Source organism: Paenibacillus sp. HWE-109 (assembly GCF_022163125.1).
Lineage (GTDB): Bacteria > Bacillota > Bacilli > Paenibacillales > NBRC-103111 > Paenibacillus_E.
This window is the reverse complement of the sequence record NZ_CP091881.1, coordinates 5,360,101-5,417,771: the sequence shown is the minus strand read 5'-3', so window position 1 is coordinate 5,417,771 and position 57,671 is coordinate 5,360,101. Positions and strand designations below refer to the sequence as shown.

General features: G+C 45.7%; 40 protein-coding genes and 1 pseudogene (2 of these 41 only partly in view). 29 read left to right on the top strand and 12 right to left on the bottom strand.

Features of this window, described 5'->3' with window-relative positions:
* The 5 genes from LOZ80_RS23070 to LOZ80_RS23050 form a co-directional block, all read left to right on the top strand.
* A protein-coding gene (locus LOZ80_RS23070; RefSeq protein ID WP_238166896.1) for a hypothetical protein crosses the window boundary here: on the top strand, window positions 1-259 show its 3' portion. It extends 353 nt beyond the left edge of the window; only the last 259 of its 612 coding nucleotides appear in the window; the start codon falls outside the window, past its left edge; it ends in the stop codon at window positions 257-259.
* A gap of 677 nt (window positions 260-936) precedes the next feature.
* Window positions 937-1,860, top strand: coding sequence for an NAD(P)/FAD-dependent oxidoreductase (locus LOZ80_RS23065; protein ID WP_238166895.1), 924 nt, complete (start codon window positions 937-939; stop codon window positions 1,858-1,860).
* Between the two features lie 17 nt (window positions 1,861-1,877).
* A complete protein-coding gene (locus LOZ80_RS23060) occupies window positions 1,878-2,117 on the top strand; it encodes a glutaredoxin family protein (protein WP_238166894.1) in 240 nt (79 codons plus the stop codon).
* A gap of 53 nt (window positions 2,118-2,170) precedes the next feature.
* Window positions 2,171-2,737 carry a peroxiredoxin gene (locus tag LOZ80_RS23055; RefSeq protein ID WP_079421277.1) on the top strand — a complete coding sequence of 189 codons (567 nt, stop codon included), beginning with the start codon at window positions 2,171-2,173 and terminating at the stop codon, window positions 2,735-2,737.
* Between the two features lie 138 nt (window positions 2,738-2,875).
* Window positions 2,876-3,142 carry a hypothetical protein gene (locus LOZ80_RS23050; protein ID WP_079421276.1) on the top strand — a complete coding sequence of 89 codons (267 nt, stop codon included), beginning with the start codon at window positions 2,876-2,878 and terminating at the stop codon, window positions 3,140-3,142.
* 76 nt (window positions 3,143-3,218) lie between these two features.
* Here LOZ80_RS23050 and LOZ80_RS23045 read toward each other — a convergent pair whose 3' ends face one another.
* Window positions 3,219-4,298 carry a LacI family DNA-binding transcriptional regulator gene (locus LOZ80_RS23045; protein WP_238166893.1) on the bottom strand — a complete coding sequence of 360 codons (1,080 nt, stop codon included), beginning with the start codon at window positions 4,296-4,298 and terminating at the stop codon, window positions 3,219-3,221.
* 197 nt (window positions 4,299-4,495) lie between these two features.
* Between LOZ80_RS23045 and LOZ80_RS23040 the strand changes: the two genes are divergently transcribed.
* A complete protein-coding gene (locus LOZ80_RS23040; protein WP_238166892.1) occupies window positions 4,496-7,624 on the top strand; it encodes a beta-galactosidase in 3,129 nt (1,042 codons plus the stop codon).
* 82 nt (window positions 7,625-7,706) lie between these two features.
* On the opposite strand, the gene LOZ80_RS23035 is transcribed toward LOZ80_RS23040, so the two are convergent.
* Window positions 7,707-7,943, bottom strand: a complete 237-nt coding sequence (locus LOZ80_RS23035; RefSeq protein WP_208629919.1) for an AbrB/MazE/SpoVT family DNA-binding domain-containing protein — start codon at window positions 7,941-7,943, stop codon at window positions 7,707-7,709.
* 202 nt (window positions 7,944-8,145) lie between these two features.
* The gene (locus tag LOZ80_RS23030) at window positions 8,146-8,451 is read right to left on the bottom strand and encodes a hypothetical protein (protein WP_238166891.1); all 306 of its coding nucleotides are present in this window, start codon (window positions 8,449-8,451) and stop codon (window positions 8,146-8,148) included.
* Window positions 8,452-8,946: 495 nt separating this feature from the next.
* On the opposite strand from LOZ80_RS23030, the gene LOZ80_RS23025 reads away from it, so the two are divergent.
* The gene (locus tag LOZ80_RS23025) at window positions 8,947-12,414 is read left to right on the top strand and encodes an S-layer homology domain-containing protein (RefSeq protein ID WP_238166890.1); all 3,468 of its coding nucleotides are present in this window, start codon (window positions 8,947-8,949) and stop codon (window positions 12,412-12,414) included.
* A gap of 90 nt (window positions 12,415-12,504) precedes the next feature.
* On the opposite strand, the gene LOZ80_RS23020 is transcribed toward LOZ80_RS23025, so the two are convergent.
* The 3 genes from LOZ80_RS23020 to LOZ80_RS23010 are packed head-to-tail and all read right to left on the bottom strand — an operon-like array spanning window position 12,505 to window position 15,807.
* On the bottom strand, window positions 12,505-13,368 hold the full coding sequence (locus LOZ80_RS23020) for a transglutaminase family protein (RefSeq protein ID WP_238166889.1): 864 nt from the start codon (window positions 13,366-13,368) through the stop codon (window positions 12,505-12,507).
* On the bottom strand, window positions 13,365-14,324 hold the full coding sequence (locus LOZ80_RS23015; protein ID WP_238166888.1) for an alpha-E domain-containing protein: 960 nt from the start codon (window positions 14,322-14,324) through the stop codon (window positions 13,365-13,367). Before LOZ80_RS23015 ends, LOZ80_RS23020 begins: the two co-directional genes overlap by 4 nt.
* Before the next feature lie 25 nt (window positions 14,325-14,349).
* A complete protein-coding gene (locus LOZ80_RS23010; RefSeq protein WP_238166887.1) occupies window positions 14,350-15,807 on the bottom strand; it encodes a circularly permuted type 2 ATP-grasp protein in 1,458 nt (485 codons plus the stop codon).
* A gap of 345 nt (window positions 15,808-16,152) precedes the next feature.
* Between LOZ80_RS23010 and LOZ80_RS23005 the strand changes: the two genes are divergently transcribed.
* The 8 genes from LOZ80_RS23005 to LOZ80_RS22970 all read left to right on the top strand — a co-directional run bounded on the left by LOZ80_RS23005 (window position 16,153) and on the right by LOZ80_RS22970 (window position 29,656).
* Window positions 16,153-18,354 (top strand): methyl-accepting chemotaxis protein, encoded by a 2,202-nt coding sequence (locus LOZ80_RS23005; RefSeq protein WP_238166886.1) that lies wholly within the window; start codon window positions 16,153-16,155, stop codon window positions 18,352-18,354.
* A 99-nt stretch (window positions 18,355-18,453) separates the two neighbouring features.
* The gene (locus LOZ80_RS23000) at window positions 18,454-18,984 is read left to right on the top strand and encodes a hemerythrin domain-containing protein (protein ID WP_238166885.1); all 531 of its coding nucleotides are present in this window, start codon (window positions 18,454-18,456) and stop codon (window positions 18,982-18,984) included.
* A gap of 436 nt (window positions 18,985-19,420) precedes the next feature.
* A complete protein-coding gene (locus tag LOZ80_RS22995; RefSeq protein WP_238173083.1) occupies window positions 19,421-21,760 on the top strand; it encodes an AraC family transcriptional regulator in 2,340 nt (779 codons plus the stop codon).
* 251 nt (window positions 21,761-22,011) lie between these two features.
* Entirely contained in the window at window positions 22,012-22,902 is an 891-nt protein-coding gene (locus LOZ80_RS22990) for an ABC transporter permease (RefSeq protein WP_238166884.1), read from the top strand.
* 19 nt (window positions 22,903-22,921) lie between these two features.
* Window positions 22,922-23,809, top strand: a complete 888-nt coding sequence (locus LOZ80_RS22985; RefSeq protein ID WP_238166883.1) for a carbohydrate ABC transporter permease — start codon at window positions 22,922-22,924, stop codon at window positions 23,807-23,809.
* 53 nt (window positions 23,810-23,862) lie between these two features.
* On the top strand, window positions 23,863-25,416 hold the full coding sequence (locus LOZ80_RS22980) for an ABC transporter substrate-binding protein (protein WP_238166882.1): 1,554 nt from the start codon (window positions 23,863-23,865) through the stop codon (window positions 25,414-25,416).
* 214 nt (window positions 25,417-25,630) lie between these two features.
* Window positions 25,631-28,423: a discoidin domain-containing protein gene (locus LOZ80_RS22975; RefSeq protein ID WP_238166881.1), complete on the top strand. Its 2,793-nt coding sequence runs from the start codon at window positions 25,631-25,633 to the stop codon at window positions 28,421-28,423.
* A 24-nt stretch (window positions 28,424-28,447) separates the two neighbouring features.
* On the top strand, window positions 28,448-29,656 hold the full coding sequence (locus tag LOZ80_RS22970) for a glycosyl hydrolase family 95 catalytic domain-containing protein (protein ID WP_238166880.1): 1,209 nt from the start codon (window positions 28,448-28,450) through the stop codon (window positions 29,654-29,656).
* A 102-nt stretch (window positions 29,657-29,758) separates the two neighbouring features.
* Here the strand turns inward: LOZ80_RS22970 and trhO are convergent, their stop codons facing one another.
* Window positions 29,759-30,664 (bottom strand): oxygen-dependent tRNA uridine(34) hydroxylase TrhO, encoded by a 906-nt coding sequence (gene trhO / locus LOZ80_RS22965; RefSeq protein WP_238166879.1) that lies wholly within the window; start codon window positions 30,662-30,664, stop codon window positions 29,759-29,761.
* Between the two features lie 81 nt (window positions 30,665-30,745).
* Entirely contained in the window at window positions 30,746-34,507 is a 3,762-nt protein-coding gene (locus LOZ80_RS22960) for a response regulator (protein ID WP_238166878.1), read from the bottom strand.
* Between the two features lie 163 nt (window positions 34,508-34,670).
* Between LOZ80_RS22960 and LOZ80_RS22955 the strand changes: the two genes are divergently transcribed.
* The 4 genes from LOZ80_RS22955 to LOZ80_RS22940 all read left to right on the top strand — a co-directional run bounded on the left by LOZ80_RS22955 (window position 34,671) and on the right by LOZ80_RS22940 (window position 39,398).
* Entirely contained in the window at window positions 34,671-36,377 is a 1,707-nt protein-coding gene (locus LOZ80_RS22955; protein WP_238166877.1) for a methyl-accepting chemotaxis protein, read from the top strand.
* 154 nt (window positions 36,378-36,531) lie between these two features.
* Window positions 36,532-36,858 (top strand): SPW repeat domain-containing protein, encoded by a 327-nt coding sequence (locus tag LOZ80_RS22950; protein WP_238166876.1) that lies wholly within the window; start codon window positions 36,532-36,534, stop codon window positions 36,856-36,858.
* A gap of 162 nt (window positions 36,859-37,020) precedes the next feature.
* Entirely contained in the window at window positions 37,021-38,472 is a 1,452-nt protein-coding gene (locus LOZ80_RS22945) for a nicotinate phosphoribosyltransferase (RefSeq protein WP_238166875.1), read from the top strand.
* A gap of 86 nt (window positions 38,473-38,558) precedes the next feature.
* Window positions 38,559-39,398 carry an aldo/keto reductase gene (locus LOZ80_RS22940; protein ID WP_238166874.1) on the top strand — a complete coding sequence of 280 codons (840 nt, stop codon included), beginning with the start codon at window positions 38,559-38,561 and terminating at the stop codon, window positions 39,396-39,398.
* Between the two features lie 342 nt (window positions 39,399-39,740).
* On the opposite strand, the gene LOZ80_RS22935 is transcribed toward LOZ80_RS22940, so the two are convergent.
* Both LOZ80_RS22935 and LOZ80_RS22930 read right to left on the bottom strand, forming a co-directional pair.
* Window positions 39,741-40,535, bottom strand: a complete 795-nt coding sequence (locus LOZ80_RS22935) for a hypothetical protein (RefSeq protein ID WP_238166873.1) — start codon at window positions 40,533-40,535, stop codon at window positions 39,741-39,743.
* A gap of 147 nt (window positions 40,536-40,682) precedes the next feature.
* On the bottom strand, window positions 40,683-40,895 hold the full coding sequence (locus LOZ80_RS22930; RefSeq protein ID WP_144028689.1) for a hypothetical protein: 213 nt from the start codon (window positions 40,893-40,895) through the stop codon (window positions 40,683-40,685).
* Window positions 40,896-41,298: 403 nt separating this feature from the next.
* Between LOZ80_RS22930 and LOZ80_RS22925 the strand changes: the two genes are divergently transcribed.
* From LOZ80_RS22925 to LOZ80_RS22910, 4 genes are all read left to right on the top strand, one after another.
* Window positions 41,299-42,765 carry a methyl-accepting chemotaxis protein gene (locus tag LOZ80_RS22925; protein ID WP_238166872.1) on the top strand — a complete coding sequence of 489 codons (1,467 nt, stop codon included), beginning with the start codon at window positions 41,299-41,301 and terminating at the stop codon, window positions 42,763-42,765.
* A 123-nt stretch (window positions 42,766-42,888) separates the two neighbouring features.
* Window positions 42,889-43,680, top strand: coding sequence for a 3'-5' exonuclease family protein (locus tag LOZ80_RS22920; RefSeq protein ID WP_238166871.1), 792 nt, complete (start codon window positions 42,889-42,891; stop codon window positions 43,678-43,680).
* Between the two features lie 118 nt (window positions 43,681-43,798).
* On the top strand, window positions 43,799-44,488 hold the full coding sequence (locus LOZ80_RS22915; RefSeq protein ID WP_238166870.1) for a response regulator transcription factor: 690 nt from the start codon (window positions 43,799-43,801) through the stop codon (window positions 44,486-44,488).
* Window positions 44,469-45,836: a sensor histidine kinase gene (locus tag LOZ80_RS22910; protein WP_238166869.1), complete on the top strand. Its 1,368-nt coding sequence runs from the start codon at window positions 44,469-44,471 to the stop codon at window positions 45,834-45,836. Before LOZ80_RS22915 ends, LOZ80_RS22910 begins: the two co-directional genes overlap by 20 nt.
* Before the next feature lie 144 nt (window positions 45,837-45,980).
* Here the strand turns inward: LOZ80_RS22910 and LOZ80_RS22905 are convergent, their stop codons facing one another.
* Together LOZ80_RS22905 and yhbH are read right to left on the bottom strand one after the other, a co-directional pair.
* Complete coding sequence (locus LOZ80_RS22905) at window positions 45,981-47,414, bottom strand: SpoVR family protein (protein WP_238166868.1); 1,434 nt, start codon at window positions 47,412-47,414, stop codon at window positions 45,981-45,983.
* The gene (yhbH, locus tag LOZ80_RS22900) at window positions 47,411-48,568 is read right to left on the bottom strand and encodes a sporulation protein YhbH (protein ID WP_189007139.1); all 1,158 of its coding nucleotides are present in this window, start codon (window positions 48,566-48,568) and stop codon (window positions 47,411-47,413) included. Before yhbH ends, LOZ80_RS22905 begins: the two co-directional genes overlap by 4 nt.
* 291 nt (window positions 48,569-48,859) lie before the next feature.
* Here yhbH and LOZ80_RS22895 point away from each other — a divergent pair, with 291 nt between their 5' ends.
* From LOZ80_RS22895 to LOZ80_RS22875, 6 genes and pseudogenes are all read left to right on the top strand, one after another.
* Entirely contained in the window at window positions 48,860-49,420 is a 561-nt protein-coding gene (locus tag LOZ80_RS22895) for a Uma2 family endonuclease (protein ID WP_238166867.1), read from the top strand.
* Between the two features lie 297 nt (window positions 49,421-49,717).
* Window positions 49,718-49,934 (top strand): annotated as a pseudogene (locus tag LOZ80_RS39555) (transposase zinc-binding domain-containing protein); the annotation flags it as partial.
* Window positions 49,935-50,716: 782 nt separating this feature from the next.
* On the top strand, window positions 50,717-51,757 hold the full coding sequence (locus LOZ80_RS22890) for a Wadjet anti-phage system protein JetD domain-containing protein (RefSeq protein ID WP_238166866.1): 1,041 nt from the start codon (window positions 50,717-50,719) through the stop codon (window positions 51,755-51,757).
* A complete protein-coding gene (locus LOZ80_RS22885) occupies window positions 51,745-53,271 on the top strand; it encodes a replicative DNA helicase (protein WP_238166865.1) in 1,527 nt (508 codons plus the stop codon). The genes LOZ80_RS22890 and LOZ80_RS22885 overlap by 13 nt, the downstream gene beginning before the upstream one ends.
* The gene (locus tag LOZ80_RS22880) at window positions 53,255-54,016 is read left to right on the top strand and encodes a DUF6063 family protein (RefSeq protein WP_238166864.1); all 762 of its coding nucleotides are present in this window, start codon (window positions 53,255-53,257) and stop codon (window positions 54,014-54,016) included. Before LOZ80_RS22885 ends, LOZ80_RS22880 begins: the two co-directional genes overlap by 17 nt.
* Window positions 54,000-57,671 carry the 5' portion of a coiled-coil domain-containing protein gene (locus tag LOZ80_RS22875; RefSeq protein WP_238166863.1) on the top strand. The gene runs 759 nt beyond the window's last position, so 3,672 of the gene's 4,431 nt are visible here — the first part of the coding sequence; it begins with the start codon at window positions 54,000-54,002; the stop codon falls past the right edge of the window. The genes LOZ80_RS22880 and LOZ80_RS22875 overlap by 17 nt, the downstream gene beginning before the upstream one ends.

Genomic DNA, 57,671 nt, shown 5'->3' with positions numbered 1-57,671 from the left:
CGCAACATGGACACCGAGTTCTGCAAATCCAACATTTACATTAAGAATCGTTCGTGATGATGCTACTGTAATCGGAACTGCGAATGATACTCCAGTATCAGCAAACAGCCCTATAACGACTGCTCTTACCACTTGTGACGAAGCACCACTGACTGGAACTCATACCTACACTCTACAAGCTACAGGCAATGCTTTATCCGGGGGGCAAACAATCACTATAAACTTTGCCGGACTTACCGCTGCTGTTTTAAGCACTTAGTTATAACGGGATGAAGTGATCGTAGCCAGCGGCCAGCAATTAAACAGCTACCGCTTGACAATAATACTTCTGATGAAAAAGTCCGTCCATACAAGTACAAGTGAGGGGCAGACAGGTAAACAAAACACCAGCTTTTGTGATCGTAACCACAAAGACATCCTCGTCAGAAGCATAAAGGAGCACCCGTTAGGGTGCTTTTATCATTTCCACTTTAGCTATATAGTCTTGCTTATGGATGCTGTAACTCTTCTATCCTTAACGAATTGAGTAAATAAATCGAACACTTATACAATGGGCTGATAATGGTGGATATAGCTTCAAAATACATAATCTTCCACCGCTTGATGAACTTCATTTCCTGATTTACATTGTTTGAGTTAAAATTCTCTGACTTGAGACGTGAAAAATAGGATTCGATGCACGCGTTAAGTTACGACTGTGGCTGCCTTTATCGCCGAATTTATAGTCGTGTGTTGTAAACCTGGTATCGAGCACAAGCGATGGTGTTCGATTAATGTATGAACACTGTTTTGACTGCCCCCCTAGTGGATTCCTCTCCTTATTTATAATAATTATTAAAAAGGATTGACTTTCATTAATTTTTATTTATAATAATTATTATGTGAGATGAATTATCAATCGAATTACGAGCATATGCATGGAAGGAGATCCGCGCAATGTATGATGTCATTATTATTGGTGCTGGACCCGCAGGAGCTTCCGCTGCCATTTATACAGCACGTGGGAATCTAAAAACGTTAGTTATCGACAAGGCACCCAACACAGGAGCACTGGCGATTACGCATAAAATTGCGAATTATCCAGGAGTCATCGGCGAGCTATCCGGCAAAGATTTGTTAGATACCATGCGCGAACAAGCCAAAGGGTTCGGAGCGGAATTCGTTCAAACGACGATTACGGCTGTGGATGTGGAAGACGAAACGAAGTTTGTCTTTACGGCAGATGGGATTTATGAAGGCAAATCGATCATTATTGCAACAGGCTCAAAAGGTCGCAATCGCATGCTGCCTGGTGAAGAAAGCTTGCTTGGACGCGGCGTAAGCACCTGCGCGACGTGCGATGGAGCTTTTTTCGAGGGGAAGACGGTCGCGGTCATCGGTGATTCGGAGGAAGCGCTGGAAGAAGCGCAAGCGTTGAGTAAATTCGCAAGCCAAATTTACTTTGTTGTGCCGCGTCCTGAGCTGCAGGGTGTTCACCACGTTCCTGAATTGAAGGGAACACAGATTCTGTACAAAACGAAGCCGCTTGAAGTGCTTGGAGACAAGCATGTGCAAGGACTCAAAATTCGTACAAGCTCTGGTACCGAAGAAGTGCTGGAAGTCGACGGTGTGTTCGTTTTCCTGTCCGGGAGCAAACCTGGCACGGATTTCTTGCAGGATCAAGTTCCGCTGGATGAGGAGGGCTTCATGATTTTGGACAGCTCGATGCAATCATCCGTTGCCGGCGTCTTCGGAGCGGGTGAAGTCAGACGCACACCTGTGAAACAAGCAGTTGTTGCAGCAGCAGACGGCGCCATTGCCGCTATGGCTGTTGATAAATTTATTAATAAGCGGGCGCAATTAATCCCGCAATACAAATAACTAGGAGATGAATAGCCATGTCTAATGTCATTGTTTATTCCAGTACAAATTGCCCTTATTGCCAACAATTGAAGAAGTATTTGAACGATCAGCAGGTTGTTTTTGAAGAAAGAAATATCGATCTGAACGATCAATATGGACAAGAACTGCATGATTTAGGCTTGATGTCCTTGCCTGTAACGGTCATTGGCGAGCACAAAATTCTAGGCCTTAACGTCACTAAACTTAAAAAAGCATTGACTGAAATCGCTAGCTAACTCAAGTTCATCTCAGCTAACCCAATAAATAGATAGAAAGAGGAGATCATACGATGACACAATTAACCTTACAACCGACACAACCATTCGCGAAATTAGGGCTGCCGGCTCCTTCCTTTTCACTTTTGTCGACGAAAAATATGGAGACTTTGGATGAGAAAATTACGCTGGAGGATTACCGCGGCAAATGGCTTATATTCTTCTTCTGGCCTTTTGACTTCACCTTCGTATGCCCAACTGAAATTACGGCTTTTAGTGACAATTACGCGCAGTTTGCTGAGCTGGATTGTGAAATTGTAGGTGCTTCTGTTGACAGCATTCATACACACAGAGCTTGGACACAAACACCGAGGGAGCAAAACGGGATCGGACCTGTGAATTTCCCATTGGTCAGTGACTTTTCCAAAGAGACAGCACGCAATTATGGTGTTCTGGACGAAGAAACGGGTGCTGCGCACCGTGGACTGTTCATTATCGATCCAGAAGGCGTTCTTCGCTACCAAGTCATAACGGACATGAATGTTGGACGTTCTGTGGATGAAACGTTGCGAGTGCTTCAAGCGCTGCAGGCTGGCGGACTTTGTCCAGTGAACTGGAAACCGGGCGATAAAACGTTATAATAGGTATTGAACGAAGGGGCTGCCGCCATAGATCTAACCGATCTTGGGGCAGCTTTTTCCATATGTATTCGAAGCTGGATTTGAAGTATAATAGGAGAACTGGTTAGGAGTATAGGTGAAGACAGAAAGGTTAGATACATGATGCAGTCCATATCGGACAAATTATTTATGGGATCGCTAATTCTTCTGATGATTTCAGTTGTCGTTAGCGGAATTGGTTTTCAATTCATCAATTGGCGCTCGCAAGTGAATGATGAGCTCGATTCGGAAACGAAGGACAGCAGCTCGCGAAAGAAAGCGGTTATTGATCGGCAGGACAAAAGCCTGTCACGGGTACTGCGCTCTTATTTGTTTTGGATTGCTATAGTGGGTATCCTTGTTTCCATTGTTCTTTCTCGGTTATAGCCGATTGCACATTCGCGAGGCGTATAGAGCTCTTTGAAGAGCTGATCTATACGCCTTATTTGCGTTTGAATGTTATTTAACCTGAATCTCGGGCAATGAAGCGCGATGACAAAATGATTTTCTCCGACTGCCTCCCAGGGTGATTCCTTCGATAAAGCAGGGTTTCAACGGCGCGAATGCCTAAGGATTCTTTGGCAAGCTCAATTGTGCTTAGCGGCGGTTGTGCGTAGGCTGCAGCTTCAATGTTGTCGAAAGCGACGATTTTGATTTGGCTCGGTATATCAATTCCTTTGCCTTTGAGGATAGGAATCAGATCGAGTGCTAAGTGATCGTTTGCACAGATAATTCCTTCAGGCATGCTGTCAGGGGTCCATGCAGCTATTTTCCGTTCTAGATAGGAGACGAGCTGCGGCTGGCCATAAGGCACCTGCCATCTCCTTAAGGAGTAAGTTTCCTCAGGACCGGCAATGTCTTCAATTGCCAGGCGGCATCCCCACCAACGCTCCTTAAAGCTGACAGCGAAAGAATCGTCGCCAACGAATATTAATCGCTTCAAGCCCGCCGCAAGCAGCCGCTGACAAGCCATTTTACCAGCATCTAAATTATTGTTCAGGACACAATCAACATCGACCAGGGGTTCAAAGTGATCAATTAAAACTAGCGGAATGCCAGTCTGTTTCAGGGAAATAACGGAAGGCGATGGAAACGTTCCAGCAAGCAAGTGGCCAGCGCAGCAGGCAGGATCCAAGTAGGAAGGAATCTGCAATGAATCCGTATGTCCCTTAAGGACAGGAACAATCAGATGCTCGTACCCCAGCTCACTGCTAGCTGTTGCAATGCCTGCGAGAACTTTGCCCCAGAAAGGGTTGTCCTGCTGATACATGGCTTGAATCCAAACCAGTATGTAAGGGCTGACTTCTTTGGAACTAGCTGCTTGATCCATTTCTGCTGAATCTGTCAGGGTGCTTTCTTTGTTTGTGCCATGAGCTCTGCCCTGAATAAGGTAGCCCATAGCCCTTGCAGTCTCTTGAATACGCAGCCGATTCTCAACGCTTACGCCCGATTTGCCGGATAACGCTTGGGAGACGGTATATTTGGATATGCCGAGCCGGTCGGCAATTTGCTGCATAGATATTTTTTTGCTCAAACGAGACACCCTCTTACTAGAAATGAAATAACATAACAAAACTAACAAATTACATTTTTATATATTAATTAACTATTGTCAATGATGGTTGGAATCTCTTATTGAAAATGAGTTGACCTACAGAGAGAAATTGATTACAGTATGATCACAATAAATATTGTTAGCCTAACAAGAATAACAAAATAAATCCGTGTTGGAGGATGAATATGAATAATTCGATCATATTTTATGATCCGTCGTTTCCTTATGAAGGGACTCGCCCGAACAACGATCATCTAGAGGAATTAACACAGTTTGGCCGCATTGCAGCAGCGGATGAATTGGAAGAAGCGCTAGCCCAAGGCGCAGCGAATTTGGTTCATCTCCACGGACGTTATTTCCCTAAAAAGGCATGGCAAGCCATCATGAAGCATGTGAGAGCGGGCAAAGGGCTTATTCATGTGGGGAGTGCGCCTTTCCGAAATCCCGTTTATGCAGGTGCATCTGACTGGGAAATAGAGGCGGAACAAACAGCGTATCATCAGCAGCTTCAAATCCATGAGGTTCTGCCTGTTGATCCGTCACCGATTGCTCGTTATGCAGCACATTCAGAGCTTGCTTTGCTTGCTGGCAAAGAATCACTGCTGACTGTTCAGCCTACGGTTGGTCTTGTTCTTCACGTAACACGTGCTGATGATAACCCAGGTCAAATCGGTTCCAGTGGTCCCATGGATGCTCATCTGATCCCGCTTCTCAAAGGGATTTCACGTGAAGAACGAGAGATTGCGGCACCTATCGTACTTTTGGAAAATACGAAGGGGGATTTCGCAGGCGGTCGCTGGATTTTTGCAAATCTGGTTACTGATGATCTGTTTTGGACACAGGGGGGAACAACGCTGCTGAAAGAGCTGTCTGCCTTCACAGCCAGAGGTGTGACTGAAATCTGGTTCAAACCGAACTACGCGTGCTATGACCCAGGTGATCGCGCAGCGCTGACTGTGCAATTGCAAACTCTTGCGAATCGCGCCGGGGATAACTTTGAGAATACAGGTTGGACATTCACTGTTGAAGTGAAGAAAGACGGCGATCCCGTGCCTGTGTGGACAACCGATTTCCAAATGAAGGCGTCTCGGGAGCTTACATATCACAAGGTAAATGTTCCAGTTGATATCGAAGCCGGCTATTATACGGCTGTTTGTACGGCGGTTGCGAATACGGGCGAAACGCGTATTTTTAACCAAGGCTACTGGGGTTATGATGCGGAGCTGCTTCGTGAGGGCACACCGCTGTCTTGTAACCGCGACTATTTTATGAAAGATGGACGTCCGTTGCCGATTGTAGGGATGACTTATATGACGAGCGATGTGGCGCGCAAGTTCTTATTCATGCCAAACGTATCCGTATGGGATCGAGATATTGCGCAAATGGTTAAAGCGGGAATTAATTTGCTGCGTACGGGAATATGGTCGGCTTGGCGTCAAGTTATGTTTGTGGATGGGCATCCTTATGAAGAAGTTCTGCGTTCCATTGATGCTTTCATTCTGACTTGCAAAAGACATAACATTGAAGTGACGTTCAACTTCTTTGCTTTCACACCAGAGTTATGGGAAGGGGTTAACCCTTATCTGGACCCGCGCAGCGTTGAAGCGCAGAAACGCTTCATCTCTTCGATCGTTTCCAGACATCAAAACACGACGAACGTGCACTGGGATCTAATCAATGAACCGTCCATGTTTAATCCGAACAAGCCTTTTGCCGGTCCTCAGTCGGCGCATGACCGCTTCGAACAGGAAGCTTTTGTGAACTGGCTCGAGACTCGGCATCTTGATATCCGCAAGCTGCAAGAGCGCTGGAACATGACAACGGAAGAACTGCCGGATTTTGCAAGTGTGCGGTTGCCGGACGTTGCTGAAATGAATATGAACACAACTGAAACACTGGAGAAAAAGGGATCACCGTGGCTGGATTACACACTGTTTACGATGGATATGCACAATCGTTGGGCACATGAATTAATTGCCACAATTCGCAGTATTAATCCGGCGCATTTGGCGACAGTAGGACAAGATGAAGGCTTAGGAGCTCAGCGTCCTTCTCCATTTTTCTATGCAGATGCGGTTGATTATACGACGGTTCATACGTGGTGGCTGATGGATCAACTGGTTTGGGACGGTATTTTCTCCAAAGCACCAGATAAGCCAAGCTTGATTCAAGAAACAGGGATCATGTATGTAGAAACGGCAGATGGCCGCGCAAAACGCTCCGAACACGAGCTGCGCAATATTCTTGAGCGTAAATATGCCTATTCATTTGCAACGGGTGGAGCGGGAGCCGTTCAATGGATTTGGAATATTAACTTTTACATGAACAATATCAATGAATCCCATATCGGGGCGCTTCGGGCAGATGGGACGGAGAAGCCGGAAGCAGATGTCTCTTATGACTTTGGCGCGTTCATGGGCAGCATTCGTGACTTGTTCGTGGATCGAAAGCTGGAGGAAGTGGTAGCTGTATTCCCTTATTCCAATGATTTCTCTACGCGGAAATTAGCTGGCGATGCCACGTCCAAACTCACGCGTACGCTGGCCTACTCGATGAATGTGCCTTTCCGCGGACTTGGCGAGTATCATTTGGACGCATTGGCTCAAGCTCATCCTAAACTGATCATCGTACCAAGTGCGCATAATTTCAGCGATGCTGCATTAGAAAAGCTTGCAGCACATGTGCGTTCAAATGGAGGCACTCTATTATTTACAGGGCCACTTGGGCTAAATGAATATTGGACACCCGTGGCGCGATTGACCGAGATTGTCGGCGACACCGTGTTAAGCAACGTTCTGCGTGAGGAAGCTATGGTGCTAAGCGGCAAGGTGCATCCGGTTTCCTTCGGTGGTGCGCGCATTGCACAGCTGAATAAAGAGGTGGCTTTGTCGGGTGGAAAAGGAAACAGCGGTACATGGAATTCCCAGCATGGGATCGTTGAAACCTATGAGCTGGGCAAAGGAAAACTTATCTGGTGTCCTCTTCCGATTGAGCTGAATGATCGAAGTGAATGCATTGAGGCGTTGTATAATTTCGCATTGGCAGAGGCTGGTGTGCAAGCTGAGCTCACTTGGGTTAAAGGCGGGCAGCTGCCTGGTATTTATGGGCGGAAGCTCAGCTTTGCGAAAGGTTCCTTATATATCTTCGTATCGGAGTTCAGCGTAGATACCGAAATTGAGGTGAAAGATCCTGTTACTGGCCGGAGCTATGCCTTCGAACTGGAAGCAGAGCGTACAGTCATGTTCGCGGCAGATAAAGACGGGAATTTGCTGGCAGTCTATCGCCCAGATCAAGTTCATATCAAAGTGAAATAGAATGGGGAAAAGGCACTGAGTCGCATAGCTGATAACGTTCAGCTGTGCGACGTAGTGCCTTTTTGGGGTAGGGATTTAAGAACTAAACGATTTCATCAACGCAGGAACCACAGACCAGCTTCCCTTTGAAATAAGTCATATTTTCGAAATTACCACAGAACACACAGGCAGGCATGTACTTTTTAAGTGTTATTCGTTCCGGATCGACATAAACCTCAATGGCGTCGCCAATGTCAATATGAAGTGTGCGTCGGAGTTCAATCGGCAGAACGATGCGTCCCAGCTCATCTACTTTTCTAACGATACCTGTTGATTTCATAAGAAAACCTCCCTTGTTTATCTTTTTCGTTTCGAGCATATACGTTAATGTAGTTATTCCACATTTGCACTTGAATTCCTTTTATTTACTGAGATTCTTTTGAAATTTTTCGTCACAAAAAGACGCATTTCACGTTGTTCATCTGTGTGTGAAATCCGTCTTTTTGTGGTTTGGCTAAAAATTATATTCCGTGAGGCCGTTTTTATTTCTCTTGTTGTTGATTTTTGGCAATTTGCTCTTGCAGCGCAGCATGCTTAGCCGTTAATTGTTTAGCTAAAGCAGCTTGAGAAAGGTCAATACGTTTGATTTCTTCTTTCATTTTGTTCATTCTGGACATTTTGCTGTTTAAATCGCTGGCTGAATTGCTTAGTTTTATATCTCTTTGCAATTGATTCATTTTGGACATTACTTTTTCTTTCTTCTTCTGTTCATCGATGCTTTGCTGTTGATCCTCTGCAATCTCTTTTTTTAATCGATTTATGATGGATGAAGTGAAGCTTATAGACATTGGAACACCTCTTAGTTGTAATATATCTTCGGAATCATTCTACACTAAATATGGGGGCTAGGCGAGGTTGTGGAAATCATTTATATCGTAGCGATGCAAATAAATAAAACATATGCAAGTGTCATAATAAGGAGGTTTTTGTAGGAGTATGTCGAATGTTGTGAGGAATCAGTTGACAAATAATAGATGGAAGGAATGATTTATATTATAGGAAGGTTAAAATTTCGTGAAAAGGTTTCGATAGTTGTCCTTAGTAGTTTGGTGACCTTTTCTGGTTTCTTCAACATACAAGGAGGGGGTGCTGCTTATGCGTTTACTCCTAATCCTTATACTGTGACATTTTCTTCTTTGGAAAGCAGTGCATGGAACAATGGGGTTGCGAAGGATGGTGAAGGCTCTTCGGAGGATGTTCCGAACATTAATTTAGAATTTTATAATATTAGTGATACTTCTGGAACTCAAATGAGCAATAAATTAGTGCATGGAGATTCAAGTATGCATGATCTTTTTAATGCGCTCACTACCTATGATCCGTTATTAAATGATACTGGTTGGAAAGGGATGGCCATAAAGTCTTCGGATGGTGGCAAATTCCAGATCAATGGTTTCTATTACTCAAATTTCGGAGAAACTAACCCGATTTCGATCGATGTAAAAGGCTATCGTGATGGAGTGGAAGTTGCCAGTACTTCCTTTCTTGCAGATGATTTGGTGGATGAGTATCGTTCCAAGAATGTTGTATTGGATTCGACTTTTGACAATGTGGATAAAGTGTTTCTATACTCAGCGGGCCTGAGTTGGCATGGCATCAACAATATTGTGATTGATCAAGCGCTGACTAATGCAGCAGCGCCAAGCATAACTACGCAACCGACAGATCAAACAGTGAATGAAGGCAGCGTTACGACGCTAAACGTAGCAGCAACGGGTAGTGCATCGTTGAGCTATCAATGGTATAGCAATAGCATTAACAGTACGAGTGGTGGTGTATTGCTTAATGGAAAAACGAACGCAACAATGACAGTCCCAACAGCAGCGCCTGGCACAACGTACTATTATGCGGTCGTGACGAACACGGATTCCAATACAACTGGAAATCAAACAGCAACGGCAACAAGTTCAGCAGCGAAGGTAACGGTGAATGCGCTGACGAATGCGGCGGTACCAAGCATAACAACGCAGCCGATAGACCAAACAGTGAATGAAGGCAGTGTTACGACGCTAACAGTAGCAGCAAGTGGAAGCCCAGCATTGAGTTATCAATGGTACAGCAATACAACCAACAGCGCGAGCGGCGGTACACTGCTCAGCGGTGAGACCAACGCAGCATTAACAGTTCCAACAGCAACCGTTGGCACAACGTACTATTATGCTGTGGTGACGAACACGGATAACAGTGCGACAGGCAACAAAACAGCAACGGCAACGAGTTCAGCAGCAAAGGTAATAGTGAATGCGCTGACGAATGCGGCGGTACCAAGCATAACAACGCAGCCGATAGACCAAACAGTGAATGAAGGCAGTGTTGCGACGCTAACAGTAGCAGCAAGTGGAAGCCCAGCATTGAGTTATCAATGGTACAGCAATACAACCAACAGCACGAGTGGCGGTTCACTTCTTAACGGTGAAACCAACGCAATATTGACAGTCCCAACAGCAATGCCTGGGATTATCTACTACTATGCTAAAGTGACGAACACGGACAGCAATGCGACGGGCAATCAGACGGCAACGGCAATAAGCTCAGTCGTAAAGGTAACGGTGAACGCGCTAACCTATACGATTGACCCGATTTCAGCTAAATCCGCTGCGGTATTGATAAGCGGATATGTTCCTGGGTCACAGGAGACCAAAACGATTACGATTACGCGCGATGGCACAGGAGACCTGATTCACTTAGCAGTCTCATTAACTGGTGAGGATTTCGTAGTGACAGAACCAGCTTTGACAACGTTGACAACAGGCACGCCAACTACAAATTTCACGATCAAAGCCAAAGACGGTTTGGCGGCAGGTACCTATACAACTACGGTCACTGTATCAGCTGACCATATGGCGAATGTTGCGTTTACGGTGACGCAAGTCGTTAACTTGCCAGGTGTTCCGGCCAATCCGAAAGATCTTGTCGCTATCGGAGGAGATCGTCAAGTTGCATTAAATTGGAGTTCTGTAACAGAAGCAACTTATTACAATGTTTATATGGCGACAGCTGATGGGCAATATAACAGTTCTTCTTTTACAACTGTGACTACGGCCGCTTATATCGCGGAGAACCTGACAAACGGCACGAATTACTTCTTTGTTGTGAAGGCAGGCAATGTAGGAGGTTTGAGTGCTGCTTCTAATCAAGTAAGCGCAACTCCTGCCAAAGTTGCAGGGGCGCCGACCAGTGTGACTGCTGTCGCAGGCAACGGGCAAGCAACTATAACTTTTGCGGCACCGACAGACAATGGCGGCAATGAGATTACTGCATATGAAGTAACCGGTTTGCCTGATGGGATCAAGGTGACTGGAGCAGCAAGTCCAATAACAATTACAGGTTTGACGAATCAGAAGGCTTACACATTTACAGTGAAGGCAATCAATCGTGTTGGCAGCAGCATCTCTTCAGCCGCATCTAGCGAAGTCATTCCTAGCGCACCATCAGAAAATAATAGCGGCGATAGCGGCAGTGGCAGCGGCGGCACTTCGACATCAGTGCCAGCGGCAACAGGTATAGAGGTGTTGGTTAATGGCAAGGTGGAAAATTTGGGAACAGCAACGGCTGCCAAGCGAGATGAGCAAACCGTAACAACCGTATCGCTAGACCAGAACAAAGTGGAAAGCAAGCTTGCTGAGGAAGGTCAGCATACCCTAATTACCATTCCGATAGTAGGTCAATCCAATGTTGTTATTGGTGAAATGAATGGTCAACTGATTAAAAATATGCAAAACAAGCAGGCTGTTCTGGCGATCAAAACAGATGGTGCAACCTATACGCTGCCTGCCGAGCAAATTAATATTGCTGCGATATCTGAGCAGTTTGGAAAGGCCTTATCTTTGGGAGACATTAAGGTTCAGATCGAAATTGCGACCCTGACTGCTGAAGCGGCTAAAGTTGTTGAGAATGCAGCGGAAAAAGGAACCTTTACGCTTGTTGCACCATCCATTAACTTTACAGTTAGAGGCATATATGGAAATGAAACGATCGAAATGTCGAAGTTCAATGCTTTCGTGGAACGCACGATTGCTATTCCAGAAGGTGTGGATCCGAATAAGATTACTACAGCAATTGTTGTTGATCCAGATGGAACGGTACGTCATGTACCAACCAAGGTTGTTCAGATGGACGGCAATTACTTTGCGAAAGTGAATAGCATGACGAACAGTACGTATTCCGTCATCTGGCATCCAATTGCATTCGCAGATATGGAAAATCACTGGGCCAAAGATGCGGTTAACAACATGGGATCAAGGATGGTCATAGAAGGAACTGGGGGAAGTTTATTCAGTCCTGACCGAGAAATTACCCGTGCTGAGTTTACGGCTATTGTTGTTCGAGGCATGGGGCTTAAGTTGGAAAAAGGAACGGCTCCTTTTACCGACGTAAAAGCTTCAGATTGGTACAGCAGCGCGATAAATACAGCTTATGGGATTCAATTGATCAGTGGTTTTGATACTGGTGAGTTCCATCCGAATGACAAAATTACCCGAGAACAAGCTATGGTCATCATCGCAAAAGCAATGAAAATGACTGAATTGAAAGCTAAGCTGTCTGCCCAAGCGGCAGATGCTGCACTTCGTCCTTATCTCGATGCCGATAAGGCAGCGAATTGGGCACAAAACAGTATTGCTGATTGCTTGCAAGCTGGAATCGTAACGGGCAGAAGCGACAAAGCGTTAGCACCGAAAGCCCTTATTACGAGAGCTGAAGTTGCTGTGATTGTACAAAAGCTGCTCCAAAAGTCTGATTTCATTAAATAATATCTATGAATTAATAAAAGGTTATCTCACAAAATGCTCAAACGAGACATTTTCGAGATAACCTTTTTGGTTTGCTGTTCATACCAAGGATTATCCAATCAGTTTAACGTCCACAATAACTTCCAAATCCTGTTGCCCAGCTCCGCGGTAAACGCCTTTGACGGGAACGATATCATTGTAGTCGCGGCCATGCCCCAATTTGATGTAACGCCAGTTCACTTCACAGTTATTGGTAGGATCAAAACCGAACCAGCCGGAGCCCGGGATGAAGCATTCAACCCAGGCGTGAGAGGCTTGCGTGAAATCAGCGCTGCCGCCTTGCAGATCGCCAACAAAATGATAACCGCTCACATAACGTGCTGGAATCCCTTTATCGCGACAAATTGCAATCATGAAGTGGGAGTAGTCTTGGCAGACACCACGCTTATTTTGCAGCATTTCTCCGACAGTAGTCTGTACGGATGTAGCCATGGGATCGTAGGTGAAATCTCTATTGATCGTTGTGTAAATATGGCACAGTAAGGCGTAGAGGCTCACATTTTGATCCGGTATGGCATCTGAATAAGCTTTGATCTCATTCGTTAGTCCCGTATAACTCGTTGGAAGCAAATATTCCGCGTGTTCATTTTGGAAAGCATCGCTGAACCGCATAGCCTTCTCTTCATAAGGAGATGGATTGTCAACCGGTATATGATCATTATCATGGGTGACAACCGTTGATGTCATTTTGATTGTCAACTCGCGATGAAGCTTATTGATGGTAAAAGCATGAACCCGATTGTGAAAAAAATCCGAGTAGGTGAATAAAGCGGAAACCGGTTCTGTCACGATACTGTGGTGGTAACAAGCTTGACGGTTATCCGTGAGTGGCGTTAAACGCACTTCATTGACACTGTCCTGCGCTGTATCCGTGTAGGAGTAGCGTGTGATATGCGTTATCTCCAGTTTCTTCATGCGATGACCTCCTCCAGGGAGGGAAAAAAGACTTTGGACATCCGAATTCCCATCAGGTTGCACGAATCACGAAGGGCTTGCAGCGTCATTTCCAACTTGCCGGACAAGATATCATCTTCGTCCATACAAGCGAGGTTAGCTCTCACTTTCCCGGCTAGCTTGGCGATCTTGTGAATGGCGTTGTTCAGATCAGGCTCATCCAGCTGAATGCCTTTCAAGGAACGCTCCAACGCTTGGAAAGAGAAGCTGATCGAGCGCGGGAACGCTTCTTGGAGCATGAGGAACTTAATGATATTGCTGAGATTAACCGTATCCGCATATTCTTTGCGGTAGGACTCATAGCCGCTTACCGATTTCAGAACAGACAGCATTAGCGGATAGGATGAACCTTCTTCTCTGGCGTAATCCTGACAGAGGGATTGGAGCAAACGCAGTAAATTTTCGGCTCTTTCGAGGTATCGGCCAGCTTCTACGAAATACCATTCGTTTTGACGCGGCATGACCGAAGTGGCTGCCCCTTGAAACATTGACAACGTATCGCGAATAAAGCGATAGAAAAGATGCGGCGAATCGCTTGTAATATCGCGCACTTCTTTTTCTTTGAGCCACAAATACAAGCCGTTCATGATGTCCCATAGCTCGGCAGGCATTTTCTCGCGGATATTTCGTAGATTGGCTCGGGCATGATTCGTACAAGCTAGCAAGGAATTCGCATTGTTTTTATCCAGTGTAATGTACTGAAGAACATGCTGTTCGGTGAAGCTGCCGAATTGTTCGGTAAATACAGCACGATCACCAATCGTGTCGATTAAACGACTCCAAGCCTGACCACCTTGGCCCTCTTTGTCCTCGCGGATATGATAATACACATCAATTAATCTCGCATGATTCTCCGTTCTTTCCGTATACCTGCCAATCCAGAATAAAGCTTCCGCCGTTCGCCCCATCATCACCATATCTTACCTGCCTCCAATCTTTTCTCTACGAATGAGTGACCCACGTATCTTTGCATCCCCCGCCTTGCGAGGAGTTAACCACGAGCGAACCTTCCTTCAGAGCGACGCGTGTGAGGCCCCCGGGAATGACTTGAATGTTCTCTCCAGCGATGACGAAGGCTCTCAAATCAATATGCCGCGCTGCCATTTGGCCGTCCATCATAACGGGAGCTCTGGAGAGCTGAATGGTTGGCTGGGCGATATACCGATCAGGATCGGCGATGATTTTGAGCCTGAAATCAGCGATTTCACTATCCGTTGCTGAAGGTCCGATGAGCATGCCGTAGCCGCCTGAGAGCGAGGTTTCTTTGACGACCATTTCGTCCAGATGTTGAAGCACGTAATCGCGCTCTTCGGGTCTTGATAAAATATAAGTGGGCACATTCTTCAAAATAGGCTCTTCATTTAAATAGTAACGAATCATATCAGGCACATAGGCGTAAATGGCTTTATCGTCAGCGACTCCGGTTCCCGGCGCATTCACGATGTTGATATTGCCTGCACGATACGCATTCATAATGCCGGCGACGCCAAGCATGGAGTTCGGGTCAAAAGCGAGCGGGTCCAGGAAATCATCGTCAATTCGGCGATAGAGGACGTCGATCTGACGAAGTCCTTTGATCCCGCGGATATATACTTTATGATCGATGACGACGAGGTCGTGTCCTTCTACAAGCTGGATGCCCATTTGCTGGGCAAGGAACGTATGTTCGAAGTAGGCGGAATTATAACAGCCTGGCGTCAGTAAGCCAATGACCGGGTCTGATTTCCCGGAAGGGCTCAATCTGCGCAGTGCAGAGAGAAATACGTTCAGGCTCTGCTCAATATCTTGGATCGAATGGCTGAACACAAGCTCTGGGAACAAGTGCGTCATAATCGATCGACTTTTATACAAATAGGAGAAACCGGATGGTGAGCGAAGGTTATCTTCAAGCACGAAGTATTCCCCTTGTTCATCACGGATCAAATCGATGCCGGAGACAGTGACATACACATCGTTAGGGATGGAAAGCCGCATCATTTCAGGACGGAAATAACAATTAGATAAGACCATTTTCCTCGGGATGATCCCATCCTTGAGGATGGACTGGTCATGATAAATATCTTTGAGAAATAAATTCAATGCTTTAACGCGCTGCCTAAGACCTTTCTCAAGTGTAAGCCATTCGTCCCTTGGAATAATGCGCGGGATAGGATCGAAGGGAATCGTCCGTTCCAGAGGTTCAGCTTGATCAGGGCTATAGAGCGTGAAGGTGATGCCTTCCTCCATCATGCGTTTCATCGTGGCGGATTGCCGCTTGTTAAGGCTCCCGGCTTTCATGGACATGAATTGGCGGAAAACGCTTTGATAATGGCTTCTTACCGAGTAAGCATTCATGAACATCTCATCATAAAAAGGATGGGGATCATAAGGATTGGTGACCAGATTCTCAGGTTTAGACATTGCAGCTCCCTGGTTTCTTAAGCATGCATTCGGAAGCTACGTATAAGATGGGCCCGAAGCAGAAACCAGGCCTCCTTTCTGATCTAGGTTCGTTTTGATGTGAGTAAATATAACGCAAATTGATGGGTAAATATGGTTTTTCTTATATTGTAGATTTTTCAGAATATTATGTCAATATAACTGACACTAAATTATTGAACATTAACGGAAGAATTCACGAGGTACGCAAATATTTCTAAAAAATGTCAACTTTTGTCTTGATTTACGTCGAAATCAGCTATAAAATGTCGTTTAAAGCAATGTTAAATAAAGTCACTTTAAATGTGATTATAGGGGGACTTGAATATGTTTGATTGGTTAGGTTTTCGCAAGGGACTACCGCTGTGGTGGTCATATCGGCTAAATCGTCAGCTAAAGGATGATGTTGCGCATATTTTCGAAGGCATTGCACAAACGAGGATAGGTATTCTACAAAGCTGGGTGGAAAGTTATTGGTCCAATCTGGATCGATTGCTCGCACAGTTCTTGGAAGCTACAGCAGGTGATAAGTCCCAGGATGACTTGCTCGTTGGGCGTTTGCTAACAGCGGCGCATAAGAGCGGAGCTGATTTCTCGGAAATCTTCTTGCTGAGTGAGAAAGCAACCGTGATAGACTCAACCTACCCTGCGCACAAAGGAAGGACATACGAATTTGGAAGTGTGCTAACCAAGGGTTTAGAAGAAGCTCGCAAGGGTCAAAAGTGTTTATTCGGCCCCTATTCGGATCCGCTAACCTTGCAGATTGGTCCCAGTACGTCACCCTTCCATGATGCGATGACACTAACTTTTATCGTACCCATTATGGAGAATGGAATCTGGAAAGGGGCCATCTGTGGCCGAGTTCCCAACGATGTGCTCGGGGATTTGATTCAGCGTGAATCAGGTCATGTCTATCCGGATTCCGGTGATAACTATTTATTTATGGCTAAGCCTGTTTTAAATAAGCAGATTGCCCCTGGCACAGCATTGTCCCGCAGCCGGTTTGAAGATCTTACATTTACACATGGTGACAATCTCAAGGATGGTGTACGAACGGATTACGGCATAGTCGCTGTCAAACAGCATACGGAGCTCGAGCTTATCTTTACGGATCCGGCTACTGGACAACTTCACCCGGGGGTTGCAGGAACGATTGCTAAGGGAAATAATCTATTCGTGGAGTTCCCTGGTTATTCCGATTATCGACATATTTCTGTCATTGGCAAGGGGGTTACCTTCCAGCTGCCGCATTGCCCGGATCTATGGGGGATGATGTGCGAGGGAGATCTGGAGGAAGTGTATCGGATTCGCAGTATTGATTGGAAATTGTTCAGCTTGCAGTTGCAATACATGATAGGCTTTATTTTACTCGCTGGCGGGGGATTTTGGCTGATGAATGGTCGCGTTTCTAATCTTACTGGTGCGCTAAGTCTGGCTGCTGGTACTCTCGTATACGGCTTCATCGGTGCCAAAATGTTCAGTCAGAAGGGGACCAAGCCCATTGTGCGACAGATTCTGCAATTGAATAAATTCATTCGGCTTAATGCCGAGGGCAGCGGAGACTTAACGCAGAGGCTCAACGTCAAAGAGTTCGCTGGCGATGAGACACAGGAGCTGGCCAAATGGATCAACAATATGATCGATTCCCTGGAAGGGATCATGCTGCAAGTAAAACAAGCAGCAGCAGAAGTGCAGGTAACTCAAGAACGGATGAATGAATCCACGGGTTCAACGGAACAGTCAACGGGTCGAATGAGCACCCAAATTCATAATATGATTCGCTCTTTGCGCGGCCAATTGAAGGATATCGATGTCGCGAAGGATGTTACGCAGAATATGAGCGGCACCTTACGTGAGTTGGAACAAAAAGCATCCGGACAAATTGCTGTTGCCCAGGATGAAGTGGGTCGCATCGGGGATAAAATGAATCATATTTCCGCTAAAGTAGCGGAAACGAACCGCACGATCCAAACGTTCTTGCAGACGACGCAGGAAATTCCCAAGCTGCTGCAAGTGATCGAGGAAATCTCGGCGCAGACGAACCTTCTCTCGTTGAATGCTTCCATCGAAGCAGCCAGAGTTGGCGAGCATGGGAAAGGTTTCGCGGTTGTGGCAGGAGAAATTCGCAAGCTGGCGGATTTGACGAAGAAGTCGACAACCGAAATCAATGAAACGATCGAACAAATTGAGCGTCATGCGAACGAAGCCTTCATCTCCATGGAAGAAGGCACGCAGGTTGTGCTGGAAGGGACGCAAATTGTTGCGGCGGCTTCAGAAATTCTTAGCAGCGCCAATGCCCACGACACGATGAAGACGCAGGTTGTGGAGGAAGTAGTGGCACTGATGGAGAAGGTCGCAGGCGTGAGCAAGGAGAATCGCCATATCTCTGCTGAGGTGGAGAGCACGGTCCAGGAGCTTCTGCAGGACATGCTTCACGTGCGCCAAACGACAGGGGATGTTGGAGCGATTACGCAATCGCTGCTCCAACTCGTCAATCAGTTCCATCTTACGGAGAGTCGAATTCGCTAACGGTCTAAGCTTCAACAATTCCTTCGCATGAGAGCTGCCCCACCCCGCATAGAATGATAATGCGGAAGTGGGGCAGTTTTAATTAAAGGAGGATGTCTAATGATCGACCGTTTGAGCATTCGCACGAATAGGGAGTACATCGTGGATCCCAGCTACTTTCCGATGCTCGTAGAGCGTCTGAAAGAGGAGCATTTGCAGATGCGCGAACAGCTCTCCGAGATCCGTACGATGGCTGCTTCCTTGTATTCCCTTGGGGATTGCTCAATAGGAATGTGCAAGCTGATTGAGTTGCAAGATCGTATTCTCTACCTTGTTGAGGAGTTGGAACAGCACTCGGAATGGGAAGAACAGGAATTATTCCCTCATTTACTGACGTATTTGAATGGGGCGGTAGCTCTCTCCTTCTCGCGTTCCATCACTGTCCTAGAACAGGATCATGACTTGGCCAAACGAGTTGTGCAGGCCTACGTAGATGGTGTGAATGCGATGAAAGTACCGATAGATATGGAGTTTTTGCATCTGATGGCTTCTGAACTTATGACAGCCTGTCTCATCCTGCTTAAACACTTCACTTTAGAGGAAGAGTTGGTCTACCCGCTTATAGATCCAATCGCAGAACAATTGTCTTAGTACATACAAAAAAATTAGGTTAAAAAAGATGACTCTTGATTCATTATTGAACAGGAGCCATCTTTTTTTAGTTCACCCAGTAGGGGGATTATCTTTGGATGTCTTCAATTTGAGAAAACGTAGAGGGACAAAAAAGTACAGTAAGCAGCTGGGAAGAAACAGAAAATGAACAGTATACAGTACTTTGTTAAGCAAGTATATTTTTGATACAGATCAGGGTGACAAGAGGTTAGGATCAACTATGTTTTCACTTTAAGGCAGCTGAAATTATTGTAGAAGACCTAGCCGCAGGCTGGGTTTTCTTACTATTTTAATGAAATTGTTAGAAATTATAAATACTGTTTGAATTTAAGTTTGCGGATGTTAAAATCTAACTGATTTCATTTTAGATATTGATTTCATGTTGGTCATTGTGGGGGTATATAGAGTGAAAATAATGATAAAGCTGAGTTCCAAAAAATATTTAGCCCGCATCTACTTATGGTTCGCCTCGTTAATCTTATTGGTGACTGCTATTTTATCGAGTGTCGTGTACTATAACGTCCAGGAAAAGGTTCTTGAGAGTGAATACAAGAATAGCCAAAAGCTTCTTGCTCAGACCAAATACAATATGGAAAATTTAAATAGTATGGTTCGAAATTTAATTTTGTCGACTTACAACAATAACGATGTTAAGTCATTAATGTATTTGAATGATAACGAGACTTTTGATTATATGAATATGATGAACAAGCTGAGAAGCTCTGTTGTTTGGAGCAATTCGTTCGTCCATTCGGTATACATTTATAACAATAACAAGCATACAACGTATTCCACATTCGGCGAATTTATTCATAATGACACAGAGTGGGAGAGACTTTTGCAATTGCATGGGGGGTCTTTACCGCCGCTTAAGCCGATATTCCGTGAAATGAATGTGAGTCTCGACTCACAGCACGTCCAAAAGGAAAAAGTTCTTACCTACGTGATGTATGAACTGACCGATGAGCAGGGCCGAATGGATGGAGCCGTCATTATTAATATCAAATTAGAGTGGTTGTTCGATAATATCAAAACGATAAACAATTTTGAAGCGGAGCAGCTTAGTCAAATGTTCATTCTTAGTGACAAGCGCGATTTCATTGAAGTGAGTCAGGAATCGTCTGAGGAAGGAGTGAAGCTGGAAGCCTTATTAAAGGAAAAATATGAATCTTCGGGAGAGACAGGAAACTACTTCACAGTAAAATTGAACGGCACTAAGTATTTGGCTGCGTACATCGCTGTCGATAATACCGGATGGGTTTTGTTCAAAACGGTTCCCTACGATGAAGCCTACGTTTATTTGAATAAACTGAGAACCAGCATTATTGTCATAACTGTCATAGTTCTGTTTGTCACATTATTAGTTCTCTTGCAAGTATCCAGAGGGATCTACAAACCTGTCGAACAATTGGTTGCCCAGCTCCGATCGAGCCATTCATTCGGCGAGCAAATTGGTCCTTCGAAGGATGAGTTTAGTTTTTTACAGGACGTTTATAGGAATTCCGCAAATCAACTGGGACAGTTCCAATTAGAGAGGACTTCCAATCAACAACATAGGAAGAACCGCTTTTTAAGCAAATGGGTATTAAACAGCTTATCGGTTTCCCAAGACGAGTTTGAATTATTCAGCAAAGAGTACAAGCTGCCATTCCGGCAGGAGCAAAACTTTATGATCTGCGTACTAAAATTCGATGATTATAAGAGTTTGACTGAACAAAAGCTGGAAGAGAAAGAGCTGTTCGTTTTCGCGGTAATGAACATCGCTTTGGAATCTTTAAGCAAGGTATGTCTGGCAGAAGCAGTTGACTTGCGCAACGATCATGTTGCCTTGATTCTACAGGCGGATATGCCGGAAGATATGCTGAAGGAGTCCATTTTGCTGCTTATTCAGGAGTGTCAGATCTATTTGCTGCAGCGTTATCAGATGTCAATTACAGCATCATTAAGTGTCAGTGTCACAGACCATACCTATTTAACAACGGCATATCAACAGGCACTCTATGTATCGATGTATCGATTCATCTCCGGTAAAATGTCGTTATTGACACAAGACTACATTACACAATTGGGTCAGATTCCTTCAATGGACCGAGTGCTGGAGCTTGAAAATCAACTGCTCGAGCAAGTGCGGACTGCTAACTATCGAGGGGCAACCGATAAATTAGTTGATCTGTTGGATGAAGTGAAAAGGTTGGAATACAGCGATATGATGCTGTCCTTGCTGCATACCGTGAACCAATTTAAGTATCTTGTCTATGACTTGAATAAGGCCCGTCCAAAACCCGTCAAAGTAAATGCGATTCTGATGAGTAAAGAATTGCTGGAAATAGAAACGATTACCGAATTTCAAATCAAATTAATGGAAGTCATTTATGAAGTTACGAGTGATACGGAGGCGCAAAGTCATCAAGTCTCTGATGAAACGACCAAAGCGATTCGTATTGAGCAATTGATCAGCGAACGGTATGCCGACATGAATTTAGGGGCTGCAGAGATCGCTCAGATCGTAGGCGTATCCCCCTCCAAAATCGGCAAGCTTTTCAAGTCATATAAACAAATGTCTATTCCTGATTATATCAACCGTGTTCGATTGGAGAAGGCTGTTGAATGGATGGAGAATTCGCAATTAACAATTCAAGAGATTATTCATAGAGTCGGTTTTGAAAATGAAAGCTATTTTTATAAAGTGTTTAAAGCTAAATTTGGAACAACGCCCCGTGAGTTTATCGCCAAACGAGCGAAGGAACGAATGTGAGGAGCAAGACCGTTTACGTTAGTATAGGCCGCTCAGACCTTGCTGCGTAACGGTTTTTTTGTATACCGATAAAAAAATGCAGTCATGGAAAGGGGAAGGTCGAAAAAGTGCGGTCGCCGAAACAGTTTGAAAAAAAATGAGCAGTATACGGTTCATTAACATATGCCTTACATTTGGGGTGTCATCAAGCCGAGACATTAATTTACCGAAGGAGTGGGACTGTGATTGCGCTAAAGAAAGAGATAACCTATTTGAGAAAAAACAAAAGTTTGTTTCTCATTTCACTTCCGGCACTGCTGTTTGTTTTTGCTTTCTCTTACTTGCCGATGTTCGGAACTGTACTGGCATTCAAGGACTTTAATTATGCCAAAGGGATCTGGGGGAGCGATTGGGCGGGTCTGGATAATTTTAAGTTTTTCTTTACTTCTCAGGATGCGCTCAGAGTAACGCGTAATACGCTGCTGTTGAATGCTTTGTTTATTGTTATTGGATTGGCGGCTTCGGTTGTATGCGGAATTCTGCTGGCTGAGCTGGGAAGAAAAGCAGTGAGAGTGTTTCAAACTGTGCTTTTTTTTCCTTATTTTTTGTCCTGGGTTGTCGTAGGCTATTTAACGTATATTCTGCTAAATCCTACTTATGGCGCCGTCAATAAGTTGCTGGAAGGGCTGAAGATCGCGCCAGTAGATTGGTACTCGGATCCCAAATATTGGCCTGTGATCCTGGTGATTACGTATCTCTGGAAAAATGTCGGCTATACGGCAATCATTTTCTATACTGGATTGATGTCAATTGATCCGAGCTATTATGAAGCAGCTTCTATTGATGGAGCCTCCAGGTATCAACAGATCTTGCGCATTTCGTATCCGCTAATTGTGCCTCTGGTGCTGTTGCTTTTCATGCTGAATGTGGGCAAGATATTCTTTTCGGATTTCGGCTTGTTTTATTTCGTTCCCCGCAATGCTGGAGCCTTATATGCGACTACCGATGTTATTGACACCTACGTGTATCGTTCGTTAAGAGTCGTAGGCGATATCGGGATGGCATCAGCCGCAGGTCTTTACCAATCGTTTGTCGGTCTTGTGCTTGTCCTAATTACAAATCGGATCGTCAAAAAAATAGACAGCGAGAGCGCATTGTTCTAGGCAGAAAGGAGAGAAAGTTATGCCGATTCGAAATCGGGCGCAGCAATGGTTCCATGGTATCAATATCACGTTTTTCATTTTAATTTCAATAGTGACGGTCATTCCGCTGATTTATGTGCTTTCGGTGTCAGTATCCTCTGATTCGGATATCGCACACTATGGATATAGCCTCATTCCTAAGCATATCTCTGGCATGGCCTATACCTATCTGGTACAAACGCCGAAGCAGTTGATCAATGCGTATGTCATTACAATGATCGTTACTGTTCTAGGCACTGTTTTAAGCCTCGTTTTGACAACTTCTGTTGCTTACGTCATGACACGTAAAGATTACAGATATCACCGCATTACGACGTTTTATGTATTTTTTACAATGATTTTCAATGGGGGGCTTGTCCCCACCTATATGGTTGTGACCAAGATTCTGCATTTGCAGGACACGATATTTTCTCTGTTTCTGCCTTATGGCGTAAGTGCTTGGTTCGCCATGCTCATGCGCGGATTTCTGATAAGTCTGCCATTTGAAATCATAGAATCAGCGAAGATCGACGGAGCAAGCGAGCTGCGCATCTTCGGCGGTATCATCGTGCCATTGTCCAAGCCTGCGCTGGCTACTGTCGGGTTATTCTACGCGCTGGGCTACTGGAATGATTGGTGGCTGGCCATGTTGTACATTTCGGATACAAATCTCGTACCCCTGCAATACTTGCTGCAGAGCATCATGTCGAATCTGGAGCATTTAACCAGTCATATGCAGGCGGGGCTGAATATTAATATGGATCAAATTCCTGGAGAATCCGCTCGCATGGCTATTGCGGTGCTGGCGATAGGTCCTATGATGTTCGTTTTTCCATTCTTTCAGAAGTACATCGTTAAAGGGCTCACATTAGGCGCTGTTAAAGGTTAGGTTGTTGCACTCATCTGGGTGTTCAATAATAGATAATTAGGGAGGCACTAAAAATGAGAACTAGAAAAATGAAATCGCTGCCGGTTGTATTATCCACGATCCTGTTGAGCTCCATGATGCTTGCCGGTTGCGGCAAAACGGGGGAAACCCCTTCAACAGCTTCACCGACTGCCGCGGCAAACCAAACAACGGCTCCGAGCTCCGAAGCAAAGAAATTGGATCCGGTAACGCTCAAATGGTACCTGCCTCAAGGTGCTTTCCCGGATGCTAAAGCGGTATTCACAGAGATGAGCAAAATCACGAAAGAAAAAATTAATGCCGACCTCGATATTGAATTTGTGGATTGGGGAAATTACGATCAAAAAATGCAGGCCGTGCTTGCATCCGGTGAAAATGTAGATTTAATGTTCACCTCGAATTGGACGAATGATTATGTTTCAGCCGTGAATAAAGGCGCTTATCTGGATGTTACGGATCTGCTCAAGAAATATGGTACGAACATTTTGAAGCAAGTGCCTGAAAAAGCCTGGGAAGCTCCCAAGATTAACGGTAAGCTGTATGGCATTATTAATACACAAGTTCTAGCAAGAACACCAGGTATGCTTATCAATAAAACGTATGCGGATAAATATGGTTTCGACCCGTCGAAAGCCAAGAAGCTAGAAGATTTGACTCCCTTCCTGGAAAAAGTTGCTACCGGTGAGAAGGATAAATACGCATTCCGGGTCAAAGGCAACGACGATCAGCTAGGCTATATTGGGTCTGCGCTTGGCATTGAGTACTTCGCTGACACGAATCCAGGCGTGCTTCTTATTAATGACAACAATACGAAGATCGTCAATCTCTTTGAGACTAAGGAGTATGTGAACTTCCTTAAGCTGATGCATGAGTGGTATCAAAAAGGCATTATCCGCAAAGATGCACCGACCATTACGGATCTTGAGGCGGATGAGAAGGCAGGGAAGTATATTACAAGAACAGCCGTTATGAATCCAGATGTACCAGCTAACCAAGCTGATCGTTACGGCAATGGGAAGCCGGAAAACGTATTAACAGCACAATTTTCTGCCCCTTACATGAGCACTGGTTCCATTATTGGAACTTTGACAGCTATTCCCCGTACATCCAAGAATCCGGAGCGGGCTATGATGTTTTATGATTTAATGTATTCGGACGCTAAGCTATTTAACCTTATGAACTATGGAATTGAAAACAAGCATTACAAAAAAACAGGTGAAGATTTAATCGAAACCATCCCTAATAGCGGCTATAATGTTGCTTCAGGTTGGGAGTACGGCAATATGTTTAATTCTTATCGGACGAGTCCGTTACAACCCAAATGGTTCCCGGCAGGCCCTGATATGAACAAGGCCGCAATTTCATCCAAAGTGCTCGGCTTCAGCTTCGACCCTTCGAAGGTGAAAAGCGAACTGGCGCAATGCGCTTCCGCCATTAGCGAGTATAAAGCGGGTCTGATAACCGGAGCGCTTGATCCTGATACTGCGTTGCCGAAATTAAATGATAAGCTGAAAAAAGCAGGCATGGATAAGCTGCTGGCTGAAATGCAAACACAAATTGATGCTTGGAAGGCAGCAAATAATAAGTAAGCGGGTGTCAACGTGGCGGGGGGTGAAGTGTACCTCCGCCATGATTAAAATAACCATAAATAGCGGAAGGAGGGATAATAAATCTTTCAGGGTACGGCGATGACGATATGGTTCTGACACAAGAGCTTGGCTGCTGAGACGTGCTTTCTGATTTAGATTGGCTGAGGAGCTTCAGGCAGAGCCTCGGCAAACCCCAAATCGAGGAGGTTATTTAATGTTCAAAGAAAAGAGAAAATTGAAACAGGCTTATAGGAAAATGATTGCAGGATTATTAGCAGCGTGTATGTTCGCATCTCTTCAAACCAATTTCGCATTTGCGTCGCCGAATGAACAATCATTGACAAGATTGCCGGGTGTTGTTGTAACGGCGAGCAGCAATTTGTATAAGAACAATTCCGGCAAAACGATTGACGGTAACGTCTCTGGAGATAACTATACCTGGATATCCAACCACAATGTGAGGCCGCACTGGTTGAAGATTCAACTTCCTTCAGAGAAAAGTATCTCCAAGTATGTGCTTCACCACTATGGCGTATTTGGAGACAAGAGCTTAAACCCGCAGAGTTTCAAAGTAAGCGTAAGCATGGACGATGTCAACTGGACTCAGGTGGATCAGGTGGAACGCAATATCTATGATGTCACGCAGCGTACGCTTTCAACGCCTGTTACGGCTCGTTATTTTAAAGTAGAGTATATCAGCCCGGAGCAAAGCGGATCCGGAGGCGGTACCGAAGCTCGACTGGCCGAAATCGAGCTCTTCAGCAGCAGCGATGCCGTAAGCACATTGTATAATAAGGCGCCGGTCCTTACCTTGAATAATCGGACAGTCGGCTACACAGGCGAACCGGTCAATTGGTATGCCGATGGCGCAACCGCTCCGATCGCTTACAAGGGAGGGGTTGATTATACGCAAATTCCTTTAAAGTATCTGTATAAAAGACGTGGCACGCTCGATCCTTTTACGGAAACGGCCCCATCCCAAATCGGGCAGTATGATGTAAAGGCTGTATTTCCAGGAAATGAAACGTATAACAGCGCGGAGAGCAATGTCGCCCTTCTCACGATAACCAAAGCAACCATTAAACTTTCTCTGGAGAGCCAGTCCTTCACCTATACAGGAATTAATGTTCCAATGACAGGGGGGGTATCGTATCCGATCCAAGTCCCTTATATTTATAAATATAAGGCGCTAACACCTGGTGCGACATGGAAAAACGCGCCTCCGATCGAGGTCGGCACTTATATGGTGAAAGCCGATTTTGCCGGAAATGATTTTGCTCTTGGTGCCGAAAGCAATGAAACGACGATGAAAATCGTTCCGGCATCCACAAAAGTCAATTGGCCGGAATTAAACACACTCTTGTCAGGACTCACGGCCAAACAAAATACGCCAGTTGATACGGTTATTAACGGTAAATATATGACTTCGGGTATGTTGATGGGCAATGGAACCTTTGGTGTTGTCTCAGATGCCTTAAGAAATCAGCAAAGCTACTTCCTTGCCAGCGGAAACGCGTGGAGTTATAAAAAAATTATGAATGCCCGGTTGACATTTGCAAACGGAGATCCTATAGTTCCATCCCCTCCTAGTCCTCCACCTCCATTTACATTTGACTCTTCTAATTCTATTTTAATTAATAATCAGAAAGATAATGAGGCGAATCCACAAAATTATAGTCCAGCCTATGCATTTGATTCGAATGAGGGGACGGAGTGGATATCATATTCGCAAAAAGTTTCCCAAACAACCGGATTGCCGCGTCCTCTGGAAAAGTGGGTCAGTGTTCAAGGAAGAGAGCCATTCACATTCAACAAGATTGAACTCAAGCATCATAGCGTACTTTTTCCAGATGAAGTGAAGTATAACCTCTATAATTATGATATCCAGACTTCCAATAATGGTGTAAATTGGACAACAATTAAAAGTGTAACAGGCAGTGTGTATTCGTCTGTTTATAGCAATACGTTTGATTTTGCTGCGCCGATTACCACCAAATACTTGAGGGTAGACACAACAACGCCTGTAAATCCGCAATATGCAACTCTGCATTTTCCCAACGATATGACCTCCGCGCGTATTACGGATATTAATTTGTATAATAACGGATCCAATGTGATCAATCCTCCTAAGTTGGATAACGGACGTTTCTCGCATGAACGCGACATTTTGAATGCCGAAATCCGCAGCAAGATGGAGTATAACAGCAATTTGGTCAGCTATAAGACTTGGGTGGCGGACGACCAGAATGCCATGTTTACGAATGTTACCTTGGACAGTTCATCTTCCGGTCCGCAGAAAGTAAAAATCCAATTGAGTAGTCCGACAACTGAAGGAGTTGTCAATGCAACGGGAACCGACAGGAATGTGATTTGGTTGACCCGAGATAACGAAACAGGATTTGTGTTTCGGGGAGCAACGGCAACCAAAGTAATCAAGGGCAACTATCAGTTGGGAGCGGACAACGTGATTATGTTGACACTGAATCCTGGAGAGACTGCGAAAATCGCTACTGTGTTGTATACGCACAGCGGATTGAAAGTGCCAGCTGGAATTGGTTCCATTCTCGTTAACAAAGATTTAACGACAGTGAAAAATATTGCTTTACAGAAATTAAATGCGATAACGGAAGCATCGATCGATACAGCCCGTGCCTATCATCTGAACTGGTGGAAAAATTATTGGTTGAAATCATATGTGAAATTAGACGACCCAGTCATACAGAATTATTATTACACTACGCTCTATATACTGGGATGCGCTATTCGTCAAACGCCAGATTGGGCCGAGCAGCCGAATGTGGTAGGCGGTTTAAACGGCCTATTCAACACGAATGATACTTCAGCAGCCGATGGCCATGCCGTTTTGAACTATAACTATGAAGCGCCATTCTATGGGGTGCATTCCAGCAACCGCACGGATATGCTTCAGCCTTATTACGCTGATGCTGTGAATTCTCTAAGTTTTGAGCAACAAAGAACGGCTGCGAGAGGATATCAGGGCACTTAAGCCGACAGGCACACGCTGCCAATAATGGCTTTCTACGGGAAATTGGATCCAGCGCCAGTTGCAAGTGAAAGAATCCCCCAATTATCAAGTGACCAAAAGACTAACGTTGCTTTGTTCACCCGAGCCTTGGAATGGGATTGGCTGTATAACAGGGATGACGAGGATCTGAAAAGGTTTATTTATCCTGCTATTAAACAAGTGGTACAATTTTACTGTGATTTTGTAGTGAAAAAAGAAGACGGTAAATATTGGGTTTATAATAGTGCAAATAACGAAGGGGGATGGAATATCAATGCTTCCATGGACATGGGGTATATCCGTTCAACTTTCAGAGACTTTATGGAAATGGCGCAGCGTTTGAATGTCGATGCAGATTTGGTTGCCAAATGCCAGGAGGTACTTGCCAACCTGTCTCCGATTCCGACAAGCACGAACAACCCGACGACCGTAAGCCAATTAGCTGCACTTGGCTTCAGCCATAACAAGGAGATTTTTGTAGGCGGTGTTGAGAGCGCTAATCCAATTCAAGTTAAATACTATGATTTACCATGGGCTGCTTACATCTCGAATAACAACCAGCCTGTTGTCATGGAAGGCTCCGTTCATCCAAGTGAATTGATCAACATAGGTTCAGACCCTGCGCTTCTTCAAATTGCCAAGGATACCTTCGATTATGGCGATTATTTGAATCCGCATTTCAATGGCGGCACACTTAATGGTTTTTCAAAGTCGTACACCGTTGCTGCAAGAATAGGAGTTGATGCTGATCTTTTAACCGATCGTTTCCATAAAACGCTAAACATGATCTACAATAGCAAGAAGTTCTATGACAGCGGTGCCTCTTATGAAAATAGCGGTGCGCTGGAAAGTGTCAACAGCATGCTGCTGCAGAACGAGTTGAATGACATTTCCGGAGGAACGTTCGAAATGCGTCTATTCCCGGCATGGAGTAAGAACGTTGATGCCAAGTTTGTTACCTTGCGCGCGAAAAACGCATTCCGTGTTTCGAGCGAACTGAAAAACGGAAAAGTGCTGTCAGCCGAAATCATCAGCGACGTGGGTAAATCAGTTACCCTGGTATCTCCATGGGCGAATGGCATCGTTGTTAAAGACAAAAACGGTATTACGGTCCCAGCAACACGAGGTACCACGAGACATACAAACGAGCTTGCCTATACGTTCAACACCGTTGTCAATGGTGTATATACCATTACAGAAGCACCTGCAAACTAGTACGTAATAAAAATGCCGCTATCTGGATTCCGGCCAGATAGCGGCATTTTTAATGCATGCAGATGGTCACCTATTTATGAAAGGCTCTCGATAAGAACGCCTTTAAGCCTCAAGTGAGCTAAGCGTCTTCTCCTCGCACTCCTTGGAGCAGAAGCTGTTGTGCTCCTCTTCACAGGCTTCGCAGCAGATGTGCTTCAAATGGCAGAGATCGTTCGCACAGTTAATGTAGCGATCTTCGGCCGTTCCGCAGTGGTAGCATTTGCCAACCACAATATCTTCGTCAGTCCGGTTGATGGGGACTGAGATCCGTTCGTCGAAGACGTAGCATTTGCCGTCGAAAAGCCGGCCTTGCACTTCTTCGTCTTTCCCGTAGCTGACAATACCGCCATCGAGTTGGTAGACGTCTTTGAAGCCTTCCTGAATAAGGAATCCGGATAGCTTCTCGCAGCGGATTCCGCCTGTGCAGTAAGTCAGAATCGGTTTATCCTTGAAGTCCTGCAGGTTGGTGCGAATCCACTCCGGGAATTCTCTTGTCGTTTCAACTTCCGGACGAATAGCGCCGCGGAAATGGCCGATGTCGAATTCATAATGATTGCGGCCATCAAGGACAATAACATCCTCTTGCAACAGTTTTTCGTAGAATTCCTTAGGCTTCAGATGAGTGCCGGTTAATTCATTCGGATTGACATCTTCCTCCAAGCGGAAGGTGACGAGTTCCTTTTTCGGGCGAACGAACAGCTTTTTGAAAGCATGGCCTTCACTCTCATCTATTTTATAAACCATATCTCGAAACTGAGGGACTTGGCGCATCATAGCCATGTAAGCATCAGTTTGCTCCACAGTCCCCGAAAGCGTACCATTGATACCTTCCGGAGCAATCAGGATGCGTCCTTTGATGCCAAGTTTTTTGCAATAAGCCAAATGTTCACGGGCTAACGCCTCGTGGTCCATAATGGTGACGAATTTATAATACAACAAAATGCGGTAAGGAGCGCTTTGTACTGTCATGATTAAACCACCTATACGTATAAATTACCTGCTAAGGAACAGAAGAACCTATGCATATAGTGACATAAATCAGCACATTTTTCAATCAACAAGCAGATTTTGGATCTTAAGCATCACAACGTCTAAGACGAAAGTGAGTGATTGAAGTTGATTCTCTATCAGGATCGTTTGAATGTCATCCGGTTCTTCTTTGACTTGTTTGAGCCTATCTTCCAGTAAAGTTGCCGCGGCAAACACGCGATTGGCAGACAGGTTGCTTGAAGAACCCCGCAAGGCATGCAAGAGGCTGATCGCCTCTTCATAATTTCCATTTTGTATCTGCTGGGTGAGATGTTCACTGACAGAGGCGGACTGTGTTAAGAACTTTCGCAGCATGCCTTGATAGATGTCTGTTTTTCCCCCGACTCTACTTAGTCCTTCCGCCGTATCTAGATCAAGCCCCGCCATTTGTTTGCTTTGCTGCAGGAATGTTTCTACAACGGTGAATAATCGGTCTGGAATAATTGGTTTAGAGATCACCTCATTCATACCGGCGCGTAGACATGCCAAGCGTTGTTCCGTAGTGGAATCAGCCGTTACGGCAATAATCGGAATCTGACTCCACTGAGGTTGAAGACGAATGAGCTTGGTCGTTTCGATACCATCAAGGCCAGGCATGTGAATGTCCATCAAGATGAGGTCATAGCGGGTAATCTCCAAAGCCTGCAAAGCTTCTAAACCGCCTGGTGCTATCTGGACGTCACAATGCATGTTCTCGAGCAGTGTGCGGGCAACCACTTGATTAATTTCATTGTCTTCAACCAACAGAATACGGGGTTTGGCGTGCAAGTCTTCTGTTGATTGCTCCTGTATAGGGGGAGGTGAGCTTAACTCTTCGGATGGCGGGGAGTTGGTCAACGTTTGTAAAGTTTGATAAAGAACACTTTTTGAGATGGGTTTAACCAAAATGGCAGTTGGCATAGATTGCGCCGGGAGCATTTCCAATGCATCCCGTCCGGGCAGCGTTGTGTAGATGATCGTTTTGATTCTTTGGTGTTTGCTTGCCTCGAGCATGTCCAGCCACACTTCTTCCCCGTACATATCGGCAGCTTCCATATCCAGGATGAGCAGATCGATAGGTATGACCTCGATAGCTCTTCTTGCTTCTTTCCACGTATGGACACCTGCGGCTTCTATACACATCGTTTGGAGCATATGGACAAGTACGCGATTCAGTTCAGAATGATCCTCCACAATAAAGGTGCGAAGCGGGAAGCGTTGCAAAGTTTTCATAGGTTCGTGGCAGAAAGCAAAGGGCAGAATGATTCGGAATTCACTGCCTGATAATGGATGACTAGTCACCTCGATGGTGCCGCCCATATTTTCGATAATATTTTTGGAAATAACCAGTCCAAGACCGGTACCGCCGAATTTGCGGCTTGCCACTTCGTCGGCTTGAACAAAAGGTTGGAAGAGCATGGCGATCTGTTCGTCATTCATCCCGATACCTGTATCCAGGATAGTGAAGCGAATATGAACTTCCTCTTCCCCTAGCTGCTCCACGCGAACCTGTAGGCTGACTGTGCCTTGATCTGTGAATTTTATCGCATTCGAAGTGATATTGAGAAGCACTTGATACAGCCGCAGGGAATCGCCAATAAGTCCAAGCGGAACTTGGTCATGGATATCGCAAATGAAATCAACGGGTTTGTGACCGAGCAAGACGCTTAGCGTTTCACATACGCGATCAATCGTTTCATCTAAAAGAAACTCACGATGCTCAATGGCTAGCTTGTCTACCTCGAGTTTGGAGAAATCCAAAATATCATTGATGATTTGGGAAAGAGCCAGAGAGGATCTGGTTATTTTACTCATATAGTCCTTCTGAAGAGAGGACATTGTTGTACGCTCCATCAAGTGGGATAATCCGACGATGCCATTCAAAGGTGTTCGAATTTCATGGCTCATTCGGGCAAGGAAAATACCCTTCGCCAAATTGGCTTCATCTGCTTCTTGTTTCGCTCGAATAAGCTCATCTTTTGCTTGTATGCGATCTGTGATATCCCGCGTGATGGCAGAGAAATAGTGCGCTTCTTTGTCCGTGGGGCAGTGCGGCACGATAATGATAGAAAGAAACATTTGGCGTTGCTCTCTCGTTAACACTTCGGCCTCAAATTCCCAGAAGCCCTCCTGAATGGCTGTTTCCAGACCTTTATCAAAGTTGATATCATCGTTCATAATTTCAACGAGGTCGTTGAAATGCTTTTCGGAGGTGTCGCCTTCCGCTACTCCTATAGAGCTTCTGCCAGCCTGATTCATATAGAAGATAAAGCCATCCATGTCAAACGAAATAATCGCGTCCCGCGCGCTTTCTACAATGGTCAGGAGTCGCTGTTTCGTTTCGTTGCTTTCTTTAATATCGCTGATATCCCGAGCGATGAAGACGTACCCTTTCAAATCGCCGCTTGGATGCGTAATGCCGCTTACACTTAATTGAACGTAGATGCGGCTGCCATCTTTGTGATGCCAGATCCACTCGGTATCTTCTTTCAATTGACGCAGGGTTCGAATAACGAGCGCCGTGCAGTCCGCTGGTACATATTCTCCTAGTTCCGCAGAATATTTCGCAGCTCGCTCTGTTAGTTGCTCTTGGTCAAGCCATAAGTATGGGGTAGCCTGTTTATGCACTTCAGCGAAAGAATAGCCTAGAAGTTCTGCGGCTCTGCTATTGATATGATTGATCGTAAAATTGGGATCGGTGACAATCATGGCATAATTATTGTGATGAATGAAAGCTTCGAACGGCTCGAAGAGTTCTCTTAAATTCTCGATCATGCCATTCACGGAATGAGCAAGCGCGCCAAGATCATCCTTGCTTTTAATTTCCAAAGGTTTGATATAAAAGTTGCCTGCCGCGACAGACTCTGTCACATGTAAAATTTGCTTGATTCGTTTAATAATGAGTGTATTGGCGGTCAAATAAATAAGCAGAAAAATAATCGCGGCAGCCAACAAAATTAAGCAGATTGTTGACCATAACAGCGGGCTGGTAGGCGCTTCAAAAGCAGATACGGGCATGGAGTAAGCCAAGTACCAGTCTAGTTTAGGGACATTGGCATAAAACCAGCGAGCTTTTTGACCGCCATCGTAAGCTTCATCCAAGAAGCCGGCATTTTGTTGAAGCGCTTTGTCAAAAGCAGGAGTCAATCTAGGATATTGGCTGAAAATATTGAAGTCCAAAATTTGTGAAGTGTCCGTGTGAAATAAAATGAGTCCTTCGCGATTAACGATCAGAATCTCACCTTTCTCCAGCGGGGGATGGAGATGTTCGAGAAACGTTTGTTCTGCATCCAGCGTGAAATCAACATATCCTGTAACTTGATTATTGTCACTAAATACGGGGGTTATGATTGAAATGAGATATTTCCCGGATAATTTGCCGAAATGAGGATCGGAGAGACAGGTTTTCCCTTGCAGGACATCTTGGAATCTTTGTTCATTCTGGATATTGAGCGTCGCGCCTGTTGTGAGCGTTAATTGGCCGTTAAGATCTACGATCCCCATGGAATAGAAACGCTTCCCGCCTGTTTCTAACTCTTCCCTTAAGTAGCTGAGTTGTTCGGCCTTGGATCCGTGCTTCATGACACTTACTCGACTAACAAGCTCAACTTCAGCAACTCGAATAGAAAGAAAGTCGTACAAATTTTGCGCGGAATTGGTGACGGAGGAAATGGATTGTTCCTTCAACTGATCGATTAGTTTATTTCTGGAAAGTACATAATTCGTAATCCCTACGACAGCTATCGAGATGGAAGTGATCAGCACAAGAAGAGCGACAAGCTTGAAGCGCAAGGAAGATGACATGATTTACCTCCGGCAATTGTCCAAATGTTAGGAAAACTCATAATTTCTACATGAATATAAGGGAAGTGATCTAAAGAATGCCCCGTATACTAGTAAAAAACAGGATGATTTGAGTATACAACATAGTTCGATCATTCATTCATCATTTGGGGGGGATTTACGTATGAGGCTTACTGTACGAACTAAAATGATTACGGTGTTCACGATCATCTTTCTTCTGGTCGGAGGGTTAAGTTACACAGATATGAGCAGGATGGGTGCATTGAAAGACAGCAATAAGATGATTGCGAATGATTGGATGAAGGGCATTCAAATTATTGAGCTTATTCATTACAACTCTGAGCATTTATTGACCCTGTACTATCAAAAAAAATTAGAACCGGATACGAAGAAACATGAGCCGATCGATGCGGGCCTTGTTGCGACAATGGGAGAAATCGACAATTTGTTAGTGAAGTATAAAGAAACCATTTCTGGTGACGAGGAAAATAGTAAATTCAATCAACTCAATCAGGATTGGGAAGATTTTAAAACGTCATTTTTGAAAAACAAACAGCTTTCCACGGACCCGACCAAAGCCAAGGAAGCAGTGGAAAGTCTGCAAGTCATGTCAACGGCATTCGGGAAAGCGCAAAAAACAATGGCTGATCTTGTGAAGTATAATCAAGAAGGCGGGCTGTCGGCAGAACAACATGGTAATGATTTGTACAACCAGAGTGTAAAGATTTCGCTTACGGTGTTAAGTATCATCGTGCTCTTCATGTTGGTTGCTTGCTATGTGCTGGTTCGCAATATCTCTACGCCGGTTCGCAAAGCTTCGCAAGCATTGAACCGGATTGCGAGTGGTGACCTGACCATTGAGCCTATTATCATCAAAAATAAAGACGAGATTGGTGATCTGGTCCATTCTGTTAATCAGATGGTGGAACACTTGCGCTACTCTGTTACCCAAATGCTGCATGCTTCGAATAGTGTCGCTGCCTCCTCCCAGCAGTTGTTTGCCAGTTCAGAGCAGAATGCATCGGCTTCCAATCATGTGGCGCAGTCTGTTCAGGATTTCGCAACAGGTGCCGATGCACAGGCGCAGAGTTCGATGGAGTGCGGCAGAGCCATGGAGGAAATGTCCGTAGGCATTCAGCGGATTGCAGAGACGACTTCTGATGTATCAGATTTATCGCTCTCGGCTACGCAGCTTGCGGAGCAAGGAACGCATTCCATGGAGCGTGTTGTAAGTAAAATGCAGTCAGTTAGCGGATCTGTGGATGCAGCGAATAAGGTCATTCAGGAGCTTGAAAAGCATTCCCAGAGCATTGGACAAATCTCTACCTTAATTGGGAACATTGCATCGCAAACGAATCTTCTTGCCTTGAACGCAGCGATCGAAGCAGCGCGTGCTGGCGAGAGCGGCAAAGGCTTCGCTGTTGTAGCCGGAGAAGTTCGGAAGCTGGCTTCTCAGACCGATGATTCGGTACGGGATATCACCACGCTGATCAGCAGCATTCAGAGAGATTCCGTGCGTGCTGCCCAAGTGATGAACACTGGGCTTTCCGAAGTGCAAGAAGGCTTGAAAGAAGTGGGGATCGCGGAACAGGCCTTTGGCCAGATCGTTAGCGCTTCGCAAGAAGTGGCCAGCAAGATTCAAGAAACGGCCGCTGCCGCACAGCAAATGGCTGCGAGCTCCGAGCAGGTTGCCGCTACAGTAGCTAGCGTAGGCTCGGTAGCACAGCAAACCTCAGGTACAGCGCAGTCTGTCGCGGCGGCAACGGAAGAGCAATTGGCCTCAACAGAGGAAATTGCGTCATCCGCCAAAAGTTTGGCTTCCATTGCAACGGATCTGCATCAAGTTGTCAGTTCGTTCCGCATTTCATAAAAATATCTCAATTCCAGAGGGTACATACGAATATCTAATGAAATGCCTCTAACTGCCTATAAAAAAAGGCGAATAAGAGGCTTTTCTCTTTCACTATTTTGAAAGCGTTTGCATATACTATGTCATCTCGTAACCGTATTTCAGGAGGTGTAAGATGAATACGTATATGAAAAACTTATTATGCGCCTGCATTGGCATTTGGTTTCTAGTTAGTCCTTGGGTATTCGGTTTTCAAACCCAGCCGAACGCAATCTTTACCTGTGCACTGCTAGGGAGTTTGCAATTCGTCGCTGCCCTGCTCGCTTTGGGGAAATCCGGGAAAAAGGTTTGGCAAAATTGGGTGTGTCTGGTCATAGGTGCTTTATTTATTGTTGTTCCAAATGTGTTTCATTTGAATCTACTGGCCTTTACTTCCTTTGTCGTGCTTGGTTTTATGACGATTTTGACCAATTACTCCAATCTATTTCCGGAATACCAATAAGGATGGTATGGCCGATGTGTGATTGACATTTGGTTGGTTTATACTGGGGATATAGATAGAGAGAATGAAGGCTTGCGATTCCTGAATTGCCACTTTTGCAAGTCATCTTTTTGGGATGAATGGACAAGCCTGGAGAACTTCATGGGAATGGATGTGGAAAGGATGAATGGTATGACGGACAACTTAACGCTGCACACGGATAAATATCAAATCAATATGATGTACGCCCACTTTCTGCAGGGCACAGATAAAGAGAAAGCGGTTTTCGAGGTGTATTTTCGCAAGCTTCCCTTTGATGGGGGTTATGCGGTTTGCGCTGGTTTGGATCGCGTCATTCAATACATACAGAATCTTCATTTCGGTGAAGAGGAAATCGCTTATTTGCGGACACAGGAGGAGAATTATCGGGAAGATTTCTTAACGGCACTCCGCGCGTTTCGCTTTCGCGGGGACTTGCAAGCGATACCCGAGGGGACGCTAGTGTTTCCAAATGTGCCGCTCGTTCGCGTCGTGGGCACGATCTTCGAAGCTCAGCTTGTGGAGACGGCGATTCTCAACTTCGTGAACTACCAGACCTTGATCGCGACGAAAGCATCGCGAATCAAGCAGGTTGCGCCGCACGAGGTGCTGCTCGAGTTCGGCACAAGGCGCGCCCAAGAAGCGGATGCCGCGATCTGGGGCGCAAGAGCCGCTTATGTCGCGGGTTTCCACGCGACATCGAATCTGCGTGCCGGGATGCTGTTCGGCATCCCGACAAGAGGCACCCACGCCCATGCGTGGGTGCAGGCGCATGACACGGAAGAGGAAGCCTTCCGTGCGTACGCAGAAGCGCTGCCGGAGCAGGTGACGCTTCTGGTGGACACCTACGACACGCTGCGCAGCGGCGTGCCGAATGCCATCAAGACGGCGCGGCTGCTCGCAAGCCGCGGCAAGCGCATGAACGCCATTCGCCTCGACAGCGGCGATTTGGCGTATTTATCGCAGCAGGCCAGGCGCATGCTGGATGAAGCGGGCTTTCCCGAGGTGAAGATTGTCGCATCCAATGATTTGGATGAGAACATCATCGAGGGGTTGAAAGCCCAAGGGGCCAGAATCGACGTCTGGGGCGTCGGGACCCAGCTCATTACCGCCGCCGACCAACCCGCGCTAGGCGGGGTCTATAAGCTTGTGGCGCGGGAGAAGAACGGTGAGTTCATCCCGGTCATCAAGATTTCGGGCAATCCCGAGAAGGTGTCGAATCCAGGCTTCAAGGCAGCTTATCGCATTATCAGTAAGAAAACTGGCAAAGCGGAAGCGGATTATTTGGCTCTTCAGCAAGAGGAGGATATTCAGCGCGGCGACCGAATCAAGCTGTTTGACCCCGTCCATCCTTATATTTTCAAATTTATCGATAACTATGAAGCGGTTCCTCTGCTTGCGACTATTTTCACGGCGGGCGAGCTTGTTTATGAACGACCTTCCTTGGATGAGATTCGTGCCTATCACGCTGAGCAAATGCGAATATTCTGGCCGCAATATCTCCGCAAGCTGAATCCGGAAGGCTATCGCGTGAACTTAAGCGCAGCATTGTGGAAGCTCAAAATGGATTTGATCCACGCGCATACGATTATGTAAACAGAGCCAAAAATGGTAAACTAGTAGGAAGCGCACTCTTCCTAGAGCCGTCCTATTCTTATACTCATATTGGAGGTAATCTGTTTATGACATCTCATGCAAATCAAGCATTGACGGAAGGCGTCATCCTCAATAATGGCGTACATATGCCCTGGCTCGGCCTTGGGGTTTACAAAACCCAGGAAGGTCAGGAAGTCATTCATTCTGTGAAAACAGCCCTTGAACTGGGGTATCGCAGCATTGATACAGCGGCCATTTATCGCAATGAAGAAGGTGTTGGACAAGGGTTGCGAGAAAGCGGCGTGCCGCGTGATGACATTTTCGTAACGACGAAGGTGTGGAATGCAGACCAAGGTTATGAATCAACGCTGCAAGCGTTCGATGCCAGCCGGCTGCGGCTCGGTTTGGAAACGATTGATTTGTACTTGGTGCACTGGGCGGTTACCGCCACTTACCGGGAGACTTGGAAAGCCCTCGTTCATTTGCAAAAGGAAGGTTTTGTGCGCGCAATTGGCGTAAGCAACTTCCAAATTCATCATCTGCAGCAAATTATTGAAGATACAGGGGTCATCCCTGCTGTGAATCAAGTGGAATATCATCCACAGTTAGCACAAAAAGAGCTGCTCGCTTATACGCGTGAGCATGGCATTCAGCTGGAAGCTTGGAGTCCGCTGATGCAGGGTAAACTCGATGTGCCAGTACTGCATCAGCTGGCTGACAAATACGGCAAATCTCCGGCACAAATTGTGCTGCGGTGGGATATCCAGCATGGTGTCGTCACCATTCCGAAATCAGTTACGGAGCATCGCATTCGCGAGAATGCCGCTATTTTTGACTTCGAACTAAGCTCTGAGGATATAGCTCTTATTGATTCGCTTAATGAGAACAAGCGAATTGGCCCTGATCCCGATCACGTAACTTTCTAAGTGAACTCATATTCTCGAATTGTAAAGAACCTAGCCGCAGGCTAGGTTCTTTGGGAATAATTGGGTGGATTTAAGGAGTTCCCCTTTCTCGATTATAGCAAAATGTGTCATGATCGCGAGTTTGAGGGAACTACAGTGCGCTATAATTCTGAAAACCGCCATATTCCACGCCAGAGGGAACTACGATCCGCTATGTCATCATTTCCCGGTTGGAATCTGCAGGTTCCGCTTAAATAGCGGAGCTCAGTTCCCTTTCATGCTACGTTTCCCCCAGTTCCCGCCATTTAGCGGATCATAGTTCCTTTTCACACGACGCTCTCTGTCATGGCAAAGCCGCTTTTTTCATTTCAACAAAGCAATCATCTGGAACACTTCGCGGTAATCGCCCGGAAGCGTATAATCGGCGACTCTGAGCTGGGAAGAGCCATCCCCGTCGAGGAAAAGCCCGTCGACCAACTGCCCGTTCCCTACCTGCTCCAGTACAGCTGTGCGGAATTGCTCACCAGTACAAGGTGTTGGTGAAACGATCAGATAGACGTTGTTGTTGTGATCATAGACGATGCCTGAACGCATTCGCTTCTCATCGATGACCGGCATCTCTTCGGATACGGCTTGAGCGGCCCAGCCTTCCGGATCTCGAAGTCCCATGCTGACCCCGCCCTGGGCCCAATAATGATTACGGTCCATGACTTTCAGATCCTTCGCATTTTCAACGACTTGAATGGTAAAGGTTTGGGCCTTCTCATCCCAGACGAGCGTTCCGCGTTTGCGGTCAATATTAAACCAACCAGAGCCGTAGTCCTCGGGTTGTCCTTTGACAGGAAGATCATTAATGACAGCGATACTCAGAAGATAGCCTTCCCAGAAAAAACCGCCATTGATCCCGTTAATCTTGGTATCTACGACATTCGAAGCAATCGCTTTAAGTCCGATGTTCTCAGGCGGCGTGCGAATGCTATGGATCTTCACGCCATTGCTGGCTTGGCTGATGCTATACGCAGAGTATGGCGGATTCGGGGTTGTTTTCACCCAGAGATGGATGCCTATAATAAGGGTCCATATGAAACTAGCAATCATAATAAGGAGGTAAATCAGTACGTAAGCTGCAGGTCTTTTGGCAAGATGAGTTAACGGCATGAGGGCAACTCCTAATCTCTTGAATCAGCTTATTTCTATTAGTCTATGAATCTTATTATAGAATATTCTATATTAACCAAAAAAGCCCTTCCGACAAGTGAAATATCACTTAGCGAGAGGGCTTTATGCGTATGTAGGAATCGTGTGTTAAAAAATCGGGATTCTGGCTTTGTTGCCATCTTTCGCATATAAAATCGCTTCCGAACTAAACAAATCAACACGTTCTACGGAATGAACCAAGTTCATCGTTGTGAATTTGTTATAACGAAGAGCGTTGATCAGAGAGGGAATTAATTTGTGGTCCGTTCCAATGAAATTAACAGAAATCGGCTTTTTATTGAATAAAATATTCATTCTCACTTACAACTCATCTCCTTCAAGAAAATTAATTCAAATGAATTAGATACTAAGAATAGCATCTCTTTTATCTGATGTCCGTCGATTGGCGTTGTCGGAATCACACTACTTTTGTCGTGAGTGCGAAAGGTAATGGCCGTGTTGACAGGTATTCAGCTTACCGATATGTTAATGTATTGTTATGTATTCTGACATATGCTAAAATAATGTAAATTGGTGTCGAATTTACCATTTTTGGCCCCGTTAATCGGGATTTCCTTTCACAATGGCGTGGAGGATTTGTGAGCAATGATGCTCTAAAAACTGAAATTAAGCAGTTGACGAAGGTTCTTTGTCGTGCTTAATGCAGTGTTTAGGGCTTTTAGTCATTGTGCATTAAGGATAATTTATACTGGAGGTGGCTCGAATGAAGCTTTTTAGCTCTTCTGCAAGTCGATGGATGGAGGAAAAATTGTTCAATGTCGCGGCAGGTGACTTGAGTATGAATCTTTCGTCCAAAGGCAATCGTCATGGTTTGATCGCTGCCTTCAAAAAAGCGATAAGCAGTTTGAAAGGGATGATTCGGGTCGTTCATCAATCCTCCCAATATTTACACGTAAAGATGGAAGATATGAGCTTACAATCCGTTGTTATTGCCGAACAAGTGGGTGGAGTTACGAGCACGGTTAGGGAAATTGCCATTGGGATGCAGGATACTTCGGAGACGATTTACCTTATGGCTGAGGATATGAACCGGATTCATCATGTCATTCAAGATCTGGGACAAAGCAATCGTGGAGTGGTTCAAGATGCACATCTTTTCTCAGAGAAAGTAACGGCCGGTAAAAAGGACATTGTCTCCTCGAAGGAGCAAATGCAGCGAATTTCAGGTAATAGTTCGAGCATTTATGAAGGCATGCAGCAGCTCAACCTTACAATTAAGCAAATTACTGGTATCGTCAAGCAAATAAAAGAGATTTCGAATCAAACACAGTTGCTCGCATTGAATGCTAATATCGAAGCGGCTCGCGCTGGCGAACAAGGAAAAGGGTTTGCTGTGGTAGCAAGTGAAATTTCCAAATTAGCTGTGCAAACACAGCAGGCTACGAGTACGATTAACGATCAAATTATTTCTGTAACAAGCAATGCGCAAGGGTTAAAGGAAGGCATTGACAAGATGAGAGATGCGGTAAGTTCGGGGGTTGAAACGATGGACGCTTCCGTGCGCGAATATGATGATATGACTTTGTTCCTTGATCGGATTCTGAGCCAAATGAACGAAATGGAGGGGCGTTTCGAAACGATGATGAAAGACAGTTTCTCGGTTTCGGACTCTTTGAATCAAACATCAGCCATGATTGAGGAAGTTGCCGCAGGCTGTCAAGAGGTTCTTGCATCAACGGAAATTCAGCAGCAGCATATTCTGCGAATGAACGATTCGATGCAGGAGACAACACAAAAAAGCCTCTCGCTTCGATCCGTTATCTCACAATTCAAGCTGCCTGATCTGAAAGATTCGCACCCGCTGCAACAAGAAATAGATGATTGGATGGCGGGTGCGCTCGCGATGAGGGCTATTATGGTAGCCATGATTGACTCTCGGGATATCGCCAAAATCCGATATTGGAATCAGCAGAAGGTATTGAAAGAACTTGAGATTTCGGCATGTTTCGAAAAGTTGGAAAGGAAATCCGTCACTCATAGAGATCGCGATTATTATCATGCGCTAAGTAAAAGCTGGCAAGCGTTTAGCGTGGTCAGAGATCAGAATGCCAGATGGATGCTGGAGACTCAATATGATAAAGCAAAGAATGGCTTGGTTAATCAAGGGAGAGAACGTTTTAAGCATGCGATGGATGTCGTGAATGAATGGATGGAACAAGAAAAGGAGTGATGCGATCTGTTCGCAGCTCCTTTTTTTTAATTGTATCCCTCTTACCATCTGCTTGCCACATTCGCCTTGTATAGTGAAGTTGTAAGCAAGACCACTACCCTATAACGAAGAGGAGCAAACCAAATGAAAAAATCTTTGATTACGCTAAGTATCATCAGCACGTTGTCTTTAACCATTCTAGGTGGGGCTGTTGTGCTGGCACAAGATCCTCTCCAAGGAAATGCAGCAGATGAGATAACCTCCGTTTCTCCCAAGCCAAATGCAGCGAATGACGGATTGAATTGTGATAAAAATCAAGACGGCCATCCTGCCAACCAACCACGGCTTAAAGCGGGTGAGCGGCCAAAAGGCGAGAAACCAGCTCCTCGGGGAGGTGCGGGAGCGGTGACGCCAAGTGCTCCACCTAGTGACAGCAATTCCGAACAAGCAGCTAACACGGTAGTAATCTCAGGCGGCTTCCAAACAGATCCTCAGGATAAAGGCCGGCCGGTAGTACTTATTGCAGCAGCTTTAGGAGTTCCGACGGAAGTATTCAGAGAGGCATTTAGCGGTGTAACACCTGCTGGTTTGGATAGAGGGCCAACATCCGAAGAAGCTCAGAAAAACAAAGCTGCTCTGCTCAAAGTGCTTGCCCCATACGGCATTACGAATGAACGTTTGGATGAAGTATCCAACTATTATCGCTATAATGGCAAAGGCGGTGGTCTATGGTCGCATACCCAAGCGACTGCAACGTTAACGGTAACAGATGGCGTAGTGACGGGCATTACGATCACGAATCCAGGCTCGGGGTATTCCTCCAATCCGGTCATTTCAGTGATGGGTCCGAATGGGAAAGTGACGGCAACGGCAGAAGTCGTGTACACGAAGGATTTTAAAACAAATGGCAGTATCTCTTCGATCAAGTTGAATTAATAGATAGGGAATAAAGTTCATGACATCAGGGTGGATGACTTGAACTTTATTTCTTTCTGGTATGTTAAAATGACTCATAGCGAGAAGCTGGGATGTACCTTTGTTAGGAGGCATGACAATGAAAACCATTATGATTGTAGAAGACGAGCCGGCGATTTCTCGTGTTCTTGCTGCCTATATCAAGAAAGCTGGATATGACTGTGTGGTCATCTCTCGGGGGGATGAGGCTATCCAGCAGTTTGGCTTGATCCAGCCTTCTCTTCTTTTATTGGACGTGATGCTGCCTGGTGCGGATGGATGGGAAGTTCTCCGGGAGGTACGGCGGAGAAACGCCTGCCCGGTCATTATGCTCACGGCCAAAGGTGATATCGGAGATCGCCTCACGGGATTGAACAGTGGGGCTGATGATTATATAGCGAAGCCGTTTGAACCGGAAGAAGTCGTTGCGAGAATTCACGCCGTTCTGCGCAGACCATCGCAAGCTTTCGCGACAAATGATCAGAAGCATTACGGGAGTCTGCGGATTGATTTCAAGTCGCGGTCTGTTTACCTGAATGGGGCGACTTTGTCATTTACGCCTAAGGATTTGGCGTTATTGCTATTTCTCGCGGAGCATCCGAATCAACTATTCTCGCGCGAGCAGCTAATTGAACGGGTATGGGGGATCGACTATGATGGCAGCGACCGTGCTGTGGATCATGCGATCAAACGGTTGCGGCAGTCATTGCTTCACCTGCCGCCAGAAGAAGGCGAGATTCGAACATTGCGCGGAACGGGGTATCAATTCTATGCCAACCCTAGCACCTAAGCGCAGCTCCTTGCTCCGCTATTGGACTTTACGATATGTGCTCACATTATGCATAGGTTTGCTTCTCATCGGCTTAGCCTCCATGGTCTGGCTGCAGCATCGCGCATTGACAGACCGATTGCAGCAAATCGAGAACTTTTCGGCCGAAGCGGCCGCTTATATGACCAAGGATGCGAATCAGATCGTCATACCAGCAGACTTTTATAAATGGATTGATCAAAATCAGCGCAGATATCGGCTTCCTGGGCAGTTCGGTCTCATTGTCTATACGCAAGGAGGCCAAGTTTTGTATGAACAAGCTGCGCCTCAAGGATCATCAAGCGAATATAAGATTTCCGCTCCAATTCAGGGTTCTCACTCGCAGATTGGATCGATCGTCATTTCATACAGCAAGAAGGAATTGACTGATATCAGTCAAGAATATGGTTTAATTACTTCGCTTCTAATCTTAGCTGGTCTGTTGGGCTGGCTGATCATTTATTTGCTGCTGCGCAGATTAACCAAGCCAATCTATGAAGTCGTGCATGCCCTCAAACAAATCCAGACGGGGAATTATACGCTCATGCTGGAGGAAAATGCCAAAGAGCAGGAGATTTATGATCTGCTCTATTACTTCAATGCGACGGCAGCAAGACTGGAACAATTGGAGCAGCTGCGCACAGAGTTATTGGCTGGTGTGACCCATGAGCTCAAAACGCCTGTGACTTCAATCCGTGGTCTGCTGCGCGCGATCAAAGATCAAGTTGTCAGCGCAGATGAGGCTGATGAATTTCTCGATATTTCGCTGGAGGAAACAAAGCGGCTTGAGCGGATGGTGGCTGATTTGCTTGATTTCAATGCTTTTGCATCGGGACATGTGCGTGTGCAATCAGAAGCCCTTGATTTGGGTAAACTGCTGGGAGAAATCGTCTATCAATGGAGTTTAATCCACCAAGAAGATGGTGTGGAGGTTCGAACGGATATTGCGGAGGGGCGACAGATAGTTGTTGGCGATCCTGTTCGTATTCAGCAAATTATTGTCAATCTCCTTAACAATAGTCGGCAAGCAGCGGATGGGCATTGTTTGATAACGGTCCGTTTAATTGAACACTCAAGCACGATGTACGAAGTACTTGTCTGTGATAACGGAACAGGTATCCCGGCGGAGGAACAGATTAATATTTATGAGCGGTATTTCCGGGGGACGAACAAAAAGTTAGCCGTACGGGGGCTGGGATTAGGCTTGACGTTGAGCCGAATGCTGGCTGCTGCGCTTGGAGGTACGTTGGTGCTGAAGGAAAGTTCCCCGCAGGGTACGACTTTTCAGCTTTTGCTGCCTCGGGGGGCGGCGGGTATGGTAGTAGAGTAAGAAACCATTCAATCCAACGTCTTCAAAGAACTACATGTGCCGATGACCCATTTATTCACGTTATAATCAACGCACCTAAGCCGAAATTGACACCAAAAAAACCTCCAAGATCACGATGCTCGTGAAATCGGAGGTTCTAGCCCATTACAAAAACCGACGATGATGCTTTTTCCCGTCAAAGCTGAATAAAACTGGCTTATCTTCCACCATGGTATGCATATGAATGGTTTTACCCCAGAGCTTGTAAATATACGGCAAGGTTCTCTCCACGTATTTAAGATCTAGTTCCACACCTTCGAAGGCGTGCTTCAAATAGAGTTCGCCGGTGCGCTGATAATCCCCGTCTTCCACGACAATGTAGGGGAAACCGCCATTCACTCGGGAATAGATAAGCTGATCACGCGTATTTTCCCATGTTTTATCCGTGATCTTCCATTCCGGCCCTTTCTTCTCAAACACATACAAATCCAATTCTTCCACCAACGGTTTATTCAAATAATTGCGGATAAAAGAGGTGTCGGATTCGTATTCGCGGACTTCGAACATTTTGGCCCGGCCTTCACCGGGCTTGCGGCCCTGAATGCGAATTTCATCCGGCGTTGGATTATCCCAATGCTTTTCGATATCTTCGAAAATTTTCAGTCCGAGATAATACGGATTCAGGCTATGCCGCGAAGGCACAACTACGGAAGAGTTGAGCTTGGAGTACTCGATCGTCTCTTCCTCGGTTAAATCCAGTTCCCGCAGGATGCGTTGGTGCCAGTACGAAGCCCAGCCTTCGTTCATGATTTTGGTTTCGAGCTGAGGCCAGAAATAGAGCATTTCATCACGCAGCATGGTCAGAATATCGCGCTGCCAATTTTCCATGTAAGGCGCATTCTCCTCGATGAAGAGCAAGATGTCTTTCTCCGGTTGAGGCGGGAAGCGCCGATTCTCTTCTTTATCCTGCGGCGGAGCGGGCTTATTCTTGGTGTCGAGCCCCCAAAGATCTTCGTAGCCGTAGGTCGCTTCAGTAGGGACATTAGGCATAGAAGCTTTATGAATCTCTTGACGTTTGCGCGTTTGCCCGTACGTTAAAGTGAGGACAGGATCGATATGCTCCTGGATGGCGAGAACGGCGTCAATGAACTGTTCGACTTCGTCGATGCCATGTTCAATTTCATATAGGCGAATCCGTTCAGCCGTGGCGGACATGCTTTCGACCATGTTGCGGTTCGTTTTGGAGAAGCGAACATTATTTTTGAAGAAATCGCAGTGGGCCAGTACATGCGCGACAATCAGCTTATTTTGAATAAGCGAATTGCCATCTAATAGAAAGGCATAACACGGGTCCGAGTTAATGACGAGCTCATAGATTTTGCTCAGCCCCAGGTCATATTGCGTCTTCATCCGGTGGAAATTTTTCCCGAAGCTCCAATGGCTGTAGCGGGTGGGCATCCCATAGGCCCCAAATGTATAAATGATTTCCGCTGGACAAATCTCATAACGCATGGGGTAGTAATCCAGTCCAAACCCCTTGGCAATTTCTGTAATCTCATCAATGGCATATTCAAGCTGCTGAATTTCGGATTTACTCACTGAACTGCCACCCCCTCTTGCTTGGTAAAAAAGGTTTTCAAAGCTTTGTACACTTCGCCTTTCTCGCGGATCACATAATGAAGAAATTTGGGGTCGTGTATATGCCGAAAAGCAGACATCAGGGTGCTGCTGCGGTTATATTGGTTGACCTCGCCATAGCCGAACATGTTGCAGCGTTCCATTAATTGCGTAATCAGCTTGACGCAGCGCTCGTTATCCGATGTCAAATTATCGCCATCCGAGAAATGGAACGGGTAGATATTAAACTGCGAGGGCGGATAACGCTTATCAATAATATCGATTGCCGTTTGATAGGCTGAAGAGCAAATCGTGCCGCCGCTTTCACCCTTCGTGAAAAATTCTTCCTCTGTGACTTCTTTCGCCTCTGTATGATGAGCAATGAACACGATTTCCACATTCTCGTACTTCGTACGCAGGAAGCGCGTCATCCAGAAGAAGAAGCTGCGGGCTATGTATTTCTCAAAAGAGCCCATAGACCCAGAGGTATCCATCATGGCAATAATTAATGCATTCGAGTGTGGCTTCTCCACCTCATCCCAAGTCTTAAAACGCAAATCATCCGGACTAATATGATGAATGCCAGGCGAATTGGAACGCGAGTTTCTGCGCAGATTCTCGATGATCGTCCGTTTCTTATCGATGTTGGACATAATGCCCTTTTTACGAATATCGTTGAAAATCACTTCGGTCGTCGTCATGTTGCGTTTCTCTTTTTTCTGCAAATTCGGCAATTCCAGCTCGGAGAACAGCATCGCCTGCAGCTCTTCCATGCTAACTTCCGCTTCGTAATAGTCTTCGCCGGCTTGATCTCCTGCGCCTTCGCCTTTTCCAGGGCCTTGCGCCGGCTGCGGATCTGTGCCGAGCACATCGCCCACCTGCGAATCGCCATCTCCCTGTCCGACATGCTTGCCTTTGTTGAAATTGTAGCGGAAGCGATACTCATCCAAACTCTTGATTGGCACTTTCACAACTTGTTTGCCATTGGACATAACGATGCTCTCATCCGTGACGAGATCGGGAAGGTTTTGTTTAATGGCTTCTTTGACTTTCTCTTGGTGCCTTGTTTGATCTTGGTATCCTTTACGGTGCAGTGACCAATCCTCTTTGGATACGACAAATAAGGGTTCTGTCATGGGGTCCCTCCTTGGGGTTGATCCTAGAAATGATATCGCAAGCTGGACGCTGAAACAGACTTCGTCGGGAATAAAGCTTGTTACTAAATATATTCAAGTATGCGGGGGATATGTGATATAGGAAGGGAATTTCTCGTCAGAATAAAAGGTGGCGGGAGGCGGTTGCGTCAGTCTCATTGGAAAACATTCAATAGGAACTCTATTCGAGCCAACCCATGTTGTATTCAACTTCGACTTTTCATCTCATTGTGTTAAAATAAGGGGAAAATTGTAGAGAGCGAGGAACTTTTCATGAAAGTGCCTGAACAGGATCATCGCTATAATTTTCAAGATCTGCTGGAGTGGGAAGGCAGATGGGAGTTAATTAATGGAGTACCATTTAGTATGACGCCGGCACCCTCTACGACACATCAACGGATCTTAAGAAGTATGTTTCTTGAGCTTCACACATTCCTGCAAGGTTCATCATGTGAGGTTTTTATCGCTCCGTTTGACGTGAGATTAAGTGAAACTGAAGAATACGATAATCCCGATACGGTCTGTCAGCCAGATCTATCCGTTATCTGTAATCCAACTCAGATAGATGACAAAGGAGGCAAAGGCGCTCCCAAGCTCATTGTTGAAATATTATCTCCATCTACTGCGATTAAAGATAGAAACCAAAAATTTAAAACATATGAGAAATTTGGTGTTATGGAATACTGGATTGTTGACCCTGCTCATCAAACTGTTGAGGTTTATGGATTGGAACAAGGTTTATTTCAAAAGCGAGAGGTTTTTGGAAAAGAAGACAAATTGCGTTCATTTGCTTTTTCAGCTTGTGTCGTTGATTTGGGATGTATATTTCAATAGTGGAATGGTGTTAGATTACTTTCTAAACGGAAGCAGGTAACAGCAACATTTGAATTGTAACTAAAAAAGCCCATCTTGATATCCGCGGCCCTGCTTCGGAGATCAAGATGGGCTTTTGGTTGCTTAGGGTCGCTTGATCATCTGGCTCCCAGCAGTTAGGGCAAAGCTAATCTAGTTTCGCAGTGAGCGTAGAAAATGATCAATTAAAGTTCAAAAAAGTCGGCCTCTAACCTCCTGCCATTACGCATTGGAGGATCGGGCAGACTTTTTTTGAATAATAGAAATTGTAAGTTTTGCGTGATTTTCTTTGATGAGAATCAGCACTGGGAAGCCTTTAAAAGCAAGCATGGCAAAAAGATGCGTCCCGTAGTGCTGGAAGAAATCCAAAAATTTCGAGACTGTGGAGACCCCCTAAAAAGGGTTTAAGTTGCTCGCATGTGAAGGGTGCCACGATCTTAAGGTGGTGCCCTAGGGATGTTTCTGCACGACGTGTTTATGAGGAGAAACGGAAGAGTAGAGCCGGGTCTTGTCTGAGGACGTATGTCGGGTCAACCATCGACGAAGGTCTAAGAGATATGTTTTTGGGTTGGGGTGAGTGAAGCTTGCCCAGAATTTAATGTTGGAGATTGACTCAGTCTTCATACTTGGGTTGTAGGTATAAACAAGCTATTTGGGAGAATGAGTTCCCCTAGCTTTGTTATCGTGCGGAGAATAGGGAACGTGAAGCCACCATACTAGCAAAATGTGTCAGGATATAGTGTTTGAGGGAACTACAGTACGCTATCATTCTAAAAACTGCGATATTCCACGCCAGAGGGAACTACGATCCGCTATACCACCATTTCCCGGTTGGAATCGGCAAGTTCGGCTTAAATAGCGGATCTCAGTTCCCTTTCATGCTGCGTTTACCTCAGTTCCCGCCATATAGCGGATCATAGTTCCTTTTCACACGACGCTCTCTGTCATTGCAAAGCCCAAAGGGAACTAGGATCCGCTATGATTGGTAAAATGCTCTCAGCAGGGCAAAGCGCGGATCGAGGAGCCCTTATGTGTTAGGGAAACGGAGTTTGGAAGCGCAGAACTGTGAAATAAAGGAACGACGATCCGCGAGCACGGCGAAAGTGGCGGTTTTGGTTGAAATAGAGGATCTACGATCCGCCCCGTGTTTGTGTGAGCAATGCCGCGCTCAAACAGGCTTTTTCTATGCTTGGAACGACTTCCCATAACGCTCCAAACCCATCTGCCATTGATATTTTGCTATAATAGGCATATATTCTCAAACAGGAGCAGTTGGATATGGAACTCAATTCGAAAATACGATCGCATTTACAAGCTATAAAAAACAAGAAAGTATCTCTTGAAGAATTAGAAGCAATAGCTCAGCCATGTACGTATGAAGATTTCTCTAGGTTGATCCTCGAGCTTGAAACTGCGGGAATTCTCCAGATGGTTCAGCGTTCTGGGAGGACGATTAAGCCGCCATTTCTTGCCTATCAATATAGCGTGCAGAAGAATCATGTGATGCAAGATACGCATAAGGACATCCATCGAGCTAGACTGCAGTTGCATCCCGCTATAAACCTCGATGCCTACTATTCATTGAAATCTAGTATTTGGGAGAAAGACAGGCCTTTTATTGAACGAATTGATAGTTATTTGAAGAAGAATATGCTCCCCAGCACGCCTGCACCGGAACCTGAGCGAAGCTTTGAGCTTGTCGCTGATGAGAAATGGATCACGGAGAAGCAAGGGAAAGAGTTGCTGACCCGAATTGGTCTGTGGGACAAGCTGCTAATTCTTCCTGTGGATGACCCTTTGATGTTTGCTGTGAATCCATATGGCCTAGCAGGTGCCGTTCATAAGCACCTTATTGTTGAAAATAAAACGACCTATCAAGCGCTGCTGCAAGTTTTGCCGGATGTTCCGTTCGCTACGCTAATTTTCGGTGGCGGTTATCGGGTAACGAAAAGCATTGAGCTGCTGCCGATGCAGCTTCCGCTGAGGGACGCTGCCCATGCGTTCTACTATTTTGGCGATATCGATAAAGAAGGAATCCACATCTGGCATCTACTCAATGAGCGTGTTCTTGCTCTTTTTGGCAAGCCAGCTAATTTAGCACTTCCCTTTTACAGGGCATGTCTGAGCAGGAAGTCATCTTCCGGCAAAGAAAACCAACGGGAAAGCGAGCAGGCTTTACAGGTATTTTTATCTCATTTTACTGAGGAGGAACGAAGGATAATCAACCGTAGTTTGGCGGCGGGCAGTTATTTCCCTCAAGAAATATTATCTACACACGAGCTTTGTACGATTTGGAGGCACACCGCATGGATGACATAGAAATTGGTCAGGTTATTTCCGGGTTTCGGGAACGTATGACCAAGCTGGCACTTTTTGATCCGCTTTATGAGCTGCAGCGAAAGCGCCAAACGGATCGACAAAACAAACCGATCGATTTCATGGAACTTGGATTGTTGACGCTCCTTTACTTCTTCGAGCAGAAGTTGATGCGCAATAACAAGGCGGGTGTCAAAGACTTAGCCGAGTTTCTTCGGAAGGTGACGGGAGTTTTCATCGATTTGGACGATACCGGATTCGAGGATCTGGCTAGGCAGATTACGCAGGTGTTTCGCCCGACGACAGGGAAGAAGCGGGATTTTACCTTTATGAATTGGGAATCTGGGTTGGCAGAACATATTTATATATCGATTCTGAAAGCGAATGCCTTCGATTTAAAATCGAATACGCAGTACTACACGCTCGACGAGGATGGGTTGGAGCTTATTTTTGCGACCAAGGAATTCTATACGGAATTCCAATTGTCGATTCATCAGCTGGTGCTGCGCAAGCAGTTGGAAAAAGGCGAATTTGAAGGTGCTTTGCGGCAAATCAATGAGATGCGAATCGATGTGGAAGCGTTGCAGGACCGGATGGTCAAGCTGGAGCATGAGCTGAAAAGGAATATCGTGTCGGAAGAAACATTCGGACGGTATAAAGGTTTGCTGGAAGATATTTATTTACGCTTGCAGATGGAGAATGAAGAGTTCGAAGAACTGCGGCAATTTGTGAAGGAAACCAAGGATCGCGTTCAGGCGCAGACGGTTAGGCAAGCTGATCAGCGGCCTTATGAGTTGATTCTTCGTATTTCCAATGAACTGGAGAAGGTGCATGGCGAACATTCGGCGCTTTTTCATCAGAGTATGGTGCTGAAATCCCATGCTCTGGGCGCAGCGCAAGAATCCTTGTATTATACGGGGCTGGATTCCTTTAATTTTGATCAGGATATTGCTTCGCTTATTTTTAGTACACCGCTGCCATTGGAAACGATGAAAGGTGTGCTGGCCCCGTTCCTGCCGATTCAAGAGACGAAGATGTGGTCCCTTTTGACCGTGTGGGCGGAGCAGAATATGCTCGAAGACGGCAGTGGACAGGAGCGGGATGACAAATTCCTGGAGCTTGGCGGAGACAGTGAGGAATATCGCTATCAGACGATGCAGAAAAAACTGTACATGCTGCTGATGGGGCTGCTGCTGCAAACGATGGAAGGGCAGGATCAAGTCGAGTTGCACTCGTTTATTCAGCTTTTTCAGTCAAGTGAGCATGCAAATCTGCTGGGTGAAAGAGCTTTCTATGACTTTTGGATTTATTTGCATCAAAGAAGTCCCCTTCAGGCGGACGATAAGGATAAGCAGCAAAATGAAGAGCAGGGGACTATGCTGGAAGACATGTATATGCTTCTGGGCAGCCGCTCTTTGGTAATTACGGAACGAAAAGAAATGATGAAAATAAACGACAGATTTAGCATACAGAATATGTTGATTTCGTGGGGAGAACAGGATGACAACCGGACTTGAGAATGGAACAGTAATGAGAGCCTTTCGCATCTATGCCTTGCTCGCTCGTGATAACGCGGTCGGCAAAGAATGGCTCCAGGAATACATGGCGGATGACGTAGTACGCGGACTTGTGGATCAATTCGCGCGAGAAGTGGATTGCGTAACAATCATTGCCGGCGAACAGCTGTATATGATACCGGAAACGCGGCTATCGCCTTTTCATTTGAACAACGAAGTAATTAAGCGAACCTATCTGCGGGCGAATGCCGTGAATGCAGATCTTTATCTGATGTACGTCAGCATTATTGTGTTGATTGGGGCTTTTTATGACAGTTATCAAACGATGGAGCCTACGAGAAGTTTCATTGGAATTGAAGAGTGGACAGCGCTTGTGAATGAGCGAATTGCCTTATTGAAGACGCATCCTGAAGCCGAATTGAGAGAGATGGAGCAGGAATTTTCCTATAATTGGACGGCCTTGATTGAAAAATGGAGCGCTATGGATGATATCAAGGAGACAGCCGCGAGACAAAGCGGGAATACAATTAGCCGGGTTAGCTTTATGGACTCTGTCCGCAAGTTTCTGGTCGCGCAAGAGCTGGTCATTGATATAGGCAACCAGGAAATTGCTTTGACGGAGAAAGCCAAAGTGGTTGTGCAGCGTTATTTTATGGAGTTGGAGTACAACCGCGGTATCTTGGAGTTTTTATATCAAAACGATGCGCCTGAGGGGGAGGGAAGCGAACATGCCAGCGATCTCTAAAATACGGTTTACGAATGTGGTCTATGAGGATGGAAATAAGCGCTACAATGATGAATTGTTTCATTTCGATGGGCATAATGGCGCGATTCTGCTGGAAAATGGCGGAGGCAAGACGGTTTTCATTCAGTCTGCCATCCAAGCCATTCTTCCGCACGTAGAACTTGCCGGACGCAAAATGAAGGATACCTTAAGTCTGGAGAACGGTCCTGCGCATATCGCGATCGAGTGGATTCTGAGCGAACGGCCAAGGCGCTATGTGGCAACTTGCGTCAGCTTGTTTCTGACAGCAACGGGGATAGACTCCTATCGTTATGTCTATGATTATCCAGAACTTGATCCGGATGCCATTGATCGGATTCCTTTTGTGAAGGAGAGTGCAGGCAGTCTTCGATCAGCCGATAAAGGTGAAATTCATGATTATTACCACCAGATGACGTCGAAAAGAATGAATGCCAACATGCCGTCCACGCTGAAGGAATACAAGAAAATATTGGAGAACGATTACCACATTATCGCCTCTGAATGGGAGCGAATTGCCAAGATTAATAGCTCAGAGGGCGGTGTTGAGAGCTTTTTTGATGAGTGCAAAACGACGAGCCAATTGTTCGATCGGCTGTTGATCCCAACGGTCGAAGATGCGATGGCCGGATACGAGCAGGGCGAGTTCGCTAATAATTTTGAAATGCATAGAGACAGTTTCAAGAAATATAAAGAATTAAAAGAAAAAATCGAAGAAAATAAAAAAATCCTCGTCGAGCTGGATGGGTATGTGCTTCATTTTGCCAAAATGGATACCAAGCTGTTGGCCTATGCAGCCGCTCAAGCTGAAACGAAGGCCTATTGGCTGCTTGTGAATGAGCAGAAGAAGGAGGAAAGCGCCAAGCTATCGCAATGGCATACTCAGATGTCAGAATGCGACCAGCAACTGCAGGTGTTGGCTCGGAAGAAGGAATCCCTTCATATTGCGAAGCAAAAGCAGGAACAATCGGCTTTGGAAACCAAGCTCAGATTAGTTGAGGAAGACGTTGAGCGCAAAGAAGATTCGGTACGAAGTGCTAAACAGCACTACTATTCTTTAAGGTTGGCCGATTATAGGCAGCAGTGGACTTCTGCCGAGGAGAGCATGAACTATTTGCAGCGTGAATTGGATCGATTCGGCAACACGGAGGAAGAGGCTGATCTCAGGGAAGCATGGCTCAATAATGGCGGGCAAATTCGTCATATTTACTGCAAGTTGGAGCAAGAGTGGCAGGCTGAAGAGGAGCGCCTGAGTCAGGAATTAGCCGCTTGCCAGAATAGAACCCATTTAGAAGAAACAATGCTGAGAGAGCTGTCAAGCGAACTGGAAGAAATAAATAAGCAGCTAATTGAACATAGATCTATCGTGCTCGCTCGCGAGAAAGATAAAGAGGCGCTAAGAGCTAATGTTTTGGCCAATCCAGCCGTTGAAAGCATGGAAGGCAGTATGGCGGACTGGATTCAGCGGCATCAGAAGCTGGATGACAGCAATGTGCTGCTTGTACAGAAGAACAAGGACTTGACAGTCGCTAAAGAACAAAGCGAGCGAGAGCTGGAAGTCGTAAGTGAAAGTCTCAAGATCGCCTATGTGGAGCGTGCCAGTTCAGAGCAAAATCTCGAAGCGTTTAAAAAAGAGCAGCAATCCATGCTGGCCGAAATTGCTGCGTACAAGTCCTCATGGGGAAGACTCTCCTCTGTGTATGAGAAGCAGAGTTCGATTGAAGAGCGGCTTAGAGAGGATACGGAAAAGCAGCAGTTGGAGAAGGAAGCTTACTTATTGAAGGAGCGACTAGCTTTCCGTTATATCGATGATTACTGCCATCAGGATACATTTTTTGCCGATGTTTATGTGGCGGGTTTGGTGGACAAGTGGAGAAATCAGTTTAAGTTATTGGAGACGGGCATTCAATATTTGCAAGGCTTGGAGCTGTCCGATTGGGCAATGACACATCCTCTATGGTCCGTGACGCTAATTACGACCGAAGGTGAGGTTGGGTTAGTCACGAGTAAGCTGCGGCAGTATGCAGAAGACATGCAGTTTCCCATTCAGGTGATCTCTTCACAGGAAGCAGCGCGTTTGGTCAATAGTGATACACCGGCAGCAGTGGATGACAGCGCTTGGGTTGAACCGCAGCATTGGCGCGATAATGCGGATGAGGCGGAATTCGGGAGCTGGAAGCAAGCGATATCGCACAAAGGGGAAGAAGTTCGAACAGCACGAAAAGAAAAGGAACGCGATTTGCAGCGCACCTCTGATCTTCAAGCCTCTTTTGACCGATTCGTGATGCTATACCCGCTTGAAGTCGTTCAAGAGATGGAAAGGCGAGTGGGGCTTAAACGCGAGCGTGTGCGTGAGTTAGAGAACCAAGGGGATGATCTCCGGAAATCCATTCGCCAGGTAGAACAAACGATTCAGCAGCATAACTCCGTCATGGACGAGCAAAAAGGTGAGATGGTTCAGCTCCAGCAGTGGATTGAAAAAGGGCGGAAGTATGCCGAACTTGGCAAAGAAATCGAGACTTTGAACGGGGCTATCGACCAGCTTGTTGAGCAGTCAGACTTGCAGCAAAGCAAGTGGGAGAGCAGGCAGCGCTCTTTGGAGCAAGTGAAGCTGCAAAGCGATGACGTGAAAAATAGAACGAACTATTTGAGAACCGAGAAAGCGAGTCAGCAAAGTCAAGAACTCTATATCGAACTGGCGGACGTGCAGCCGATTGAAGCGAATCAAAGCTTGGATTGGTTGAAAACAGAAAGAAAAGATTTGCATCTCAAGCTAAATCATATCTCTCAAGGACGCCAGCAGCTTGAAGCCGCTTGGAGTCATGCCAAGTCCAGCAAAGCAACGCTGGAGAAGGATATGAACAAGCTCCGGTTGGAGCAAGCAGATTTGAATTTGAATGAGGAACTTGCCTTCTCTGTGACAGGCGAAGAACAGATGTCGCAGCTGTTGTCGGAGCTCAAAGAACGCGAATCGCGGTTGATTCGTGATAAAGAAGAATTCGTGCGCGTAGAGAAACAATTCGATGCGCTGGCAACGAGGATTAAACTTCTGATTGAGCAGTACAGCGCTGCGCACTCAGGCGGGCTTCCGCTAACCTTCACGGAGTCGCTGAGCGTAGTGGATGAGCAAGTCCACAGTGAGGATACACGTCTGCAACAGCAGAAAATTGGCTTGCAGCAGCAGCACGCGCAAATCCAAGCTCAGTTAGGTAAAATTGAAGAGGTTATCCAATATTTGAATCAGTACAAAATCATGCATGGGTTTGAAAATCCGCTCATTCAGGCAGCTTTTATCACTCAGGATCTGAAAGCGGAGTTCCCGTATGACAGAATGAAAATGGTTGCAAAGTCAGTGACTTTACTCTCCGCTGTCAGGAAAGAACTGGAGGCAGAAGAGTCATTCGTGAAAAAGGCGAGACTTCAATTTATTGATTTTTGCCGGAAACAAATCAAGGATGTCAAGATGAGAGATATGGCTGAGCAAGGTGTTGAGAAGAAAGATAATTACCAAGAGCTGACGCAATTTCAGCAGAAAATGCACAGCCGAATCGAACGCGTCAATCATGTCGCTGAAGAGACGATGCGCACCCATAACCAGCAGCTCGAACAGTATATCATTCATGTGCACAGCCATATC

Excerpts from the sequence above, each read along its gene's own strand:
- LOZ80_RS22920 (WP_238166871.1), top strand. The coding sequence starts at position 42,889 with ATGAAAAAATCTTTGATTACGCTAAGTATCATCAGCACGTTGTCTTTA.
- LOZ80_RS23035 (WP_208629919.1), bottom strand. The coding sequence starts at position 7,943 with ATGAAATCAACAGGTATCGTTAGAAAAGTAGATGAGCTGGGACGCATC.
- LOZ80_RS22960 (WP_238166878.1), bottom strand. The coding sequence starts at position 34,507 with ATGTCATCTTCCTTGCGCTTCAAGCTTGTCGCTCTTCTTGTGCTGATC.
- LOZ80_RS23010 (WP_238166887.1), bottom strand. The coding sequence starts at position 15,807 with ATGTCTAAACCTGAGAATCTGGTCACCAATCCTTATGATCCCCATCCT.
- LOZ80_RS22910 (WP_238166869.1), top strand. The coding sequence starts at position 44,469 with ATGCCAACCCTAGCACCTAAGCGCAGCTCCTTGCTCCGCTATTGGACT.
- LOZ80_RS23030 (WP_238166891.1), bottom strand. The coding sequence starts at position 8,451 with ATGTCTATAAGCTTCACTTCATCCATCATAAATCGATTAAAAAAAGAG.
- LOZ80_RS23020 (WP_238166889.1), bottom strand. The coding sequence starts at position 13,368 with ATGAAGAAACTGGAGATAACGCATATCACACGCTACTCCTACACGGAT.
- LOZ80_RS23065 (WP_238166895.1), top strand. The coding sequence starts at position 937 with ATGTATGATGTCATTATTATTGGTGCTGGACCCGCAGGAGCTTCCGCT.
- LOZ80_RS22985 (WP_238166883.1), top strand. The coding sequence starts at position 22,922 with ATGCCGATTCGAAATCGGGCGCAGCAATGGTTCCATGGTATCAATATC.
- LOZ80_RS22995 (WP_238173083.1), top strand. The coding sequence starts at position 19,421 with ATGATAAAGCTGAGTTCCAAAAAATATTTAGCCCGCATCTACTTATGG.
- LOZ80_RS22955 (WP_238166877.1), top strand. The coding sequence starts at position 34,671 with ATGAGGCTTACTGTACGAACTAAAATGATTACGGTGTTCACGATCATC.
- LOZ80_RS23005 (WP_238166886.1), top strand. The coding sequence starts at position 16,153 with ATGTTTGATTGGTTAGGTTTTCGCAAGGGACTACCGCTGTGGTGGTCA.
- LOZ80_RS22945 (WP_238166875.1), top strand. The coding sequence starts at position 37,021 with ATGAATGGTATGACGGACAACTTAACGCTGCACACGGATAAATATCAA.
- LOZ80_RS23015 (WP_238166888.1), bottom strand. The coding sequence starts at position 14,324 with ATGGTGATGATGGGGCGAACGGCGGAAGCTTTATTCTGGATTGGCAGG.
- LOZ80_RS22980 (WP_238166882.1), top strand. The coding sequence starts at position 23,863 with ATGAGAACTAGAAAAATGAAATCGCTGCCGGTTGTATTATCCACGATC.
- LOZ80_RS23055 (WP_079421277.1), top strand. The coding sequence starts at position 2,171 with ATGACACAATTAACCTTACAACCGACACAACCATTCGCGAAATTAGGG.
- LOZ80_RS22915 (WP_238166870.1), top strand. The coding sequence starts at position 43,799 with ATGAAAACCATTATGATTGTAGAAGACGAGCCGGCGATTTCTCGTGTT.
- trhO (WP_238166879.1), bottom strand. The coding sequence starts at position 30,664 with ATGACAGTACAAAGCGCTCCTTACCGCATTTTGTTGTATTATAAATTC.
- LOZ80_RS22890 (WP_238166866.1), top strand. The coding sequence starts at position 50,717 with ATGGAACTCAATTCGAAAATACGATCGCATTTACAAGCTATAAAAAAC.
- LOZ80_RS23060 (WP_238166894.1), top strand. The coding sequence starts at position 1,878 with ATGTCTAATGTCATTGTTTATTCCAGTACAAATTGCCCTTATTGCCAA.
- yhbH (WP_189007139.1), bottom strand. The coding sequence starts at position 48,568 with ATGACAGAACCCTTATTTGTCGTATCCAAAGAGGATTGGTCACTGCAC.
- LOZ80_RS23050 (WP_079421276.1), top strand. The coding sequence starts at position 2,876 with ATGATGCAGTCCATATCGGACAAATTATTTATGGGATCGCTAATTCTT.
- LOZ80_RS22895 (WP_238166867.1), top strand. The coding sequence starts at position 48,860 with ATGAAAGTGCCTGAACAGGATCATCGCTATAATTTTCAAGATCTGCTG.
- LOZ80_RS22925 (WP_238166872.1), top strand. The coding sequence starts at position 41,299 with ATGAAGCTTTTTAGCTCTTCTGCAAGTCGATGGATGGAGGAAAAATTG.
- LOZ80_RS23040 (WP_238166892.1), top strand. The coding sequence starts at position 4,496 with ATGAATAATTCGATCATATTTTATGATCCGTCGTTTCCTTATGAAGGG.
- LOZ80_RS22935 (WP_238166873.1), bottom strand. The coding sequence starts at position 40,535 with ATGCCGTTAACTCATCTTGCCAAAAGACCTGCAGCTTACGTACTGATT.
- LOZ80_RS22970 (WP_238166880.1), top strand. The coding sequence starts at position 28,448 with ATGGCTTTCTACGGGAAATTGGATCCAGCGCCAGTTGCAAGTGAAAGA.
- LOZ80_RS23000 (WP_238166885.1), top strand. The coding sequence starts at position 18,454 with ATGATCGACCGTTTGAGCATTCGCACGAATAGGGAGTACATCGTGGAT.
- LOZ80_RS22940 (WP_238166874.1), top strand. The coding sequence starts at position 38,559 with ATGACATCTCATGCAAATCAAGCATTGACGGAAGGCGTCATCCTCAAT.
- LOZ80_RS22950 (WP_238166876.1), top strand. The coding sequence starts at position 36,532 with ATGAATACGTATATGAAAAACTTATTATGCGCCTGCATTGGCATTTGG.
- LOZ80_RS23025 (WP_238166890.1), top strand. The coding sequence starts at position 8,947 with ATGCATGATCTTTTTAATGCGCTCACTACCTATGATCCGTTATTAAAT.
- LOZ80_RS22885 (WP_238166865.1), top strand. The coding sequence starts at position 51,745 with ATGGATGACATAGAAATTGGTCAGGTTATTTCCGGGTTTCGGGAACGT.
- LOZ80_RS22880 (WP_238166864.1), top strand. The coding sequence starts at position 53,255 with ATGACAACCGGACTTGAGAATGGAACAGTAATGAGAGCCTTTCGCATC.
- LOZ80_RS22975 (WP_238166881.1), top strand. The coding sequence starts at position 25,631 with ATGTTCAAAGAAAAGAGAAAATTGAAACAGGCTTATAGGAAAATGATT.